This window comes from Nocardia speluncae NBRC 108251 (assembly GCF_001613245.1).
Taxonomy (GTDB): domain Bacteria; phylum Actinomycetota; class Actinomycetes; order Mycobacteriales; family Mycobacteriaceae; genus Nocardia; species Nocardia speluncae.
Window position 1 is genome coordinate 1 of sequence record NZ_BDBZ01000047.1, and the last position, 45,892, is coordinate 45,892.

Annotated in this window: 31 protein-coding genes and 1 CRISPR repeat array; of the genes, 19 read left to right on the forward strand and 12 right to left on the reverse strand. The window is 65.4% G+C overall.

Annotated features, from left to right (window positions below):
• Nucleotides 1–39: 39 nt before the first annotated feature.
• Nucleotides 40–618: a CRISPR direct-repeat array (repeat unit 28 nt; unit sequence GTCGGCCCCGCACCCGCGGGGATGGTCC).
• 811 nt (nucleotides 619–1,429) lie between these two features.
• Nucleotides 1,430–2,836 (forward strand): proline--tRNA ligase, encoded by a 1,407-nt coding sequence (proS, locus tag NS6_RS31965; RefSeq protein WP_068049890.1) that lies wholly within the window; start codon nucleotides 1,430–1,432, stop codon nucleotides 2,834–2,836.
• On the opposite strand, the gene ccrA is transcribed toward proS, so the two are convergent.
• From ccrA to NS6_RS32005, 8 genes are all read right to left on the reverse strand, one after another.
• Nucleotides 2,830–4,164, reverse strand: coding sequence for a crotonyl-CoA carboxylase/reductase (gene ccrA / locus NS6_RS31970; RefSeq protein ID WP_068049892.1), 1,335 nt, complete (start codon nucleotides 4,162–4,164; stop codon nucleotides 2,830–2,832). The genes proS and ccrA overlap by 7 nt on opposite strands.
• Entirely contained in the window at nucleotides 4,161–5,024 is an 864-nt protein-coding gene (locus tag NS6_RS31975) for a phytanoyl-CoA dioxygenase family protein (protein WP_168443436.1), read from the reverse strand. The genes ccrA and NS6_RS31975 overlap by 4 nt, the downstream gene beginning before the upstream one ends.
• A gap of 92 nt (nucleotides 5,025–5,116) precedes the next feature.
• Entirely contained in the window at nucleotides 5,117–7,015 is a 1,899-nt protein-coding gene (locus NS6_RS31980; protein WP_168443435.1) for a cobalamin-dependent protein, read from the reverse strand.
• Nucleotides 7,012–13,323, reverse strand: coding sequence for a type I polyketide synthase (locus NS6_RS31985; protein WP_068049895.1), 6,312 nt, complete (start codon nucleotides 13,321–13,323; stop codon nucleotides 7,012–7,014). The genes NS6_RS31980 and NS6_RS31985 overlap by 4 nt, the downstream gene beginning before the upstream one ends.
• 2 nt (nucleotides 13,324–13,325) lie before the next feature.
• The gene (locus NS6_RS34425) at nucleotides 13,326–14,204 is read right to left on the reverse strand and encodes a TauD/TfdA family dioxygenase (protein ID WP_168443434.1); all 879 of its coding nucleotides are present in this window, start codon (nucleotides 14,202–14,204) and stop codon (nucleotides 13,326–13,328) included.
• A gap of 7 nt (nucleotides 14,205–14,211) precedes the next feature.
• Entirely contained in the window at nucleotides 14,212–15,381 is a 1,170-nt protein-coding gene (locus NS6_RS31995; protein ID WP_168443433.1) for a serine hydrolase domain-containing protein, read from the reverse strand.
• 518 nt (nucleotides 15,382–15,899) lie between these two features.
• Nucleotides 15,900–16,775 (reverse strand): phosphotransferase enzyme family protein, encoded by an 876-nt coding sequence (locus NS6_RS32000; RefSeq protein WP_084471636.1) that lies wholly within the window; start codon nucleotides 16,773–16,775, stop codon nucleotides 15,900–15,902.
• On the reverse strand, nucleotides 16,772–17,959 hold the full coding sequence (locus tag NS6_RS32005) for a helix-turn-helix domain-containing protein (protein ID WP_068049900.1): 1,188 nt from the start codon (nucleotides 17,957–17,959) through the stop codon (nucleotides 16,772–16,774). Before NS6_RS32005 ends, NS6_RS32000 begins: the two co-directional genes overlap by 4 nt.
• A 426-nt stretch (nucleotides 17,960–18,385) precedes the next feature.
• Here NS6_RS32005 and NS6_RS32010 point away from each other — a divergent pair, with 426 nt between their 5' ends.
• The 7 genes from NS6_RS32010 (at nucleotide 18,386) to NS6_RS35060 (ending at nucleotide 25,684) form a co-directional block, all read left to right on the forward strand.
• Nucleotides 18,386–19,552: a cytochrome P450 family protein gene (locus NS6_RS32010; protein ID WP_084471638.1), complete on the forward strand. Its 1,167-nt coding sequence runs from the start codon at nucleotides 18,386–18,388 to the stop codon at nucleotides 19,550–19,552.
• Nucleotides 19,553–19,614: 62 nt separating this feature from the next.
• Nucleotides 19,615–20,880 carry a cytochrome P450 family protein gene (locus NS6_RS32015; RefSeq protein WP_068049902.1) on the forward strand — a complete coding sequence of 422 codons (1,266 nt, stop codon included), beginning with the start codon at nucleotides 19,615–19,617 and terminating at the stop codon, nucleotides 20,878–20,880.
• A 64-nt stretch (nucleotides 20,881–20,944) separates the two neighbouring features.
• Nucleotides 20,945–22,759 carry an acyl-CoA dehydrogenase family protein gene (locus tag NS6_RS32020; RefSeq protein ID WP_068049904.1) on the forward strand — a complete coding sequence of 605 codons (1,815 nt, stop codon included), beginning with the start codon at nucleotides 20,945–20,947 and terminating at the stop codon, nucleotides 22,757–22,759.
• A 504-nt stretch (nucleotides 22,760–23,263) separates the two neighbouring features.
• Entirely contained in the window at nucleotides 23,264–23,860 is a 597-nt protein-coding gene (locus NS6_RS32025) for a hypothetical protein (protein ID WP_157113053.1), read from the forward strand.
• Nucleotides 23,861–24,108: 248 nt separating this feature from the next.
• Nucleotides 24,109–24,630 (forward strand): DUF8176 domain-containing protein, encoded by a 522-nt coding sequence (locus NS6_RS32030; RefSeq protein ID WP_157113054.1) that lies wholly within the window; start codon nucleotides 24,109–24,111, stop codon nucleotides 24,628–24,630.
• A gap of 32 nt (nucleotides 24,631–24,662) precedes the next feature.
• Nucleotides 24,663–25,310: a DUF5753 domain-containing protein gene (locus tag NS6_RS32035; RefSeq protein ID WP_157113055.1), complete on the forward strand. Its 648-nt coding sequence runs from the start codon at nucleotides 24,663–24,665 to the stop codon at nucleotides 25,308–25,310.
• A gap of 200 nt (nucleotides 25,311–25,510) precedes the next feature.
• Nucleotides 25,511–25,684 (forward strand): hypothetical protein, encoded by a 174-nt coding sequence (locus tag NS6_RS35060; RefSeq protein ID WP_157113056.1) that lies wholly within the window; start codon nucleotides 25,511–25,513, stop codon nucleotides 25,682–25,684.
• A gap of 194 nt (nucleotides 25,685–25,878) precedes the next feature.
• On the opposite strand, the gene NS6_RS32040 is transcribed toward NS6_RS35060, so the two are convergent.
• Both NS6_RS32040 and NS6_RS32045 read right to left on the reverse strand, forming a co-directional pair.
• Nucleotides 25,879–26,652 carry an MmyB family transcriptional regulator gene (locus NS6_RS32040; RefSeq protein WP_068049912.1) on the reverse strand — a complete coding sequence of 258 codons (774 nt, stop codon included), beginning with the start codon at nucleotides 26,650–26,652 and terminating at the stop codon, nucleotides 25,879–25,881.
• A gap of 170 nt (nucleotides 26,653–26,822) precedes the next feature.
• Nucleotides 26,823–27,572, reverse strand: coding sequence for a helix-turn-helix domain-containing protein (locus NS6_RS32045; RefSeq protein ID WP_168443432.1), 750 nt, complete (start codon nucleotides 27,570–27,572; stop codon nucleotides 26,823–26,825).
• Nucleotides 27,573–28,400: 828 nt separating this feature from the next.
• Here NS6_RS32045 and NS6_RS32050 point away from each other — a divergent pair.
• The 10 genes from NS6_RS32050 to NS6_RS32095 all read left to right on the forward strand — a co-directional run bounded on the left by NS6_RS32050 (nucleotide 28,401) and on the right by NS6_RS32095 (nucleotide 39,426).
• Nucleotides 28,401–29,204, forward strand: a complete 804-nt coding sequence (locus NS6_RS32050) for a hypothetical protein (RefSeq protein ID WP_068049916.1) — start codon at nucleotides 28,401–28,403, stop codon at nucleotides 29,202–29,204.
• 107 nt (nucleotides 29,205–29,311) lie between these two features.
• A complete protein-coding gene (locus NS6_RS32055) occupies nucleotides 29,312–30,439 on the forward strand; it encodes a cutinase family protein (RefSeq protein ID WP_245669594.1) in 1,128 nt (375 codons plus the stop codon).
• Nucleotides 30,436–31,566: a lipase family protein gene (locus NS6_RS32060; protein WP_068049918.1), complete on the forward strand. Its 1,131-nt coding sequence runs from the start codon at nucleotides 30,436–30,438 to the stop codon at nucleotides 31,564–31,566. Before NS6_RS32055 ends, NS6_RS32060 begins: the two co-directional genes overlap by 4 nt.
• Nucleotides 31,567–31,671: 105 nt before the next feature.
• Complete coding sequence (locus NS6_RS32065; RefSeq protein WP_157113058.1) at nucleotides 31,672–32,400, forward strand: DUF8176 domain-containing protein; 729 nt, start codon at nucleotides 31,672–31,674, stop codon at nucleotides 32,398–32,400.
• The gene (locus tag NS6_RS32070) at nucleotides 32,397–34,199 is read left to right on the forward strand and encodes an AfsR/SARP family transcriptional regulator (RefSeq protein ID WP_068049923.1); all 1,803 of its coding nucleotides are present in this window, start codon (nucleotides 32,397–32,399) and stop codon (nucleotides 34,197–34,199) included. Before NS6_RS32065 ends, NS6_RS32070 begins: the two co-directional genes overlap by 4 nt.
• 759 nt (nucleotides 34,200–34,958) lie before the next feature.
• A complete protein-coding gene (locus NS6_RS32075; protein ID WP_068049925.1) occupies nucleotides 34,959–36,131 on the forward strand; it encodes an AAA family ATPase in 1,173 nt (390 codons plus the stop codon).
• A gap of 44 nt (nucleotides 36,132–36,175) precedes the next feature.
• Entirely contained in the window at nucleotides 36,176–37,930 is a 1,755-nt protein-coding gene (locus tag NS6_RS32080; RefSeq protein WP_168443431.1) for a VWA domain-containing protein, read from the forward strand.
• A gap of 96 nt (nucleotides 37,931–38,026) precedes the next feature.
• On the forward strand, nucleotides 38,027–38,548 hold the full coding sequence (locus tag NS6_RS32085; RefSeq protein WP_068049927.1) for a hypothetical protein: 522 nt from the start codon (nucleotides 38,027–38,029) through the stop codon (nucleotides 38,546–38,548).
• A gap of 90 nt (nucleotides 38,549–38,638) precedes the next feature.
• Nucleotides 38,639–38,821 (forward strand): hypothetical protein, encoded by a 183-nt coding sequence (locus tag NS6_RS32090; RefSeq protein ID WP_068049929.1) that lies wholly within the window; start codon nucleotides 38,639–38,641, stop codon nucleotides 38,819–38,821.
• 68 nt (nucleotides 38,822–38,889) lie between these two features.
• Complete coding sequence (locus NS6_RS32095; protein WP_157113059.1) at nucleotides 38,890–39,426, forward strand: DUF4314 domain-containing protein; 537 nt, start codon at nucleotides 38,890–38,892, stop codon at nucleotides 39,424–39,426.
• Here NS6_RS32095 and NS6_RS32100 read toward each other — a convergent pair.
• Complete coding sequence (locus NS6_RS32100; protein WP_157113060.1) at nucleotides 39,392–43,144, reverse strand: tetratricopeptide repeat-containing protein; 3,753 nt, start codon at nucleotides 43,142–43,144, stop codon at nucleotides 39,392–39,394. The two genes, NS6_RS32095 and NS6_RS32100, sit on opposite strands and share 35 nt — an antisense overlap.
• A gap of 547 nt (nucleotides 43,145–43,691) precedes the next feature.
• Between NS6_RS32100 and NS6_RS32105 the strand changes: the two genes are divergently transcribed.
• A complete protein-coding gene (locus tag NS6_RS32105) occupies nucleotides 43,692–44,645 on the forward strand; it encodes a hypothetical protein (RefSeq protein ID WP_157113061.1) in 954 nt (317 codons plus the stop codon).
• A gap of 248 nt (nucleotides 44,646–44,893) precedes the next feature.
• Here NS6_RS32105 and NS6_RS32110 read toward each other — a convergent pair whose 3' ends face one another.
• A complete protein-coding gene (locus tag NS6_RS32110) occupies nucleotides 44,894–45,574 on the reverse strand; it encodes a PhzF family phenazine biosynthesis protein (RefSeq protein WP_068049936.1) in 681 nt (226 codons plus the stop codon).
• Between the last annotated feature and the right edge of the window lie 318 nt (nucleotides 45,575–45,892).

Sequence of the window (45,892 nt, forward strand, 5' to 3'; positions counted from 1 at the left end):
TGGTCCGCGATGTGCAGCGACGTGGTGAGCGTGGTGTGGGTAGGCCCCGCACCCGCGGGGATGGTCCGGGCTTTCTCCGGGCCAAGTCCGGGATCGGGGAGTCGGCCCCGCACCCGCGGGGATGGTCCTGCTGACCCCGGGCAGCCGATTCCTCCGATCGTGTTGGCCCCGCACCCGCGGGGATGGTCCTCCTGACAACGCCAAGATCTGGCAGGACGCGCAGTCGGCCCCGCACCTGCGGGGATGGTCCTCTGCCGGGCCAGGCGCATCTGCCCGCCTGGCCCGTCGGCCCCGCACCCGCGGGGATGGTCCACTCGAGCGCACCGGGCTCGGCAGCGGCGGGCAGTCGGCCCCGCACCCGCGGGGATGGTCCGGAATTTGCCGATTCGGTCGATCTCCTCGGCGGGTTGGCCCCGCACCCGCGGGGATGGTCCTCACAAACCGAACACCTGAGCGAGTGTTTTCAGGTCGGCCCCGCACCCGCGGGGATGGTCCTCCGTACCGGGTGATCGTGGATCCACGCCGCGAGTCGGCCCCGCACCCGCGGGGATGGTCCGTCGGTGATCCCGGCGTCCAGCAGCGACGACGCGTCGGCCCCGCACCCGCGGGGATGGTCCTGCGTGGAGGCTGAGGGTGTGGAATATCGCGCATGTCGCCCACGCACCGCGGGGATGGTCCCTCCGGCTGCGATTTCCTGTTCGTGGACGAAGCGTGGGCCCCGCACCTGCGGAGATGGTCCCTGGACTGCGCCCGGCAACCCGATCGCCGCGGCGTCGGCCCTGCACCTGCGGGGATGGTTCAGCAGTCAGGCGTCGCTTTCGCTGACGAGGCGGGTCGGTCCCGCCCCCGTGGGGATGAGTGACCAACAGGACGCCGTCGGTCCGCAGACGGGGTGTCCCAGAGCGGTCGTTTCCGCGGCCGGTGGTCAGCATGTCGGCCCCGAATGCGGGGATGCTCCGGTATTGATGCCGGTGATTGTCAACGCCCGAGTGTCGGTTATATTCGTACCGGGCAGTCGGTCCCGCGTCGGCGGGGATGGCCCTAGGCGGGAGAGTCGATCAAGCCTGCCATTATATTCGGCCCCGCACCCGCGGGGGTAATCTCGCGCTCACGCACTATTTCGTTGACGTGTTCGACGCGCTAGACCTGCGAGCGCAAGTTGCGAGTACTAGCCGCACAGATCTGGCTGGCCCGGTGGACGTCCAGAAACTGCTCCCGTCTGTCGTCTAATTATCAGGTATTAGGCGTCCTGATTCAGGCAAATGCGATGGTCTCGCGGATGTTCGGCGGCATCGGCCCACAGCATGAGGCTGCGGCGGGGGAATGGCTGTGCGGATTCCAGGGCATCGATGGCGAGCGCCCATGGGTCCGTAACGGGCGTAGGGCACCGTATCGAACCTGCGCTGCGGCAGGTAGTTAGTATTTCGTCATGCCCAGCCTGCTCACACCCCAGTCCGAGAACTTCCCAGCGTGGTACCAGGATGTCGTCTCCAAAGCCGAACTAGCAGAGTCTGGGCCCGCGCGGGGGACGATGGTTATCAGGCCGACTGCTTACGCTGTCTGGGAGCGGATGCAGGCGGCTATGGATGGCCTGATCAAGGACGAGGGTGTGGACAATGCCTACTTTCCCCTGCTGATTCCGGAGAGCTACCTTCGGCGAGAGGCAGAGCATGTAGAAGGCTTCTCACCTGAGCTTGCCGTGGTGACTAGTGCGGGTGGGAAGAACCTGGAAGAGCCATTGGTTATCCGGCCGACGAGCGAGACCGTGATCGGCGAGTACATGGCCAAGTGGGTCCAGAGCTACCGGGATCTCCCCCTCCTTCTGAACCAGTGGGCAAATGTGGTTCGTTGGGAGATGCGGCCACGCATGTTCTTGCGGACCTCGGAGTTTTTGTGGCAGGAGGGGCATACGGCCCACGCGACGGAAGACGACGGTCGCGCGTTCGCGCGCCGGATTCTTCATCGTGTGTATGAACGCTTTATTACCGAGGTTCTTGCCGTGCCGGTCACTGTCGGGCTCAAGACTGCTCGCGAGCGGTTTGCCGGAGCGACACACACCTACTGCCTCGAGGGGTGTATGCGGGACGGCAAAGCTCTGCAGATGGGGACCAGCCATGAGCTGGGACAAAATTTCGCTAAGGCATTCAATATCGGCTTCACCGACGCCGGTGGCACGCAACAGCATGCTTGGACGACATCGTGGGGTACCTCGACCAGGATGGTCGGTGGATTGATCATGGTGCACGGTGACGATAACGGCTTGCGGCTTCCGCCGAAGCTGGCTCCGGTCCAAGTGCAGATTCTCATAGTGAAAGACTCCGACGCTGTATCCCAGGCCGCCCGAAAGCTGGTTGCGGAGCTTTCGGGCGCCGGCATTCGGTGTCGCCTCGACGACCGAACCGATACGCCGTTCGGCCGCCGGGCTGTGAATGCTGAGCTGCGTGGGGTTCCTATTCGTCTGGAATTGGGGCCACGTGATGTAGCCAGCGATCAGGTCATGTTGGTTCGTCGGATCAAGGGCGGGAAGGAACCTATCGCGCTTGGGAGTGTTACGGCGTCGGTCGAGGAGGCTCTGGCGGAGGACCAGAAGCTGCTGTGGGAGCAAGCCAAGGCGCTGAAGGCGTCGCAAACGGTGGACGTCGAGTCGTTGGATGAGGCGGTCGATGCAGCGAATGAGGGCTGGGCGCGAATCCCTTGGAGCCTCGTCGGCGAGGACGGCGAGAAAATGCTCAATGGTCAAGCGCTGACCGTGCGGTGTCTGGTCCGTCAGGATGGCTCCGTGCCTGAGTCGGAGAATGAGCCGGATCTGGTTGCTTACGTCGCCCGAGCCTACTGATTGTCGACCTGGGTCCGGTTGACAATCAGGGTTGACACCGGTCTCGCTTGATACGTTCTCGTTATGAATTCCTGTCCGAGCCCTGGGGTTTTGGCGCCGACCAGGGCGGCCAGGTTTCCTGCCGACTGAATCCCGTCCTGCATGTTCTGGTGGGCTGCGCCGATCTGGTCGAAGTCGTAAACGTGTCCGAGGCACGGATCGAGCAGCCCCTGGGAGGTTAGCGCGATGACGTTGCGACATTCGGCGAGATTGGCGAAGTGTGAACCCTGGAGCCTCTTCTGACGCATCCACAATATCCTGAGGTCCACGTCGATGTGATAACCGCTAGTGGCGCCGCAGACAACGATCATTCCGCCAGGGGCACATACGAATACCGATGTTGCCATGGTGTCGCTCCCGGGGTGCTCGAATACCAGCGACGGTGATCGGCGCTCGCCGAGCACGTCCCAGATGGCCCGGCCGAACTCTTTTAGCCCGTTGGACCAGCTTCTGTGTTCGGCCGTGTCGGGGTCGGGGGTGCGGCCCCAGTGGTCGAACTTGCGGCGGTCGATGGTGCCGACGGCTCCGAGACCGAGGCAGTATTCGGCTTTCTCCTGCGACGACACGACTGCGACAGCCCGACCGCCCATTTGGTTGACCAGTTGGCATGCCATGGAACCCAGACCGCCACTGCCGCCCCATATCAGGACCGGGTCTCCCGGCCGGACGGTGTTGGGCGGCCAGCCTGTCAGTTGGCGGTACGCGGTCGCGCCCGAAAGCAGGAAGCAGGCTGCTTCCTCCCAGGTGAGTTGCGGTGGCTTCGGATGGCACTGATAGTCGGCGACGAGTGTGAACTGCGCGAATGATCCCCAGTTGAGCTCGTAACCCCAGACTTCCTGAGTCGAGGACAACATTGGGTCATTGCCCAGACGGACATCCTCGGCGTGCTCGTCCCATCGGCATCCCGAGAGGACGACCGCTTGGCCCACGCTCAGTCCTTGTACTCCCTCGCCGGTCTCCCAGACGATGCCTGATCCTTCCGATCCGCCGATATGGAAATCATCTGTGCCGCCACGTTTGGCACGCATGCCGATGACATCCAGCGGACGGCCGAGAGCTGCCCAGACATTGTTGTAGTTGATTCCGGCGGCCATGACGGCCACGAGTACGTAGCCGGGCGGGACCGGTGGCACGTCGACAACCTCGGTTTGGAAGGCTGTATCGGGCGGTCCGTACCGGTCGCCGCGAATTACCGAGGCGTGCATCTGCTTCGGCACGACACCAAGCGGAGGCAATTCGCCGATATTGAATAGGTTGTCAGTCCGGCGACTGCGCTGCGGGCTGCTCATAGCGTCGGGAAGAACGGTTCGCGCAGGACAGGGCCTGCTGGCTCATCGACCAACGGGTAGAACGGGCCGGCGCCGCCAAGTAGCCAGGCGGGCACTCCGTCCACGGTCGGCTCGTCGAGGACGGCACGTGTTCCGTCCGCCATCGCATGGATCGTGGTACCGCGTCTCGACTTCGGGCTTGTGTTCGGGAGCGATCCGTGGATGGTCAGTGGATGATGGAATAGCACGCTCCCGGCGCGCACTTCGGCGGCGATCGGTTGGAATGCAGCGCGCTGCTGATCCGTCAGAGATCCCAAGAGGGAGTTGCGTTCACTGGTCAGCCGGGAAGGGCGGGGTAACAGTACATTCCAACGATGACTGCCTGGGATGTATTGGACGCATCCATTACTTAGGTCGGCATCTTCCAGCGCTATCCAACACGTGACGTGGTTCATGGGCTGGGAATAGGTCCAATACGAGTAGTCTTGGTGCCAGGAAACAGCACCCGACTGGAGCGCTGGCTTGCAGAACAACTGGTCGAACAGTAGCCGCGGCGGTGCATCCAGTAATTGTCGGAATGCCGACGTTATCACCGGGTGCCACAAGAGGTCGTGCAGGCTTTCCCGTACTCGCCAGCCTCCGATTCCGTGGACGATTCCGCCGGTCTTCTCAAGATCTGAGCTGTATTCGTACCAGAATTCCCGGCCTTCGTGTGAAGGATCGGCTATGGCATCGATATCCGCGTTGATCTGTGCCAGCTCTGTTTCCGATAAGACTTCGACACCGATGAGGAATCCGTCTCGCCAATAGCTGGAAACCTGTTCGGCGGTGAGTGCGAGGGACCGGTTCATGTCAGGCCAGGGATTGATCGCGCCAGGCATTGACGCTAGGTCTCGTACCATTCTTTCAGTCCTCCGCTTCTGCTTGGGTCGCGTATGACGGTGCCACTCGTGAGAATTAGGTCATTTCGGGATCACCCGATTGGCCAGTCATCAAATCGGCCTTCTGCGGTTAGCTGCATGTCTTGCTGGATCAGTTCGCCCAGGTTGTCGCCATCCCTTGCGAAACGCGCCGCGATGGCGTCGCGGTGGAATTGCTGCACTTCGGAGGTCAACGGCAACCTGCCGGTCGCAGCCAGGCGGACGGCGCCAGTGCAGTCGCGCAGCGGGAGGACTTTGCCTGCGTTCCATCGGCTCGGCGAGAACGGGATATCGAGCCAACCAGTGGATACGGCTATCTGCAGGGCTTGTCCGACACTGCCGCGCCCAGCGGCAAGTGCGCAATCGAGGATGGCTGAGGTCTCGGCGACAATGAGTTCCTCCTCGGTTCGATCGGAATCGTGCAGCTCGGTCACGGCAGCCCTTGTTCCTGATGTGGCACCCCGCACCAGGGCGAGGCTGTCTCGATTCTCTTCCAGCGATGGGATGTGGCGGCCTTCGGCGGACGTCTTCAGCATCAACCGAACTGCATCGCTGTGAGCGGCGGACACCGCAGAACCGATAAGGATCTGGCGAGCTTTGGATTCCGACGATGGGAATGGTCCCATGAATTGATGCCATACGACATGGACGCGTACGTCGTCATGGCCGGCCTCAGCGAGGTAGTGCCGAGCCAACCTGGCCGATGCTCGCACCGCCGCGAGGTCTTGGGTGCGGTGACCTTGCTCGGCGTAACCCAATGTGACCGACTTGACGCCGCTCTCGGCGGCAAGCAGAGCTTCGAACACATTGGCGGCGGCGGCCAGGCAGGGTGGCACCAGGCATGCCGTGAGCACTCCGAAGAACTCACGATCGATCACGACACCGTGTTCCTGGAAGTAACTTCCTGCCAACAGGTCGACGTAGCGCCATCGGTCGATTGCTTCGGCAATCGGATAGTCGCGGAAGTAGGGAAGGTTGTATGAAATCGGTCCGCCTTCAAAGGCGGATACACCAGCACCGAACGTAAGTTCAGCCAGAAGGCGCGGATCGCGTGTGCTGTGGCGGACCTGCATCGGCACGTCGTTGAACTCGGAGGCGAGATCGGCGATAGCTTCCAATCCGAGGTTGACCGCAGGGTACCCGTTCAACACGGAACTGAGGGAAGGAAGGTCCGGAGCGTTTTTCAGAATTAGCTCGATGTCGGAGTAGCGGTTGTTTCGCGTCAGAGAGTCGATCTGGAAGGACAGAACATCCGCACCACCGTCGCGCATCCCGCGGAAGAGGCGAGCCTGCCCGCGATGATCCGAGACTCCGGTGCGCGGCTGGATGAGAAGCGTGCCGTTGTCGGCAGCCTCGCGCTGCCGATGTGCCAGCGTCACACAGGACCGCATCCGGTGCGCGTTCTCTGCGCGATTTCGCGCCGATTCCCCGGACCACCAATGGGCCAACACGTCGTCACGTAACTGGTCGACAGCCCAGATCGGATCGGGTTCAGATGGTGTTGTACGCGTTGAGTACACGGGTCGGCGCATCGGGTCCCGGGACACCAAGCGCCTGGAGGATAAGTCCTGAGCGAGCGTTCCCAGTACCTCCGTTACGCCTATGTACTGCCGGAACACTCGGTCGAAGCCGAGATCGAGCAGTCCGTCACCGACCGTGCTGTCGTCTGCGAGCGACGGATACCCGCCGAGGTACCACAGACGGCCGGTCGTTCCGGTGTCGTGTTGAGCGACACGGAGGTCGCGGAGGTAGTAGCCGGCGTGCCCGTCCATATTGCTGATTAGGATGGCGTCGACATGCCGTGCCTGCTCACAAACGTGGTGTACCTCTTGTTGTACACCGAGGAATAACACATCGTAGCCCGCTCGGCCGAGGCTGTGACGAAGAACGTTTAGCCCGACGGAATGCGCGTCGGAACCTACACCCGCGAGGATGACTCGATACTTTCTCACGAGTTCACCTTCACGGTAGCTTGCGGGACATCGGTGATCCGATCCAGTGCCGCGCCAGCCAATCGACTGCATGTTCGCAGCTCCAGGCAGGCCGCGACCGGGAGCTGTTCGCCGACCAGTCGAGTAATGGCATTGCGCAGTTGCACGGCCGAAAGCGAGTCCAGGCCGACCTCACTGAGATCAGAATCCGGATCCGGCCGGGTGCCAAGTATGGTTGCAGCGGCATCTACCACCGCGGCAGTGAGCTTTGCATGCGCATTGTGGCGATTCCCTGTCGCGAGCAACTCCGCGAGTTCTTGCGATTGGTTGTGTGTCACTGCTGTGGTATCCACGGAACGCTCATGACTAGCAGTTGCGGAGGACACGGTTGATTCGAGGACTGCGTCGGGTACGGGTGAAGCGTCAACGAGAGCAGCGAGCTCACCGATATTGGCGCCCTCGCGCCAGCGCGTCCAATTATTGACAAGTACGGCAACTGCCCCGATACGCTCGCCGATCAGTTCGGTAATTGCCTGGACACCTGATTCACGGCGCATCACGCCCATCCCCGCCCGGTGCAGGCTCTCCAGCATCGCAGTGTCGCCCTGTAGGTGGCCCACGCTGGCCCAGGGACCCCAGGCAATGCTCTGTCCGGGCAGCCCGACACGGGCTCGGGCATCCATCAATGCGTCGACGAAGCTGCACGCCGCAGCATAGTTTGCCTGGCCTGGGTTGCCGAGAAACCCCGTCGCTGATGTGTAACAGGTGAACAGATGAATTCCGGGCCGCGTCCGGAGCTCCTCATGGAGGTGCCACGCGCCGAGCGCCTTGGCGTTGATGGCACGTGCAAAGGACCGAGCATCCTGGTTGTGCAGTGTCGCGTCGGCAAGCTCAGCGGCGCCATGCACCACACCACGGAGAGGCCGGGATGGTTGATCCCATTTCTGTACCAGATCTTCGACAACCTTACGGTTACTGACGTCGGCGGCTTCGAATGCCACTTTGGACAAGACGTCAGCAGTGCCCGTATTCCGCTGTATCTCGGAACATACGGTTTGCCAGTCGGATGGTGTCGGCGTCGTTCGCGAGCACAAAACGACCAGCGCAGCCCCTTTCTCCAGTAGCACCGCGGCAGTGAGCACTCCCAGCCCTCCGGTGCCGCCTGTCACCAAGTAACATCCATCCGGGTCGAGCGAGCGCAATGGGTTTCCAGATTTCTCATCGACCGGAGCACGGTCGACGTTCCCGGAGGTAAATTCGGCGTCGACGACTCGACGGACAAGAAGTTGACCATCCCGGTACGCGGTATCGGCTTCGTCGAATCTGGCCATTGCCGCGACGATGGCTGTGGCATCGAGTTCGTCGGTCGACTCGGCTGGCAGGTCGAAACGAGCGCACGTCAGGTCGGGATACTCGCGGGTTGCAGATCGCGCAAGCCCAGCGATACATGCTTGGGCCAATCCGCTGCCGGGTTCGGCGTCGACAAGGCCACGGGTGACCAGAAGGGTGCGCAACGGAGGTGTGACGTTCCCGCAGAGCTGTTGCAGGATCGCAAGGGTCCGTGATCCGATCGAATTGATCGTTGAGGCGAGATCGCGTTCGGGAAGCTCGGGTAGTCCGAGGGCATCCAGACACACCAGGCCGGATAGTGGCACGGCGGCGGTGCTGATGTAGTTGTCGAGCCTGGCGCGTGTCGATCGGATATCTGTATCGCTCAGCGTCGGCCAATCGCTGGGGAAGGTACACAGATGGCCTGCAGCGTGTAGAGCGTCAGCAAGCGATCGTCCGGTGGCTTCGGTTGCTCCAAGAATCAACCAGTGCCCCCGCAGAAGCGGAACCGAAGGCCGCGGGTCCGGAACCCACCGGGCTTCTGACACCGGCGGCATTATGGGATTCAGCTGCGCCTGCTGAGGTGGGTCGATCCAATGGCGCCGCCGATCGAAGGACACTCCAGGCAGAGAGATCCGGATAGCGGCAGGGTCAGTGACCGCTTCCCAGGCGACGTCGACCCCACGTTCCCAGAGTGTGCCGAGAGCGGTGAGCATTGTTACCTCGGGTGATTGGCCAACACGCATGCTCGGTGCGATCACTGCGTCCTCGCCCAGGCTATGTGCGGCGATGCCGGCGAGGACGGGAGCTGGACCTACCTCTAGCCACGACGCTGTTCCGATTGAGGCTGCCTCAGCCAGGCCGGCGCCGAACTGGACTGTTCCGCGCAGCTGCTGGATCCAGTACTCAGGGCTTGCGACTTCAGCACCGACCAGCTGCCCGGTGAGATTGGAAATGAATCCGACCTTAGGCGGCGTCAGCCGTTCGGCGGCGAGGGCCACATGAAATGCAGGCAGGCTAGTCTCGATCGCACGGGAATGACCTGCGCGGCCGAACATCAGGGGCTTGACGCGGTGGCCGGAAGTGGAGAAGCACTCGCACAATGCGTCTATGCTCGGCCCCGGACCGGAAACCACCACGTTTTCGGGTCCGTTTATGGCTGCGATATCGACAGCATCACCCGCCGCTGCATGGATCGCGTCCGGGGCCGCACCGATAACCGCCATCGCGCCATCGGGCGGCAGGTCATGCAGCAGCTGTCCACGCGCGGCAACGAGGCGAATCCCCGTTTCCAGGGTGAACACACCCGCTGTAAATGCGGCAGCAAATTCACCGAGGCTGTGTCCGATCACCACATCCGGTACCACGCCCCAGTCACGCCACTGTTCGGCAAGCGCCACCTGGAGAACGAACTGAGCAGCCTGCCCGACGATGAGCGGATCGTGGTGCGCTTGTCCGCCGAACAGCACGTCGGAAGCTGATACACCCACGACATCGGTCATCACCGGATCAGCCGCCTCGACGACGGATCGGACCACAGGCCAGTTCAACTCGCGCAAGTCGAGGCCGCTGGGATGATGGCCGGTGAACATCATCACCAGTTTTCCGTCCGGATCGGCAGAAACTGCCCGCCGGGTGCCCGCCGTTACCTGGTCACTCAGACTGCGCAGCGCCTCACCAACTGTATGTCGCGGTACGACCGCTGATACGCGCCACCGCAACTGCGCGCGACCAGTCGCCAAGGTATGGGCAACGTGTTCCGCCGGGACGTCGGTCACGGTACCTAAGGTCGCCAGCGTAGCCACGCACGCGGCTTCGCTCGCAGCGCTGACCGGAATCAGCTCGACCGCCCGTCGATGGGACGTTTCGAACTGGGGGGAGTCATCTGTTGTGCGCAGGTATTCATTCACAACAAGGTGGGCATTGACACCACCGAGCCCGAACGCACTGACGCCCGCGCGGCGCGGGATACCTGCGCCCCGCGAGGGCCAAGTCCTGTTATCTGTAACTACCTGCAACGGTCCATCGGCGAACGGAGCATCCCGATTCGGAGATTGGAAGTGGGCGGTGGCGGTCATAGTGCGATGTTGAATACAGAGTACGGTCTTGATCAGAGCGGCCATCCCGGACGCCGTTCCCGTATGTCCTATTTGAGATTTGACCGACCCTAGCCACACAGCGCCTTCCGGCCCGGGTGCCAGGACCGAGTTCAGGGCCTGGACCTCGATGGGATCGCCAACAGGTGTCGCCGTCCCGTGCCCTTCCACATAGTCCAGTTCGTCTCGGGACAGCCCGGCTGATTCGAGTGCCGCACGAATCACTGCCGCCTGCCCACGTGTAGACGGAGCGGCCATCGCGACCTTGTTTGCTCCATCGTTGCCGACCGCGCTGCCGCCGAGGACGGCGACGATCGGATCACCTGCGGCCTCGGCCTCGGCAAGCGGTTTCAATACCACGACCCCGGCTCCGGAACTGAACACCGTTCCTTCGGCAGCTTGATCGTAGCTACGAGTCCGGCCATCCGGCGCCAAGACCATTCCAGCCTCATCCCGGTACCTGCCCATCTGCGGCACTGCGGCGTTCGCTGCACCCGCGAGTGCTACTTCGCACTCACCGCTGCGTAGTGCCTGCACGGCGAGATGGACAGCGACCAGTCCCGTTGCGCACGCTGCCTGCACGGAGAAGACCGGACCTCGCAGGTCGAGTAGATAAGCGACCCGGCTGGTCAGGTAGTCCTTATCGGTTGCGAGTAGCATCTGCAGGTCGCTGCTGCTGTCGAGGAACGTTCGGTCATCACAATGCAATGCTGCGGGAAGCACATTGTTGATCAGATAGGTCGACGGTCCGACTCCGCCGTATAGACCGACCTTATCCGTGAGCTGTCCTGGTGGCAGGCCAGCTGATTCCAGTGCGGTCCAGCAGGTTTCGAGGAACATCCGGTGCTGAGGGTCGAGGAGGGCAGCCTCGCGCGCGGAGATCGGGAATAGATTCGTGTCGAAATGCTCCAGGTGCTCGACCATTCCCCCTGCTCGTAGAAGCGAGCCGTCCGGTGCATATTCTCGCCGAACACAGTCACGGCCCGTCACGAGGTTTTCCCAGAATTCGTCCAGGGAGCTTGCTTCGGGAAAGCGGCAGGCCATGCCGATGATGGCAATGGGGGTCTCATCGCCGCGGCCCTGTGTATTGGTCGGGTCGGTCTGCGTGACGCCGCGATCTCTGGGTGCGCCCTTCCCTTTCTCGCCGCCTGACAACGCCGCCGCAAGCGACAGCGCGGACGGGTTGTCGTAGATCATTGTGATCGGAATCGATCGGTGAAGACTTCGGACAAGCGAACGACGCACTCGAGCTGCCAGCAACGAGGTGCCACCCAGGTCGAAGAAGTTTCCGTCGTGGTTGAAGTCGGAGCGTCCCAGGGCCTGGGTGTATGCATCTATGACTGCGCTTGTGGTGCCGATCTTCCTGGATGATCGTCGATCTGGGTCCAACCCGGTGCGAACTCCCACACCGGCGGCAAGGGGAAGACCGGCTCGGTCGATTTTCCCGTTGACCGTGAGCGGGAGTGCGTCGACCACCTCCCAATGCGTAGGAATTTGGTAGATGGGCAGTCGCGGCTTCAGGTACTCGCTCAGGACCGAGTGTGGTCGGGACGCCACCGCGGTGTTGGGCCGGACCGTGATGTACGCCATCAGCGTCATTTCGAACCCGGAACCCCTCGGCTCCACCGCACAGCCGGTCACGTCCGCATGTCTGAGTAGCGCAGTCTCCGTAGCTCCTGGCTCTACCCGGTAGCCGTTGACCTTGACTTGACGGTCGACTCGGCCCACGAAGACCAGCGAATTACCCTGTTTCCGGACGAGATCACCAGTTCGATAGCTCGCCGAACCATCCGCTGTGGTCCCGAACCTCGCCGCGTCCTCTGGCCCTGCGCCGAGGTAGCCGGCGGCAACCCTCACGCCGATTATTTCGAGTTCTCCAACCTCGGCGTCCTGGTCGACAAAATGAACTGCCGTCGCAACATGAGGCAGACACTGTCCCAGCGGTGCCAACTCGGGCCACTGGTCCGGGTCGGGGTCGAGTTCACAGGCCATGACCACGTGGGTCTCGGCCGGCCCGTAGTGATTTTGCAACCTCGCCTGAGGCAGCAGCCGGAACAACTCCCGGACAGCGGCACTCAGCTGCAGTTGCTCACCCGCGCAAATGACTGTCTCGAGGCATTCAGGGGCGCCCCCGGTGATCCACTCCTCCGCTACCAGTTGCAGCGCCGCGGTGGGCAGGAAAACCCGTTGTACTGCCTCACGTCGCAACGCTTGAGCGAGGGCGACCGGGTCGCGTCGGGTAGCGTCGTCGACTACCACCAATGTGCCGCCCTCGGCGAACGTGGCCAGAATCTCCTGGATTGCGACATCGAATCCCACCGCAGCGAATAACGCAGTCCGCCGACCGGGGCGGTTGTCGTTCGCAAGATGCCATCGGATCAAGCCGCTGATCGCGGCGGAGGGCATTTGTACGCCCTTCGGAAGCCCTGTTGATCCGGACGTGAACACGATGTAGGCAATTTCTGGCGCAAGAGACAGTGGATCTCGTGGAGCCGGCACCTGTTCCGGGCGATCCGGTCTCTCCGTGCTGTCGAATCGGACGGGGAGGACTGTCACTGTTGGCGCGAAGCTGTGAGTTGACTCGTCAGGAACCACCACGAGTGTGGCGCCCACCAACTTGAGAGCGTCGACGTTGCGTTGTGCGGGCTGCAGGGGATCCAGCGCTACATATGTCCGCCCTGAACGCCAGACTGCCAACATTGCGACGACACCAGCTGCGGAACGCGGTACCGCCACGGCGACTCGGTTGCCGCCACGGTCGGCAGACTGGATCCGGTAGGCCATGGCGGTGACGGCAGATTCGAGGTCAGCGTAGGTCCACTGCCGCTGCCCATCAATCAATGCCACCGCATCAGATCCGCCGTCGAACTGGTCACACGTCCGGGCGTCGACGTCCGGATTCATCGTCAGGCGCCTTCGACATCGGCTGGTAGCCCCTTGGCGCCCGGCCGGGCAAGGTCGTGCTCGCCGTAGATCCGGACCAAACGGCGGCGCTGACGCCCCTCGGTGAACTCACGTCGACCGTGTAGGAACTGTGCATTGCGCCACAGCAGAATCTGGCCGCGCCGCAAGTCGAATGGCTGCTGCACCGCATGGTTTGCGGTGAAGGAATCGACTGCATCGAGCGCGTGCTCAAGGTTATCCGGTACGTCCCGATCAGCGCGTTCCCATCCGGCTGAAAGATATTTTCGCAGGTAGCGGACTCGGCTGTGCCCCGGTTCACCGCTGAGCACGGGAGCCCACTGCCGAACAGTCGGGGGATCATCTTCTGCTGCGAATGGCTGTGGAGTACGGAGTAATTCGGACGTGTCGCCGTCTTGGCCATCAAGATGCTCACACACGTGATTGATGTCGACCAGTACCGTCTGTCCACCAGAGTCGGCTGGCGAAAGACACATCAGTACTCCATAATCCGGCGGACAAGCGAGCAGGCTCCCATCCGTGTGCAGCCCCCCTGATGCTGAACTTGCCGAATAATGGCTCGAGCCGGACTCTCCGTCGCGGACCTCGACGGGATAGATCAATTCGCCGCTTTCGTACTGTGGACTCGGGCGCATGATCTGCGACACCAAGTTCCAGGTTCCTGTCCGGAGGTCGTCGTCAGACCAGTCAGGTGGCAGTTCGGCCACCCTGTAGCCGATTTCGTGCAGGTCCGAAGCGATGCTGCGTACGGTGGAAAGGTTCGTCGGATCTGGGGGTGGTGCAGAGACCGGCCAGGCATGGGGTGCGGCTCCCGGTGGTATCGACCTTGTCAGAAGCGAGTGCGGATCATCGACTAGGTTCATTGTCGCGTCACTTCCTGCGGAGTCCGGCATAACGGGCGGTCTCTGGAATCTCCAGGGGGCAGCCTGCAGCACATTCCAGCGCAACTGCCGCCAAGGTCTTTGTTCGCGGGTCCGCGCCGAGAAAAGAGCGATCTTGGGACGTCGTGTAGCCGAAGGCAAACGCACTGTCCGCGTGCGCGAACACCAAGGACCCACCCTGGCCGTAGTGGCCGAAGCTTGCAGTGTGTAGTCCCCCCATCGGCCGGTTTGGGTCCGGCAACATGAAACCCGACCCGTATCGACGCGGCCAGCCCACGACAAGATCGGGGCCATCGGCTTGGACCGCAGCGGCCTTCTCGACTCCGCCGGGGCAGAGTAGTCGGGTGCCGTCCGTTGTGGCCACGAGTGCGCTGAACATCCGAGCAAGTGATACGGCATCGCCCACAGCATTGGCTGCTGGCACCTCCGCGGTTAGATATTCCATCGTATGTTCCAGCGGCACCAGGTCCGGATTGCCCAGAGCAGCTTCGACCAAATCGTGCGCTGCTCCCTCGGGCATCAAGACCCGCGGCGCACGACGATCGTGCTGGAGCGGCCGAACTCTCGACAGCAGATCGATCGGACTGCCGATCCACAGCTTTAGCTCTAGGGAAATCCGGAGCCGCTGGTCAACGAGGACGCCTATCGAGGTGTCGGCTGGGCCTTCACACCCCCTCCGGAGCCATTCCCCGACCAGCCATCCGAACGTCAAGTCGTGGTAGCCGTGTGCTGTGCCGGGTTCCCATCGTGGGCGCTGTCGGGCAAGCAAATCCACAACCGGATGCCAGGTGAGCGCATCGACCGTGCTCACTGGCTCGTCGAATACAGGTAGGCCAGCCTGGTGCGAAAGCAGTTGACGTCCAGTAATCGTATGTTTGCCGTTTGCCGCGAACTCTGGCCAGACATCAGCGACAGGCGCGTCCATATCGAGCTCACCGGACTCGTGCGCCATCGCCGCCAGAACCGCGAGGATGGCTTTGCTGATCGACCGTAGGAGTTGCACATCCTTTTCCGGCGCCGCGTCGCCGGCATGTGCGAAGAGCACCTGTCGTCCATTCTGGTATAGACACAGTTCGCTGACTGCGCCGTTCTCTGGCGCAGCTCGCTTGAACTCCTCAGCAACTGGCGTGAATGCGGAATCCGAGAGTTTTACGTGCACGTCGGTTGCTTCCCCCTGCCCTCGCAGTCTCGCGGAGTCGGACCCGCGGTCGACCGGCATGAACGGTCACCACAGGACTCTATGCCTGAGTATATTGGGCTGCAACGGGTTTGGTTGCCAGAAACTGAGAGCTACGCAGAGTTGGGCTGGCAATTCACCCCCCTGACCTGCTCAAGTCCCTGTATGCACGGAGGTCAACGGGCGCGCACACGGCTCGGAGTTTGGCGGCGCCGATGTAAACGGAGGCCTCCCTGCGGGAGTGGGGTTTCGGGTACGGCCCCCGGGGCTGCACCCAGATTATCCCGGTAACTCATCTGCACCCGAGGGGCGCGACCGCCGCGCACCGTTATGCAGTGCATGCGTAAACTACCAGCTCTGCGCCACCTCACCCGCCACGATCAACTTCCCGGGTTGGTTTGTATGAATCGGGTGCACGCGGATATTTTCTGCTTTGGCTGTCTCCAGAGGCCGGACCGTGCTTCCCGATCCTGACGGGCTGCGCGTGGGGCTGCGCCGCGCTATACGCTAACCCAGCGTTCTGGCATTGTCGGGTCCTGAAGACTCTGGAGCCGGGTGGTGAGTTCGGCCTGAGCGCGGATGTCGCCACGTTGTGCGCGGCGGATGTAGCTGGTGAGCGTGTGGAGGTCGCGCATACTGACCAGTGCATCGAAGAGGGGCTCGCCGCGGGGGTCGCGTCCGTAGGCGCGCAGAAAAGCATCGATGTCAGCTTCGGGGAGGCCGAACCTTCTGGCCTGCACCGTGTTGGCGAGGTCCAGCTCGCGCGGAGCGATCGAGGTTTCATCCCAGTCACCGAGGAGTACCGTGCCGCCGGCCCAGAGGGTATTTCCGGTGTAGGCGTCGCCGTGGACCATGCCGCGGCCCAGCAGGGTGGGCTGGGTTCGATACTCGGCGATGAGCTGCTCGGCCTGCTCGCACAACCAGCGCCGGTCTGCCGCGGACAGCACTGTTGGTGTGATGTCGGTGGTGAGGATGCTGACGAGCCCGATCAGCGGCTGGTAGTCGGGAAGTGGGAAGGGCGGTGCCGGGAGGGTGTGAAGGTGTGCCAGGATCTCGCCGAGGTGCTGTGGCGATGGTCGGTCGGTGCGATGTTGGGGGTAGTAGGTCCAGAACGTGACGGTCGAACCGGCGATATCGATCGCGTGGTCGAGGGCGGGTTCGGTGACCGGTAGGTCATGGTCGGCGAGCCAGCGGGTGATGGTGAGCGAGGCTTTCGCCCGGAGTCCGGCGTGGTCGTTGCCGTTGATCCGGGCCACGACATTCGCTGAGGGCAGGTGGTAGACGCTGTTGCTGTGCGCGTGCAGTAGCTCGGCGTCATCGGCGGGGATCCCGGCGAGGCGGCAGGCTGCGGACAGGATGTCGTGGGTGGACGTCATTCCTGGTGCCGGGACGAGGTGAGCATGTTGATCTCCTCGCTGAGCTCGATGGTGGTTGGGTCGTTGGCATAGTGGGTGTTCGACAGGGCGGTGTCAACTGCGCGCAGGCCGTCGGCGATGGGCTGGATGCGCTGTTCGCTGGGTAGCCGAAGGACGGGGGTCAGGATTTCTCTGGCGCCGTCGAGTTCGCCGGAGTGGATGCGTCCGATAGCGACGTCGGCGCGGGCGAGTGCTTCGTCGCCGTAGGAGCGTTCGGTTGTGGGGCCGGTCTCGTAGGCCAAGATTGCCTCCAGCGCCCATCGTTGGGCGTGTTCGTGTTCGCCGAGTAGCCGGTGGGTGGATCCGAGGTAGTAGGCCATTTTGCTGGGCGGAAATCGAAGTGCGCCGCCGAGCATGGTGAGTTCGTCGTGGGCAGCGGCTTCCGCGGCTTGGATGCTTCGTGTGATCGCGGCGTGGGCGGTGTCCGTGCGGCCGATTCGGGCGGCGCATCGGGCTTCGATGGCTGCCAGTCGTACCTGTTGCTCGCCGGCTGGTGCGATTGATGCGGCTTTGGCCGCGAGTTCCATTGCTTCGGCCGGGCGGCTGTTCCATTCCCAGATCAGTGCGCGGGTGCCCTCGGCCCAGGCTTGCAGCCCAGGGTGTCCGAGGTTGACAGCGATCGCTTCGGCGGCCCGGGCGTGGCGCTCGGCGGCGCGGGGATGGCCGAGGTTTTCGGTGACGTGCGCGAGCAAGTCGATGGTGATGCCGCCCAAGAGAACCAACTCGCGGGCTCGTGCCGGTGCAGGGCTGGTGTGCAGAGCGGCGCGGATTTCGCCGCGCAGTGCCCGCAGGCGTTCTATCAGTGGAATTGGTGTGGCATAGACGAACTGGCAGCCGATCGCAGTGAGCTCATCGGCGACCTGGGCGCTGTCCAGCTGTCCGGCAGTCGCGGTGATCCATTGGGCGAATTCGGTGGATTCTCGTGCCGCGGTCACCAGATCGTCATCGCCGTTGTGAGAGCGGTTCCGTTCGATGAGCCTTACGAGGCTGCCGCCGGCATCGAGCGCGATGTCGATTCGCGCGGCGATATCCGCTGTGGGCGCGCGCTTTCCGCGCTCGATTCGACTCAGGGCCCCTCGGTCATAGCTGATCAGGCGGGCGAGTTGGTCGGCTGTGAGGCCGTGTGCGGTCCTCAGCCGCTTCATTGCCGAACCGAAATCCCCACTCACGAAATACCCCTCTGCTTGCCTATCCTGCTGGGGCCGATTCGGGGCCAAATCTTTTGGCCCGCAGCTGGCCCCAGCAACCCCTGGTCAAGGGTGTCCTTGACACGTCAGCATCGTAACCAGCACCCGGTCGGCGTGCTTGGCTCCGCGGAAATTCGCAAGCGGCGGTGTCCAGTGCCGGCGCGACCCGTTCCCCTCACGGGGCTCGCGACGACAGCGCAGGAAGTACCGCATCCGACCGGGTGCCTGCTAGACGCGATCCCACTACGACAGAGACTTTCCCGACGCTTGGAGTGTGTTGTGAGCAGGCCAACTAGCCAGTACGAGGCGACTTGCGGCCCGGGAACGCCGGTACCCGCCCCTGCAGCTACGCAGGCGTCACCGGTTGCTCCGGACGGTCGTGCTGTGCCGCTGTACACCGCCGGGTTCGCTGCTGAACCAGCTCACTGGTTTCGGGAGTGGGAGGGTGAGTTCGGGTCGCTGGTGCCGGTGGAGTTGGCACCCGGGGTGCTGGCGACGTTGGTGCTGGGGCATCGGGAAGCGTTGAAGGTCCTGCACAATCCCGACACTTTCCCCGCTGACCCGAGCGGGTGGCAGCGCGATGTATCTGGGGACTGTCCGGTTCGGCAGATGTTGGAGGGGGGTCCGACACCGGCACGGACAGCGGGGGTCGAGCATGCCCGGTACCGGGGTGCGCATGTCGCGGCGTTGGTGCGGGTCGATCAGCACATGCTGCAGGCCGAGGTGGAACGGTACGCCGTCGAGCTGATCAACGCGTTTTGGACTGTGGGGTCGGCGGAGCTGCGGGCTCAATTCGCCTACCCGCTGGTGCTCGAGGCCGTAAACCGGCTGGTGGGTGTATCGGGGGATGCCTCGGCTGCGCTGGCGCGGGCGCTTGCGGCGCTCACCGAGGTTCGTGACGTCGAATCTGCTGCGGCGGGGCGGCGATTGCTGGATTCGGTGCTGTATGAGGTGGTGCAGGGCAAGCAGGCGGCACCTGGTGAGGATGTGGCGTCGTGGCTGCTGGCACATGAGGCGGGTTTGTCGGAGGCCGAGGTGGTGGCCCAGCTCGCACTGATTTATGAGATGGCTGTCGAACCCACTACGGCGTTGATCTTGAACACGATCCGGTTGATCCTGACCGACGATCGGCTCGCCGCAGCGCTGGGTGGAAGTCTTTCTACTCGCGACGCCCTGGATGAGGCGCTATTCACCGACCCGCCCCTGACGAACTGGTGCGTGCGCTACCCGCACGTGCCCCAGTTGATGGACAACGGTGTCTGGTTGCCCGCGCATCAACCGGTGATCATCAGCCTGGCCGACTGGCACAGCGGTCCCGCCGGCCAGGCCGACCGCCGTGGTAACCGCTCACATCTGGCGTTCGGCGCCGGGATCCATGGCTGCCCCGCCGACGGGATCGGGCTGCTGATCGCCACCATCGCTCTCGACCAACTCATGGACGCGGTCCCGGATATGCGCCCGGCCAGGAAGCTGGTGTGGCAGACGAGCCCGTTCCACCGGTTCCTGACCGCGTTGCCGGTGGCTTTCGAGCCTGTCCGCTCACTGCCCTAATCCCTGCGCCCTTTCCGTTCCCGGTAGTCGTGATGCACGTGTTGTAAGGAAAACGAGAAGCCATGCTCAGCCCTCAGTCTCTGTCCCGTAGCGGCACCTGTTCGATCGAAGAACTCGGTCCCCGTACCCCGCTCTACACTCCCGCTTTCGCTATCGCCCCGTACGCCGCCTATGAGCGGATGCGTGAGGGCGGAAATACGCTCGCTCCGGTAGAACTGGCTCCAGGGGTGCCCGCGACGCTGGTTATTGGCTACCACACGGCGGTGCGGATCCTAAATGATCCCGACCGGTTCCCGGCCGACCCCAGTACCTGGCAGAAGTCCCTCTCGCGTGATCATCCGTTGCTGCCGATGCTGGGATGGCGGCCCAATGCACTGCGCACCGCAGGCAAGGAGCACGCCGGCCACCGGGATGCGCTGCAGACCGCGTTGTCGGTAGTCGATTTGCATGCGGTGCGGGAACGCACCATCCGGGTCGCTTCCTCACTGATCAACCAGTTCTGCCAGGCCGGCGAGGCCGAGCTGATTGAGCATTTCATTACTCCGCTGGTGTTCACGGTGCTCAACGAAACCGTCGGCTGCCCACCTGCGAGCGGCGAGCGGCTGCGTGTGGCGATCGCGGCGATGTTCGAGGGCGTCGACACCGAGCACGTGAACGCCGAGGTGGCGGAATCGCTGTTCGAGTTGATCGAACTCAAACGCCGCACCCCCGCTGCCGATATCGCGTCCTGGCTGGTGCACCGGTGCCCGAACCTCACCGATGAGCAGCGGATGAATCAGCTGGTCACGATCTACTCCGCGGGGATCGAGCCGGTGCGTAACCTGATCGCGAACACGATCCGGCGGATGCTGACCGCTGTCCGGTACCGGCACGACAACAGCATGTTCACGCCCCCTGTGCGTGATGCAGTTGAAGAAACCCTCGCGGACGACCCGCCGATGGCCAACCTCTGCAACAGCTACCCGCGCCAGCCGGTTCTGGTCGATCGGGTGTGGCTTCCGGCGGACCAACCTGTGCTGGTGAGCATGGCAGCCTGCAACACCGACCCCGCGATCATCGGTGAACATGGCTGGACCGACAACAGCTCACACCTGGCCTATGGCAGCGGCCCGCATGCCTGCCCGGACATGGCGCGGAAGATGTCGAAACAGATCGCGATCGAGGCCATCGGCCACTTCTTCGATGCCTTCCCCGAGGCCGAGCTCGCCGTTTCAGCGGACGAAATGCCGTGGCGAACCGGTCCGTTTCACCGTGCCCCCGCGGCAGTGCCCGTCGCGTTCCCACCGACACCGCCGCTGATCATCCCACCGGCACCGGGCCACCGATGACACCCGAGCCCTCGGACGACGCGCCGTTATCTCCGGATCCCGCACTACGGAAGCGAGTGACACCATGACCACCACCACTACCGTTCTCATCACCCATATCGGCTATCGCGATGAAGATCCGACCGTCACCGGGCTGCGCGGGGCGCTGTTCGGCGACCATCTCGGCACGCACCGCGCCGCGATGGACATCATGCTGAGGCTCGGAGACGTTGCTCCTGACGGCGACGTCACCTATCGGGAAGAGACTCGGATCGGGTCAGCACTGCTGCCGCGGTTGATCGCCGATCTCGGGCTCCCGGCGCGTAAGATCGCCCAGGACGTGCACCTGCGGGGTGCGGTCTGCGATAGCGCGGCGGTCGCCGCGACCCACGTATTGACCGTGTTGAACGGGCATTTCGCGTTGACGTGCCGTGCGTTGCTGGAGCTGGGCAACGGCAGCGACTATGTGCAAGCATGCTTGGCCGACCTGGACAGCGGCCGGACGCTGGGAGTGTTCGCGCACACGGAACTCGGCGGCACCAACGGTGGCGCTGATCTTCAGGTGGTCGCGGTGCGTGATTGTGCAGCGGGCGGCTACCGCCTCTACAGCAGCAGCATCGAGGCGGTCAAAGCGATGGCCAACCTCGCCGATCCCGACGTGCCGGCCGTCGCCGTATTCACCGCGTGCCTGGAGGAAGACGGGGAGGACAAGGGCGTGCTGGCGTTCGCGTCACGTTTCCGGAGCGCCGACGGCGTTCTGGCCGAGGGCGTGGAAATCTACACTTTGTCCCCGAAACTTGGTTCCGCGATGCCGCACGCGTTGATCAAGTTGAACGGGCTGCTGGTCCCCGAGGATGGGGTCCTGTGTGGGGACTGGGGTGGTTTCGACGACGCCGGGGCCTTCGTGTCCGAGGTCCCGGTGCGTCAACGGTTCCAGCATACGGTTGGGCCGTTGATCCACGGGCGCCTCGATCTGGGTATCGCGATGAACCGCAGCGCCGGGGCCGGTGCCGCGGCTGCGGTCGGGTTCACAGGTCAACGTCCCCACGGTGATAGCGACGCCTTGCAGCGCGATCTCGTCACCGCCGTCGCCGACACGTTCGCGTGTGGAGTGCTGGGGCGTATGGTGCGCGATACGGCGGCCGACCCCGATATCCAGCCGCCGCTGGGTCTGTGGGTGATGGTGCTCAAACCGTTGTTGACCACGCTGGCGCAGGACGCGTTGATCGTGTGCCGGGAACGGTTGGCCTCGCACGGGATTCTGCGCTGCAACTATCTTCCGGATGCGATCGCCAACGTTTTTGGTGGGAAAACCGCCGAAGGTGACACCCTCGCTCTCCAAGTCGCCGCGGGGCGGTATGCGAAAGCCTTGTGCCTCCTCACACTTCCCGAAACTCCGGCCGAGAAGCCGTGGTGGCTTGAGATGATCACGGCCCGCGAAGGCCACCTCGCCACTGATCTCTACCTCGCGACCGGCATCGGCCGCGACGAGTACGAGCCCGACGGGGACGCGGTAGGCCTGGACTCCGCGCGCGCCGATATGGCCCACACCACCGGGATCCGCCTGGCGGTGACCGCCGCGCTCATCGCCGCCGACCAGGCCACCGATCCCCACGCGGCCACCGTGGCGTACTCGGTGGCCGCGGTAGTCGCACTGGGTTACCTCGCCCCGCGCGGGACGTGGTTCCAGCGGCGGGGATTGCAGTCCGATCAGCGTGCGGCCGAGATCGAAACCGGCCTGCTGCGCCACCGCCGTATCCTGCTTGAGAACTTGACCTTTTTGGCGGCGGCGTTCGATGTTCCGCAGTTGCCCGGGGCGCCGGTTTTCGCCCTGGACTACCGGCAGGCGTTCAGTGAGATCACCGGCTGGGGGCCCGACAGCTTTGTCCGGCCGCGATGAGAGGGCGACCGCAGCGGCGTCCGGACCCGGACCTGTGGACCCGCCGCCACAGTGAGTGCGCCAGCAGTGACGCCGGGTTCACCTCGATGGGAGAGGCGATGTTCGTGCACACCGCACACGGCGGTCACGGCCCGAAATGCCTGCAATTCCTGAGCGCAGCTGCCTACCTCGACGGCCGCGCCGACCCCGACGAGTACGTATAAGCACCCCATTTTCCGAAGCGGAGGCTCCTATGCCACACCCCGAACACGGCACCCGCCGAGCCCGATACCCCGCCACACGACACCGGAGCAGCAACCGGTGCCGCTTCGGCGGACATGCTTCGGCGGTTGCGTTCTCGCCCGGCGCCGGCGATCGGCACGGGTGATGGGCGGCAAGAACCGGAAACGGCCGAACACTCACCCCCATCAGCACTGCCGCAACTCCAGCAGTACTGGGGGAGATCGCCCGCGGTCGGTGTCGCGGTACCCCGATGACGCGCTGATCGAGAGGATGCTGCGGACCATGATCGCGTACCGAGCCGCGGCCCCAACCCGCTGGGCCGTGCACGCCGGGGAGGATGCTCACCAGGTCTGGGGATTCGGCTGCGTCGATGAAATGACTGCGCAGAACCGGACGTCGAGGACGTTCACGACTGCCGACCTCGCGGTCGGTGGCGCGGTGCTGGACTATGCCTTCGGCTTGCACTCCGATATTCCGGGGATCTGGGGGTATGGACTGGGCTACTTCGGGGCGATCGGTTCCCAGGCCCCGGGTGCTCCGATGACCAGCGATACCCGGCGGGCTTTCCGTGAGGGCCGCATGGGCGCCGGCCACGTCGGGGCCTTGGAGTACTCGGCGGTCATCTACGACGCCCGCGGCCGGATGCACACCGCCACCCTGCCCTACGACACCATCACCGGTCTCCCGGCCTACACCCACACCGACATCGCGGCGCAGACGGACGAGTTCGTGGACGCCTTCCACGCCGATGGCATCGATACCGATCTCTGGTTCGCTGCCGTCGCTCTCGATATCTGGCGTAACGAACGACTGCTACACCGCCTGCTGCCACAACTGTCCGCCATAAACCCAGCCGATTTCTCCGATGACAGTGGGTGAACAGTCGAACCGTCGCCACCCCGTCCGCAGCAGCGCGTTCGGCAAGCTCGGGAAGCCTGTTCGGCGATGATCCTGGGATCGCTGGCTATCCACCAACTCCTTCACCACACCGGCCCACACTGGCCCGACCCCGCCCCGGCCGTCGCCGAGCGCGCGGTGCGGACCCGCCACTACTCCGCTCCACGACCTCTCGGGCCTCCATCGGCCACCGGGAGATCTAACCCTGTCGAGGACCCACTGTGATTTCCATGCACCACATCAGGGTTGCGCTGGCAACAGTGACTGCTGCCCTGACCGCGCTCGTTGCCCTGGCTTGTACCGCCTCATTACATCGACCCGCGACCGGCGGGACGCTGCGACTCACCTATCACATTGCCCCACTGGCCACACCCGACTGTGTGGAAGCCCGAACCCCGGAACGGGTTTCGGGTACCAGGCCCGGTGGTACCGCGGATGGAGCCGATGCGATTCTGACGTTCCATCATGCGTTCTATGGCCTGCGGTCCGGGACCGCAGCACGCGAAGTGGTGGCAACCGACGCCCGAGTGCCGTCCTCGGCCGATATCCAGGTGGGGATCGACTCGCTGCCCCTCGGTACCCGGTTCTGCGTCCACGTGACCTCCGCCCTAGCGGCCACTGACCGTGTGCAGCGCTGGAACGTGGAAGTGGCCCAGCAGGTCCCGGGCGCGCCAGAGATCACCCACCGGCAGTTCGTCACCACCCGCGTCGAGACCGGCCACACCCTGATCACCGCGATCGCCGCGGTCTGACACCCGCACTCATCGAAAGGAAGACCACAGCTATGCCGTCTGCTGCAATGTCGCCAGCCGGACCGGAGTTCCTGTCCTGGGACGAGCACACCCTGCCCGCACTGCAACACCGCACCCGTAGCGTCGAAGCAGACACCGTGCGGCTGCGGGGCTATGACCCCGAACTGGTCCCGGGTCAACTGCAAACTCGCGAGTACGCCACCGCAGTCCTGCGCGTCTGCCAGAACCTCAGTAGCCGTCCAGTCGACGAAAACGAACTCGCGGAGGCGGTCGCGGCGCGGATGGCCCGGCAAGCCGAGTGGCGGTCCGGATCAGGCGAGGCGCATTTTCTGCTCGCCGAACAGGCCCTCTACACCACCGTCGGCGCCCCTGCGGTGATGGTGGCCCAGCTTGAAGCGCTGCTGGAGACCCTGACACTGCCCGGCTCGTTCGAGATCGGTGTCATCGAACGCACGGCGCAGTTCGTTGCCTCGACCACGAACTTCCTGTTCTACAACGCAACGAAAGCAACGGTGGAGACCTTGACCGGCCAGGTCACCATCACTGACTCCCAGGGCTTGGCCTCTTACGAGGCGGCGTTTGAACGAATGGCCGCCCAGGCGGTCACCGGCGGCGCAGCCCAGGACGTGATCGCCACTGCACTCGGCTACCACCGCTGGGCGGCGACCTGTGACGAATGAGGATTCCACCGCCGACGCCGGGGTGAGATTGCTGCGTGCGAGCAGTTGAATACCGCTCATACCGACGCGACCGCTCCTCGATCGAGTGAGGATGCAACGGCCCGGCCGCGGAAACCGTTCAGTGCCAACCAGCGGCGCATACTGGAAGCCATGTCCGGTGGGGACATCATCGCACTCAGGAACTTTACGAGCGTCTCGGTTTGCCTCGGTTGAGCAGCGCGGCCCGGACCGTGAACTGGTTCGCTCGCCACGGCTATATCCGCCGCGCCGATGACGACGACGCAGGTACCTGGCGCCTGACTGCGATGGGCTCGGAAGCGGCAGCCAGCCTCGATCACGGCTACGAACTGGGCTACGACGGCCTGCCCGCGTAATCGCAGCGGCTATGGGTCTCAGCGTGGCGGCCCGTCGGACACAGGGCCGCTCACAGACCAGCTCCCTCGCCGAGATCGAGCCGGGGTTCGTCACGGTTGAGCTGAGGCTGAGCCGATTGTGGCGGTACGGATGCCCGAGAATCTCGACATTCCACCGGTCCGGGGTCGTCGTGGCTGGTACTCGGTTGATCCTCTCAGCAGGCGATCGCAGGTGTGTTGTAGAGGCCGTGGGTGATGAGGATGTCGGGGTAGGCGCTGTATTCGTCGACTTCGAAGCTGAGGGAGAGATGTTTGTGGGCGCCGGGTATTCGTATTCCGGTCGGAGCCGGGCGGGCCCAGCGGTAGGTCACCTGCATGGGGGTGCAGTCCCAGGCGCGGCGGAAATCGGAGTGTTCTCGTAGTGTCCGGAACAGCGTTCGTGCTCGGGGTAGATCGCGGTATCGGCCCAGCGCTGCGCGCACGAGGGTGACGACGTAGCGGAGTTCCGCGTCCCAGTTCTCGATGGTGTCGCGGCCGGCGGTCGACAGTATCCACAGAAGGATGTTGTCGTCGGCCTCGGCGAGGCCGGGCATCACGCTGTGGAATAGGCGGTTTCCGTGCAGGACGGTCTGGAGAGGGTCGAAGTAGGCGGCCAGGACGTCTTGGGCGTCGAGGTGATCGAGGTGGTGTCGGACGCCGATTTCGGTGAGGTGGCGGCGTAGCTCGGCAGCGGGCGGGAGAGAAGCGGAGGGTTGGCACACGTCGTAGAGATGCTGTCGCTGCGAGGTGTCGAGATCGAAGGAGCCGACCAGTTTGGCGAAGACACGGGAGCTGGGGATGGTGCGTTTCCGAATGATCTGGTGGAGGTAGGAGCCGCTGATCCCGGCTTCGTGGGCGGCGGATTCGCGGGAGAGATGATGTTGGTGTCGTAGGTATTCGACCGAGTCGTGGAAGTCGGGCATGCCGGTGAGTACGGGGAGCTTGGGCATCACCGCGCTCGCCTCTGCGGTAGTAGGTGGGTGATGCCTGTCGGGCATGCGGGGCTGGGTGCCGGTGCGGGGCGATGATGATCGAGGGGTGTGGGCGTGGTTTTCATTCTTGTACTCCTGTTCGGCCGGTCCCGTTGGTGTGTGCGGGCGGGTGGTTGGGTGCGGATCCGTCAGGACGGCGGACCGTCGCGGTAGGCGAGGAAGAAGTGGAGATCGGGGGAGCCTTGTGCGCCGAGGTGGATTCGCGCGGTGCACGGCTCACCGGTGGCGGAGTCGTGCACGAGGATGGGTTGCTCGGTCCGGAAGCCGTAGGCGACCGAGAGGCTGGTGTCCCAGATCTGGGCGAAGGCGCCCGCGCCACGAAGCTGCTGGTAGAGGGCAAATACGGCCGGGGTTGTGCGGTGCCGTCCGAAGGCGCCGCGCAGGGAGGCAACCAGGTGGGCGGCGGCGCAGTCCCACTGCACGACAAAGGCTTCGGCGGTGGGTGTGGACGAGCCCGGGTGGAAGAACCACAATGCGATGTTGTCGCGGTAGTGCTCGACGTCGGGCAGCTCTGCTCGGAAACGATCGTTGGCCAGGACGACGTTCCACAGGGGATCGACGTAGGCGCCGGCCAGGTTACGTCTATCGAGGTAGGCCAGCTTCGCGCGGTGCTCGGGAGAGCCGGCGCGGGCACGCAATTCGGCCACCGGCGACAGTGGGATCGCGGGGTGGGCCAGGTCACGGGTGTGGCGCTGCTGGGTGTGATCGAGGTCGTAGGTGGTTACCAGATGGTCCAGTACCGCCGGCGAACAGGCGACGTTGCCGTGCTCGATCTTCTTGAGCAGCTCGGTACTGACGTGGAGAAGGCCGGCGGCACGCGACCGAGTGAGGCGGCGCTGCTCGCGGACCCGGCGCACCCAACCACCGAAGTCAGGCAACTCTGATTCAGCACGACCAGGGCGTGCCGCACGACCGGGACGCCGTCGCCGATCGCGGGCCGGGTTCGTTGTCTGGTTCACGTCAAGCCCCTCCTACTACAGTCTTCCGTAGATCCTTCGCTGTGAGCTACCTTGAAGGGTTAACTCCCCCGAGTTGATCTCGTTCTTACCAGAAAAGTAAAGACTCGGCCAACAACATTCGCTGTGAAGTGGCTGACGAATAGCTGAAGCCTCGGCGTGGCCCGAGTGCAGCATTCTTCGTGTCTTCCGTCAATCGGGACAGGCGTCGGCAGAATTCTTCGACTGACACTCCTATTACCCCTTTCTCCTATAAGCGCTGGCCACGGTGTGTGGCGGCAGGGGTAATGGCTTTAACAGCAGAATCTTTACCTGTCGAAAGGCTGGCGCGGCAGCGTTTTTCGGGGCTGTGATGGTGGGGTATCGCACCTCCTTCGAAAGGGAAACCTGTGGATCTCTACTCGATTCTGACGCTGCTCGACGCGGGCGTGTCGCTGGCCTCGCATCTGCTGACATTTGGCACGCAGGCGTTCGGTCTGGCGTTGCCGTTCCTGTGACAGTCCGGTCCATTTCCCTCTAGTTGAGGTAAATGAGGGACCGGGTCTCCCGGCTGTGTTCCGCAGCCGGGAGGTGCGGGAATTGGTCGCGCTCTCGCGCAATTCCCGATCATTTCTGATTTTCTTTCTCCTTCGATCGGAAGGGTTATTTGTCGTGCCCGAAAAAGGGAATACGTCCTCGGTTGCTGCCACGCTTCCGAGGCGCGGCTGCCACCGGGATCCCCGTCGCGCCTGTTCGCCCTATGGCGGGCGGATGCTGTGGAGTGGCCACCTGATCGCTGCCGGTGCAGTGCCGGTGCTGATGCTGCTGGCCCCCCAGCACGCGAGTGCGGTGACGCTCGCCCCGATCGCCGACCAACCCGGGGTCACCGCACCGGCCCAGCCCGGAACCCAGGCTCCCGCACCGCCTCCCGCCCCGCCCGCGCCCGCGGTGTATCCGGAACAGCCACCCGAGGTCCGCAACGGTCCGGCGTCGCGCCCCGCGCCCGCTCCCGCGCCCGCGCCGCCGGTGAATGTGGTCGAGCTGCATGCTCCGGCGCCGGTCGAACCGGTAGCGCCGATCGAGCCACCGGCGGACATGATCCGGATCGGTCAGGCGCAGTTCCCCGAGCCGGAGTGGCTGCCACCGGAAGTCGGCGACACGATCAACACCGTCAGCGCCGACCTCGAAGCCCAAGCCGCAACATTCCTGGACTCGGTCGGAATCCCGGCCGGGCGCTCGGACCGGGTCGCAGGAGCCACCGTCGCCGGGGCCGGGGTCGGTGGCGCGATCGGCGGCGCGGTGGCCGGTGTCCCGGCCGCGGCAGCCGGTGCGGTCGTGGGTGGGCTGATCGGCGGCACCATCGGCGGCATCGCCGGAGCCGCCCTGGGCACCGTGGTGGCCGTGCCTGTCATCGGCACAGTGACCTCCGGCGTGGCGGGCACCGCGCTGGGTGCGGCGGCGGGCGCGGCCGTGGGCGCGGTGGTGGCCGGGGTGCCCGCCGCAGCGGCCGGTGCACTCATCGGCGGGACGGTGGGCGCGGGATTCGGCGCGGGTGTGGGAGTGGGGCAGCCGTGACCCGGCGACCCCTCCTCGCCGTGGCCGTCCTGGCCGCGGCCGCCAGTGGCCTGTGTCTGCCGGTTTCGAGTGCGGCGCAACCTCCCACAGCTGGCCAAGGGTGCCCGGTGTTGTGGGTTCTCGGGGTGCAGGGCACCGGCGAGTCCTCGCCCGACGCTTCCGAGACCGCCGACACCGGAATGCTCGGCCACCTGCTCGCCCCGGTAGTGGCCGCCGCACCGGACTTGGTCGCGCGCACCTACATTCCCTATCCGGCCGCGTTCGGGGGAGCGGTCGGCACCGGCGGCGGCACCGACCCCTACACCCACTCGGTGGGTGCCGGTGTTGCTGCGCTCACCGACGCCGCTGGGCAGATCGCCACAGCGTGCCCCGGCACCGCCCTGGCTGCTGTCGGATACTCCCAAGGCGCACAGGTAGTCTCGCAGTTCGCGCGGACCGTCGGAGCCGGACAAGGGCCGGTGGCTGCCGATCGGGTCGCGGGAGTCGCGCTGTACTCCGACCCCGAACGGAGCTCCGGTTCGCCGGTGATCCCTGGCCGCCCCGGCCAGCTGGCGCCGGACCCGGCCCCCGGCACCACCGGTGCGGCGGTGTCGCAGGTGGCGTTCACCGCCGCGCCTGCCCCCGGTGGTGGGATCGCTTCCACATCTGGTGTCGATTACGGGGCGCTGACCGGCCGGGTCGCCGACATCTGTGTCGAGGGTGACCTGAGCTGCTCGGCACCTGATCGTGCCGCACTGTTGCAGGTGGCCGCCCAGATCGCGGCCCAGGCTGACCTGCGCGACCCGGTCGCCGCGCTCGGCTCGATCCAGTCGCTGCTGTCCGGAGTACTCGGTGACACCTGGACCACCGTGGTGAACACAGACTTCCAGATCGGTTCCCGCTCCGTGGACTACATGCCCGCCGCCAGCCTGGCCCAGCGCCTCACCGACGCCGCCGACCCCCGCAACCCGCCTCCCGGTCCCGACGAGGCCACCGCCGCGGCGGGCCGGTGGGCACAGATCACCACGGTGGTCGCCGGAGATCCGCTTACCCAGTTGCCTCGCCTCGCCGCGCAGTTGTCGGCGGCGTTCGGGCAGCTGGTCACCGACAACGGCGACCTTCTCGACCCCAGGGTGTGGCTTCGCTACACCGACATCCCCGCCCGCCACACCGGCTACGCCGCTACCGGGCTGCTCGCCACCGGTGCGGCGTGGATGACCGCACTCGCCCACGACCTCGCAGGGAGACACCCGTGAACATCCTCGACTTCTATCAGACACCGAACCTGCGCGAAGGGCTGCGGCCCGGCGATATCATGCGCACCCGCCCGGTATTCACACCGCAACTCGACGGTGCCGCCGACGCGTGGCAGATCGTCTACGTCTCCAGCAATTCCCGCTCCCAGCTCATCGCGGCCTCGGCGATCGTACTGATCCCCGACACTGCACCCGAGCCCGGCAAGACCGCGATCCTGCTGTACTGCCCGCCCTTCCACGGCCTGGGCGGGGCGTGCGCGCCCTCGCAACTCCTGGCGACCGGAAGCGAACCCGACACCGCCCCCATCGAAGCGGCCCTGGAGCGGGGATGGGCGGTGGCCATCGCCGATGGCCACGGGCTCGGCATCGGCCCCGGACCACACACCTTCCTCGCCGCCCGCACCGGCGCCAGACTCGTACTTGATCTCGCCCGCGCCGTCTACCGGGGCGCGAACCTCGAACTGCCCGTGGCCCCGGTGGTGGTGTGGGGATACGCCGACGGCGGACGCGTCGCCGCTGCTACCGGGGAACTGCAGCCCTGGTACGCCCCCGAGGTGGACCTGCGCGGGGTCGCCGCCGGCGCCGTCGCTTCCGACCTCGCCGCCGTAGCCCCGGCAATCAGCCAGGGCTCGACCGCAGGACTGGGACTGGCCGCGCTGATCGGTCTGGCACGCGCCTACGACCAGCTTCCCCTACGCCACGTCCTCACCGAGACCGGCGGGATCGCCGCCGCCGAAGCCCAAAACCTCACCGGTGCCCAACTGCTGCAACAGTTCTCCCACCCGTTGGCGCACTGGTGCCGGCGCCCTGATCCCTGGAACGATCCCTGGTGGCGGCGGGTACTCGCCCTGGAAACCCTCGCCCACGTCACCCCAGCTACGCCGCTGCATTTGTATCACGGCGAGCTCGACGCCCTCGTGCCCGTGCACGCCGGCCGGCGCACGCTCATCGCCTACCGGCAGCGCGGCACCACGGTGAGCTGGCGCGAGTACGACGCCGACCACCGCTCCACCGCCCAGCAGGCCACCCACCATGTCCTCGCCCGGCTCACCGACCACATCACCAGCCGGCCGGCGACCTCACCCCTCCACATCGAGACCGAGGACGAGCACACGAGCCGCCCCTGACCCCTCCGGGGGACCCTGCCTGCACCCGACGCTCTTCCCCCTCCCGGGTGTGGGCAGGCCCCGGAGACATCCCACCCGTGATCAACCCTCGACGAGGCGAGATGAATGAGGTATCCCGACACGCCACCCGATGACGAGAACTCCTGGGTACGGCTTGACGAGCCACGACCCACCTCCACGCGGCACGCCGTGCCCGGCCCCGATCTGCCTCCCGATCTCGACCCGGACCCCGAACTACCAGGGGACCGTTGGCTGGGCGCGCTGCCGCGGACTCCCGATGCCGCCGACACGGGCGGTTACCGGCCGTGGTGGGCCACGGTGCGGCATCGGCTACCGGCCGGGGCGTGGGCGGTGCTGGCCGCTGTTGTCGCGATCCTGATCGGTGTGGTGGCGGTGTCGGTAAATTCCGGCGGGGCGGGCCAGGAACCGGTCACCACGGCGACACCGCCGAGTGCGGCGCCCGCGCCCGAGGACGCGTGCACGGGGTTGTCAGGCATGGTGGTCACCGACCGTGCCGGTGATCCCGCCACCGTGCCCGGCGTGATCGCTTCATTCCAGGCCGCCTACTATCTGAGCCGCGATGCGGAAGCTGCGATGCGGCTGCTGGCGCCCGAGTCCGGGATCGCTTTCGACGGGCTCGCCGCGGGCATCGTGTCGATCCCGCGTGGCACCACGCATTGTGTGGCGATCACCCCGATCTCGTCGACCACCGCGAACGTGCACATCGTCGAGCTGCGCGCCGATCGGCAACGCATCGACTACCTCCAAGTCGTCAACACCCGCCCCAGCCAAGGCGGTGCCCTGCTGATCAGCAACATCCAGAGGCAAGGATGAAGACCGGCGCGCCCGCGCCGCTACTGATCGCGGTCGCGGGCCTGAGCCCACGCGCCGGGGCCACCACAACCACCCTCGCCCTCGCTCACACTTGGCCGGGCCCGGAACCCGCTCTGATCGTGGAAGCCGGCCCCGCAGGCGGGCAACTCGCCGACATGGCCGGCGCCGATCCGTATCTGGGGTTGGCGAGTCTGGCCCGCACGGTTACACCCGGTGCGCCGATCGACCCGGAGAGCCTGGCCCGGCATGTGCAGTTCCTGCCTGGTGGGGAGGCGCTGCTGGCCGCGCCACCGCGCCCTGATCCCGGCCGCGCCGTATTTACCGCTGAGCTGCTGGCCGGTCCGTCCCCGAGCTGGCGCAACCTCGGGGCGACCGTGTTCGCCGACTGCGGCTTCCTCGAGCCGGATTCGGGTGTCGACTCGGTTCTGGCTGCTGCCGACGCCTGTCTGGTCGTCGTGCGCGCCGATCACTGGGACCCTGAGTCGGCCGCCCGCCGGATCCGTGCCCTCACCCACAACAGCCGCCGCCGGGGGATTGTGCTCATCGGTGCCAACGCCCGCGGCGAGTTCGCCGTGGCCCTCGGGCTCCCGCTGCTGGGCGCCCTGCCCGACAGCCGGGCACGCGCCGACGCGCTGCTACACGGCACCCGCCCGCCGCACCGTCGCCCGCACCTGCTCCCGGCAGCCCGAGCTATCGCCACGGACCTGAACATCCAGCTCCGCACCCCCGCCCACCGTGACCGGCCCGCAGAACCGCCCGCCGGGGCCACCGTCCGCCGCAATCGCCGAACTCGCCGCCAGAGCGCCCCTCCGACCATCTATCGCCTCGAACAACCGCCTGCGCCTACACCACACCCCCGCACACCCGAGCCTGCGGTCACCGAACCCACTCCACCGCCTCCGGGCCCCGAAACACCCGCTGAGGGCGGGCGCGAGGATGCCGGCCATCCGGTTGAGGACGAACTCACCGGCACAGCCGAGCCCGGCCCCGACACCGAGCCCGCGGACTCCCCACCGGCCCCGGCACCATCGGAGGCTGCGCCTGCCCTGACATTGAGGGTCTTCGGGCCGACACGGATCTTCTGGTGTGCGCGGGGTACTGCGGAGACGGTGGAGGTCACCGCGCAGTTGCAGCCCCGTATCCGTGAGCTGCTGACCGTGCTCGCCCTGCACCCGGAAGGGCTGTCACGGGCCCAGTTGATCGACATGCTGTGGGGCGAACGCCCGCCCGAGCGGGGCACCAGCACGCTCACCAACACCCTGAGTCGACTACGCACCTCCCTCAGCACCGCCACCGGCGGACAGATCACCGGGCTGCTCACCGACGACCGGACGCACTACCGCCTGTCCGCCACGTCGGTCCGCGTCGACTACTGGGACTTCAACGCTGCCGTCGCCGAACGCCGCCGCGCCGAGGGCGACACCGACCAGGCCGCCGCCGCCCGCCGAATCGCGGAGCTGGCCACCAGCGAACTGGCCAGCGACCTCACCGACACCTGGGTAGAAGCGCTACGCGAATCAGCACGACGCAACGCCCTCAACGCATTGAGCTGGCTGGCCACCCGCAACACCGAAAACGACCCACGTGCCACCCTGGGCCTGCTCGAGACAACCGCCGAAAGCGACCCCTACAACGAAACCGTATGGCAAGACATACTCCGCCTGCACGCCCGCCTCGGCGAATACGCCGCCCTCGCACGCACCTACTCACTACTCACCCGCACACTCGCGGAAATAGGCCAAACCCCGAGCCCCGAAACCCGGCAACTTATCAACCAACTCCGCCGCACCACCCAATAGAGACGGACCAGCCCGGATCGTTCTGTATTCGGCGAATATGGATCGCCGCGTACATATCATTGCTACGATCGTGGAAATTATGCGAAATGGTCTGATGCGCATTTTTCGACGGGTCCTGAAAGGCATCGATTAGAGCCTATTTTCAGGCAGCTGATCGGCTTCCGTTTATGCGAGGCGGTTCGATCGGAGTGGGGTGGTTCGATGAAAAATAATCCGTGCACTGTTCGGTGGTGAGGTTCCGTGCACTATTCGGTGCAGTGATCAAACCAGACCACCCCTGCCGGGCATAAAGTGCAGGTAGAGCGGTATATATCCGGCTGGGTGTTACCCGGGATTGTCTATACACAAAGCTGTATAGACATGCTCGGTCGGCGCGTACCTGCCTCCGTCCGGCTGCCTCCCTGTATGGCAATGGCCCCTTGCTGTCCTTTGAATCCATTTATCTTCATTCCCGTTCTATTCATTATCCTGCTTTCCGGATTAAATTGATTATTACTTTCGGTGAGACCGCCACGGCCGGCCGTTGGTCTGTGTGCATTTCTTTCTTGTCTTGCGCGGTCGAATTCGCGTGATCGAGGCGGAATTCCGGAAATGTTTCTGCCTTTTCGGGTTGTGAGCTCACTGTGGGTCGAGCTACCGTCGAGTCGTTCCCGGAATTCGCCGGGGAAATCAACGGAAATCCCATTGGTGGCCTCGCTACACGTATGCCACGATCCGCGCATTGGTGCGTGAAATGGGATGGAACTTTCAGGAGATGAAATGGCTAACAACGCGACCCCGGCCCCCGCCGCTGGTGCCCGTTTGGGCAATGGTGAATTGCGGCGCATGGTCGCCGGTGCGCTGGCGAACAATCCGGGCGGTGAGTTGTCACCGCGTGAGATCGCGAAAGCCCTCGCGCGTTCTTCCGGGGCTGTCGGTAACGCGCTCGAGGCACTGACCGCCGCCGGGTACGCCGACCGCACCTCGGCCTCACCGCGCCGCTATCGCGCCAACGCACACACCGCCGCCGCTGCCGCCCCGGCCCCCGCCGCTACGCCTGCGGCACCCGCCCCGGCCACCAGGGGGTCCGCCGCCCCGGCCGCACCGCGCCCCCGCAAGGCACCCAAAGCCACAACACCCAATGCCCCGGCGCGCACCGGCAACAGGGTGGCACGCCCGAACGGGCAGGACTACCACATGCGCCAGCTCGCCGGGCGCGCCGACGTGGATGTGTTGCAGACGATGCGCACCGCCGAGGTCCCGGTCCTGCTGTACGGCCCGCCCGGAACGGGGAAGACCTCGCTGATCGAGGCTGCCTACGGGGATCTGCTGACCGTGCAGGGGGATGGGGACACCACGGTCGCCGATTTTGTGGGCGAGTACACGCAGAACCCGGACGGGACTTTCGTTTTCGTGCACGGGCCGCTGGTCCGGGCTATGCGTGAGGGCCGGGTGCTGTTCATCGACGATGCGACCCTGATTCCGCCGACGGTGCTGTCGGTGGTGTACCCGGCGATGGACGGCCGCCGCGAGATCGTGATCAAAGCCCACGGCGGCGAAATCGTGAAAGCCGAGCCCGGTTTCTTCGTGGTGGCCGGACACAACCCCGGGGTGCACGGTGCCATCCTGTCCGATGCCCTCGCCTCGCGGTTCGCGTTCCAGGTGCAGGTCGGCAGCGACTACGACCTCGCCGGACAGCTCGGGGTGGAACGGCGCGCGGTGAAAGTGGCGCGGGAGCTGGCCGCCCGGCAGGCCAAAGGCGAGATCGGGTGGGCACCGCAACTGCGCGAGTTGCTGGCGTACCGCAAGATCGCCGCCGCCACCGACTCCGCCACCGCCGCCGCCAACTTGGTCGGGGCCGCCCCCGAGGAGGACCGCGACATCGTGGCCGCCGTGGTGAAAACCGTATACGGCACCAAGCATGCCCCGCTGGCGCTCGGTCCCCGGATCTGACCACCCCCGCCACCCTGCCCTACCTACGAAAGGCATCACCTGCCATGACCGGCCACGTGATCACCGTCCCGGCCCCCGCCGCCCCTACTGCCCCGACGACCGCGCCCGCTGCCCCGGGAACTGTCCCCGCGCCCGCCCCGGCCTCTGTGCCTGTCACCGGTGGATGGGCCACGTTCTCGGCCGCGATGACCGCCGAGGCCCCGCCGATCGCCGACCGTGAGGACCTGTCCGTGACGATCGCCCCCGGTGCCGCGTTCGGGAACCCGGCGGTGTTCATACCGGGCCTCGCGGCGATCGAGATCGACGGCACCCGCCTGTTCATCGACCCCGCCACCGCCCGCCCGGAACGCAACAGCGACCGCAACCGCTACCCGGCGGTGTGGGGTGCGCTGGTGCACGAGTGCGCCCACGCCAAACACACAGCGTGGAGCCCGCCGCTGGTGGCGCACCCGGGGGTGGTCGATGCCGCGATGCTGCTCGAGGAATCCCGGATCGAGGCCGCCCAGATACGCCGCCGCCCCGATGACCGGCATTGGTTGCGTGCCAGCGCCACCGAGATCGTGATCGGCGACAACGGCGGCGCGATCGCCGCCGCCCAGATTCCGCCCACCCCCTACAACGCGGCCCGCAACGCAGCCCTCATCCTGGCCCGCCACGACGGCGGCATCCTCGACCAGGCGGAATGCGCGCCCGCCGTCACCGCGATCGAGGCCATCCTCGGCACCGACACCCTCGACAAACTCCGCGCTATCTGGCGCGAGGCGCACACCGTGGCCGACACCGACACCACCGCCATGCTCGAACTCGGGCAGCGCTGGCTCGATATCGTCGGCCCCGACCCCCACACCGACCCCGTACCGTCCTCCCCGCTGGGGGCAGCGATCGGCGACACCGTGACCAACATAGGCAACGCGGTCGCCGACTCGCCGGTGGCACCCGACCCCGCCGAGATCGCTGCCGCCGCCCGTGACGCCGCGCAACGCGCCGCCAACGATGCTGCCTCGCAAGCGGGGAAGGTGTTCGGCGACGGGTCGGGCCGGGGCCGCACCGAGAGCAGGCAACAGACCCGCGCCGCGAGACGGGACGAGCACACCGCCGCCCGTGTGCTGGCCCGCGCCCTCAACACCGCCGCCACCCGGGAACGGACCACGGTGCGCACGACCTCGGTGGTGCCGCCGGGCCGGTTGCGGATGCGTGGCGCGTTGGCGCGGGAGGCTCAACGCGCTGCCGGGGCCATCCCGACCGCCGAACCGTTCACCCGCACCACCCGCAAAACCGTTCCGTTGCCGCCGTTGCGAGTCGGTATCGCCTGTGACGTGTCCTCCTCGATGGGTGCCTACGCCGCCCCGGTGGCCTCGGCCGCGTGGATCATCGCCCGCGCGGCCGAGCTGGCCACCATGCCCGCCGACACCGCGACCGTGACTTTCGGGGCCTCGGTCAAACCGATCACCTACCCGGGCACCGCCCCGGCCCGGGTCACCGAATTCAGTTGCCCGGATTACCTCCACGTCATCGACACCGCTGTCGAGGCCCTCGACGGTGCCCTCGACCTGGCCCGGCCCGGCGCGACGCGGCTGTTGGTGATCATCTCCGACGGCCACTACAGCGGCCCCAATCGCTACCGCGCCCAGCAACGGGTCGACGCGCTGCACGCTGCCGGGTGCGCGGTGCTGTGGCTCGCACCGGCCGACAGCGACCCGGACCCGCTGTCCGGGGTGAACGTGCACCTCGTCACCGACCCGGCCGCTACCGCCGCCGCTATCGGCCGCGCTGCCACCGCCGCTGTCCGCAACGCGTAACCCACACCGCCCCGGGGGGCGCGGCACCCACCGCGCCCCCGGGGGGGGCGTAACCCCCAGTCCATGAATAGCACCCACAAGAACAGGAGCAACCGAATGACCAGCAACACCCCCGAAAACCTGGACACCGACCACACCACCGAGGCGCTGCACCAGCAGCAGTACGAGACCGCCGACCGCGCCGCCGACCTCGCCCGCCGGTTGGGGGCCATGGCCGCCACCCTGCGCGAGGGCGACTTCCCCGACACCAGCGAGCCCGTGGAATTCGCCGCCCGCGAGATGGACTCAGCACTCACCGAGCTCACCGACCTGCGCACCGACGCCGCCGACGCCGGTCTCATACCCACTATCGATGCCCGGCTCGGGCCGGGCACCCCGGCAGCGGTGGACCCGGACCAGGCGCTCGCCCAGTTCCGTGACTTGCAGTACCGCATCCGCGATGAGCACAACACCTACACCACCCGCCCGGACGGGACCGAGGACCCCGGTGTGTGTGTCGCCCACCATGACCGGCTCGAAGCGCTCTACGCCGAGGCCGCCGACACCATGGCCGCCCTCGACGCCCACCTGTCCACCGGCGGGCGGCTGCCCGCCATGTGGTGCGCCGCGCACCCCTGACACCACTAGCGACCGGCCCCGGTATCGCACTGGGCTCTTCCGATACCGGGGCCACCCCCTTGCCACCCCAAACCTGAAGGAGGACACGACATGAACTACCCCAACCACCACCCCAACAGCAGCACCGCCGCGGAGCAGTCCGGCTCGGCGCAGGCCCGGCTGGACGCCGCGTTCGCGCTGCCGTTCGGGCCGGTACGTGAACAGCGCATCACCGAGGCCGTCCTGGAGTTGATCGCCGCCGAGATCGGCCACCGCAAAACGGCCATCGCCTAGTGCTCCTGGACTGGGAACCCTACGGCGGACTCGGCGTCGCAGGTTTCCGCGACCGTCACGGCCACGCCGTGAATGATCACGACCTCGGCGTCGACATCACCCACTACGGCAGCGATATCCGCGCCGTCGCCGACACGGCGCTCACCTCATCGCTACCGAGTGAGCCCGGCCTCTTCCGCCTCGACCTCACACACCACAACGCCCCGCAGGACGAACGACGGGCACTACACGAAAGGCGAGAAAACCCCATGACGACCACTCCCCGTGTGGGTGACCGGGTCCGCATCACCGGCCTGCTCCCCGCCGACCCCGCGCCCCTCGAAATCGGAACCACCGGAACCGTCACCCACATCAATGACCTGTGCCCCGGCCAGATCTTCGTCGACTGGGACAACGGCCGCGCCCTGATCCTGCTCGACACCGACCCGTTCGAAATACTCCCGGCCGCCTCCGCCGACAAACCCCAGCGACCGCGCGGGTGTTGGGGCCGCCCACCAGGGCGGCCCCAACGTGGTCGGCTACCCCGCAGCTCTCGGCGTGATCGCCTTGCCATGGCCGTGAGGCTGTCCGTCAGGCACCCGTCAGGCGCGCGAGAGTACTACTGATCCATGCGTAGACGACGATGGTGAGGAACCACGCCTGGACAAGGTTCTCGGGGCTGTCGGAGTCGCCGAAAACGGTTGTCAGGTCCTCGACGTCGGCGTTTCGGTCGAGTGCAATGTTCAGCAAGGCAATGGCATTCTCTTGCTCGTCCCGGGTGTATGTGGTGCCGGTGTCGAGGACGCCTTGCACGTCGAACGATTTGGGGATGGGGTGCCGGATGCGGTCGAAGCCGGGGCGCGCGGACAGTAGCGCTCGGATCGATCGCAGGGTTTCCGAGATTACATATGGCCCAAAGCGGAGGGTGAAGAAGACTGTCGCCAGCTCCTGGTCGGATATGAACTCCGATATCGACCACGGTTCATCCGGGTGCTCACCGATCCGAGTCAGTCCATAATGGATGTTGCGGCACAGCTGATTGGGTTCGGTCCAGGTGCGGCCGTTATGCGTCCCACTCGCCGCCCCGCCCTCGGCGATGAACCCCACGAACGAGTACACGTCGTCCAGCGACATGTCGTCGATGGGGACGCCTTTCATCATGTTGAGAATCAACAGATCCTCGCGGGCTTCCCTATGGTCCGGGGTGAATATCTCGCAGTCGATCTGGTAAGCCTCCTCGGCCATCTCGATCGCCTGGGACTTCTCGTTCTCGCCGCCGCTCATGAAGAGAACCTGCGCGAGGTGAAGCAGCGGCGCTGCACGTCGGGGGCGGAAGCTTTGAGGGTCTCGGCCGAACACGTGTAGTGCGTGTTCGAGATCCTGTCGGGCCTCGTCATCACGGCCCATGTGCACCAGGATCCGCCCCCTGATCGCGGCAAAGTCGGCGTAGACGACGGATTCACGAGAGAACCCATGCTCGGAAATCACTTCGCCGGCCCGGGTAAGCTGCTCCCAGGCGAGTTCCATACGGTTGGCGCAGATCGCCGCGTCCGCGACCCGTTCGTACTGCTGAATCCGATCCAGCGGGGAGACGTGCATCGAGCCGTTTTCCGGATCGTAGATCTCGGAGATGATCAATTCGCTTCTCAGCGCTTGGAGGACGTTTCCACGGTCTTTGCTCAGGATGCAAGCTGTGCGATGCATTTTCACGGCGAGGACGGGCGTGATGCTGCGGCCATAGCGTTCGAGGATGTCACTGGCAGTCTCGATCGAGGTTGCTGCTTCGCTTGGCCTGTTCAACATGCGGAGCAACCCGGCCTGAGTGACGAGGACGGTCATGTGCGAGGACGGGTCGAGCTCGATCTGTGTCAGGCGCTCAACAAGGCGTAATACCGATTCTGCCTTATCAGGGCGGCCATGCGTACTGGCAACGGTTTCGGCCGCCGCGGCTGCTTCGACGAGCAGGTGCGGGAGGTCCAACCGCTGTCCGAGTGCGAGGTTCTCCTCGATCGCGGCGAATGCGTCGTCGACGCGGCCTGCGACCGAATACGCGTGGGCGAGAGAGAATCGGATCTGTGTGGCAGCCAGGAGCCAGCGCCAGTCGCTGCTGGTACGCCAAAGATCTTCGGCGGCTGAGATCCCGTGGCTGGCGAAATCGGCGGCTGTCCATCCCTGATGAGTCGCGGACTCGTCGGGGCCGACCAGCGCCAGACGCTGGGCAACGATGGACGTCACCAGCAGCGCTGCAGGACCGGCGCAGCGATGGCTGTACGCCTCGGCGGTGACATGGGCCGCTGAGGCCAGATACGGATCGAGAAACGGAGCGGGCTGGTAAAGCGACCAATCTTGTGAGGGAAGGAACAGACCGACTCCCGCTTCGATCCACGGTCGTGGATCAGGCACTTCCGCGCGCGCTACCCTCGCGATCAAGGGGTGGATCGTGAGTCGGCCGCTACGCGCGGAGACCAACGACAGCCGCGCCAGTGCCTCGATCGCCTGACTGCGAACCGCCCTGCCCCGCAGAGCGGTGCGTACATCGTTGGCGGCGGCCTGCACGGTGTCCTCCGTATCGTGCCCCGGCGGATCGGACGGCACAGCGTCGGTGCGCCGCCGCGAGAACCATCGCCGCTTCCTCGGCTCTGTGTGGCAGTCCTCTCGCGCAGCCACAGGCTGCACCGGGCTAACCATGACCGGAGCGTCGAACACCGACTCGTCGATCGGGGACGGCCCTAGAAACGCCAGCACATGAAGCAAGGTGGAAGAGACCGAAACCGCGGATTCGGCTGCCCTGACGTTGAGCCGGATCGCCTCGACCACGCTCGCCGGATGCCCTGCTGCCTCCCCGAGACGAAGCGTCTCGATGGGTGCCTCACGTAGTCGTGTGATGTAGTCAGAGACGGTGCAGCCCACCACTGTGAGGTAATCCACGGCCTGGTTCAGTGCAAGCGGATGATCGGACAGTTCATGCCGAAGGCGGTATCGATCTTCGGTAGTCGACTCCGGCAGATGAGTCCGCAGGAACTGGGTGCTCTCGTCGGGGTCCCAGGTGCCGAGTTTGAGTTCGGAGTAACCGCTGTCGAGGTTCTTGATGTTGGTCGTGATCAACACCCGGCACAGTGACCTGCGCGGGATCAGCCCCCGGATGTCAGCAGGTTTGGCGACACCGTCGAGGACCAGCAGTGTCCGCGAGGACGGCGGCAGCGAGGGCGCGACCGGTGTGCGCGCCTCGGCGATCCCGGAGGCGTCGTAGTATGGCTGTTCACCGCTCAGCTCCTGGAGCGCAGTGAGAATCTCGGCGCGGCTGCTCGCGCTGACAAAGATCGAGCGCACCAGGTCGGAGTGCAGTGCTGCGAACTGTGTGGCCACACTGGTCTTTCCGCATCCAGTCATGCCTCGTACCACCACGGGAGCCACTGGTGAGGAGCTCCCGAGGTCGAGCCGGGCCGCGATGTCGGCGAGTACTGCGGACCTTCCAACGAAACGGGCATCGGCTTCCCAGCGAAAGCCAATCTCGGGCAGCGCGCCTGAGAGCAGGCGATCGTGCTCGCCGAGCAGGATCGACTCCGCTTCTGTCGCCGGTAGCAGTCGAGTCGCCAAGGCTGCGGCGTCACGAGCGTCCAATCGTGGAAACCAGCTCGTGACGAGGTCCAACCGCGAGTCTGTTAACGGTGGGACCGGTTCGGCTTTGCTCAGGTCGATGATGCGACGCCACAGTGCTTCGAAGCACTGGCCAGCGAACTGAGCCGCTCCAGCGCGCTGTCGGTCAGCCAGAAAGTTGCGGGTGGCTTCGGCGCCGCTGGCGAGAATTTCTTTGCGCCGGGGGAATGGGTCTTCCAGCAGTTCGAGGTCGGCGAGGAACCGTTGTGCATCGATCTCGGCGATCTTGGCTCTGCGCGCGAACCAGGTTACGAAGTCAACGTCAGGCTCACCGGTAGAGGCAAGGCTGACCTGCGACTTCCGAGCCTGGCCGACGATGCCGGCGCTCGTCCAGAAGGCTGGCTTGCAGGACTCGCCGGCCGCAGCCCACCATTCGTATAGTCCGGTGAGCACGTCATCCTTGTCCAGCTCGGTCGGTCCCCACCCACTGTTGCCTTCGATCCGGTTGGGCTCGCGGTGTTTGATCGAGACCAGAGTGGGTCGTTGATGCTGGTGCAGCACGACCGCATCCGAGGAGTGCTGCATGACCACCCCGCAGACGTCGCTGCCTGCCGCGAGCTGCTGGACCAGCCAGAAGGCGATGGCATGCTTCTCGTACTCATTCCACGATTCGGTCTGAGGCCCCCTGTTCTTCGGATCCACAGGCATCCGCCGAATCTGACCGAGATCGACCCCCTTGTTGGTCATGCGGCGAGAATAGCGTTCGGCTACGAAAAATTCCGCACACACGGCGAGGGAGGGAGGCACCTTGGCCAGGGTGCACATGGCTAGTGCGACCCCGCGAGGCTCCGTTTCGAGGCCCTGGCGACCCTGTCCCTGCTTGGATGATGGAGGTTACTGATCTCTCCCGGTCTGCCCGGGGCACGTAGGCGCTTCAGGGTGATGGAATAGCGTCGGCGTGAATACCGACTCTCCGCCGGAAAAGTGAGCACAAGGTCCTTCCCGGGGCCCGCGTTCACCCGGGGCCCAATCTACGCCGGGCTCCTACCCGTGGTAGGTGATCCCGACAAACATGGGTTTCGACGGGCGCGAGAGGATAAACTCTCCCTCGGAGTGTCAGGCCGCGCACGCGCTCCTCTCGTTTCCGCCTGAGTTGCCTCGCCCACGCCGGTTCGGTGACGTCGACAGGCCAAGGTCCTTCCCGGGGCCCGCGTTCACACCTTCCCCCTGTTCGCATGCTTGTTTCGTTGCAGGCAGGGTGGCGTGGGCACCTCTGCCGGGAATGGACGAGAACATGCCGAAAAACAGCAGTGCGCGCCGGCGCCGCCGGGCTCGCAGGATCGAGGCCGAGGGCGGCGTCAAGTACGTCGAAGCGCTCCGGCGCGGAGAAGAACTCGCCGCACAGGCGCGTGAGCACGCCGAAAGGAACTCACGATTGCGGCCCAGCAAGATCGAGATCGGCGGAGTCGAAAAGTACTGGCGGCACGAGGATGCCGGACAGCTCGGTCAGGACGGTATGGCGGACCCGACCGCCGCCGACGTAGTTGCTGCCGCGGAGGCGCTGTTACCGACGGTCCGTGCACTTCAGTCCGCCAAGCTCGAGCCGACCACAGTGGTCGTCCCGTACTGGCAGCGAGGCCGGCTCACCCAGAAGGAGTTGAACGAAGAATTCCGCACGACGATCCGTGAGGTGATCGCCGATCTCGAGCGCGTGCGTGAGGACGCCGATATCGGCTGTATTGAATGGGCGACCGTGGCCGCTGGCTACTACGGAGTGCGCGTCAAGCTCAATGGCCTGGATCGGATCACCGGCGGGCCGCTGCACGATCGGCTCGAATCGGCCATGGACGCGGCCGACGTGCTGTCCATGACGGCCGAAGCCGTCCACAGTCGAGGGTGTCTACTCGGCGCGGATCGTTCCCGCCGCTTCGGCTGGGGTTACTCACCCTGTGATGGAGGTGAGGTACGTGTGCGTGTACGGATCTTCGGTGACGACACTCTCATTACCGTTCCCGGGTGCCCTCGACATGCCGCCGAGGAGATCGTCAACTGTGACTACGACGTCGAGGACGGCATGACCGGTGTCGAGGTGATGGGCGGCACGACCGCCGACCTCGATACCGTCTACGACCTCGCTGAGCAGGTTCGCCGCGAACGCGACAAACTCCAGCGCGAACGGCACAAGAACCCGTCCGGAGGCAGGAGTGTGCCCGTGCCGCCGTGGCACCGCGGTCAAGATTACTGGTGACCATCCCCGACCGGGTGCTTCGCTGAGGTATCGACGTTCCTGGTCGGGCGGCGCGGCACACAGCCGAAATGTGTGAGCCACCCCTTCTCCGGTGCGCGTGTCGGTCGGGTGGAGGCCGAACGAGTCCACTGACCATCGCCGGCTAGTTCTATCGGTGAATCGCGAGATCGTTGATTGGTGAATCTCGGCACCGGCACCGGCCCTGGCCGGAAGATTTTGGGATCGGCGAATTGTGACACCGCCGACACCTAAACGCGACTAGCGTCCGGGGCACTCATCCAGTGCCCGGATCCGATCCGCCGCACGCGTCCACCGATCTCGATCGAGCCATCGGGCTTCGGACATGTCAGGATCTGCGATCCCCGACCCTGTGTGATGGTCAGTCCGCGGCTGAGGTGTGCCGTCAGGAGCAACGCCGCGGCACCCGTCGCCTCATCCTCGTCGATGCCGTCGCCGCGGCCAGGGAAGGCTCGGGCCCGGACCTGGCCGGCGGTCTCGTCCTGCCAGGCCCACGCGTAGATCCATTCACCGTGTGGGGGTACGGCGAGTTCGTTGACCTCCTCGGCCGAACCGTACTGCTTGAAGATGCGGGGCGGCGCCCATTCTGCACGGGCCGTGATCCAGCAGAACTCGCTGTCACGACGGGCGGTGACAACCCCTGCGGCAGTTTCGAGTTCCGATGTGCCCAGCAGCCACGCCGTACCAACGCAGGGGTGTCCAGCGAATGGCAGTCGAACCGAGGGTGTCCAAATGTCGATTGTGGCGCGAACGGGGTCGTCGACAAACACCGTCTCGCTGAATCCGAGGTCACGCGCGATGGCGCGTCGCTCTGCGTCGGAGGCGACATTCAAGCCGTGAACGACGCCGAGTTCGTTACCGAAATCGCCTGCTGGTCCACAGAAAACACTCAGTACCTCATGATCGATCACCGACCCAGTTAACCGTAATCACAGGCGTGGCCGTTGTCTGCGGGGTCGCGATGAGCACGCTTCGTCGGCTCCCATGGGAATCGCTGAACCAGTCATCGAGTCACTGGGGAGCGTTCGGCGCCGAGACCGGCAGCTGATTCCCGATCCGTCCAGTTCTGAGATGCGCTCTGGGATCACTAGATGGGGCTTCGGACACGCCCGGCGGCCGGACACGCCGACCGAGGTGACATCGAAATTCACCGATGCGGTCGTCTCGGCTCGGCCTCTGTGACGTCGAAATTGGTCGGTAACTGATCTCAGAATTCACCCTTACAGCCA

Coding starts and splice junctions, on each gene's coding strand:
- NS6_RS32100 (WP_157113060.1), bottom strand. CDS start 43,144: ATGACCAACAAGGGGGTCGATCTCGGTCAGATTCGGCGGATGCCTGTG.
- NS6_RS32105 (WP_157113061.1), top strand. CDS start 43,692: ATGCCGAAAAACAGCAGTGCGCGCCGGCGCCGCCGGGCTCGCAGGATC.
- NS6_RS32070 (WP_068049923.1), top strand. CDS start 32,397: ATGAAGACCGGCGCGCCCGCGCCGCTACTGATCGCGGTCGCGGGCCTG.
- ccrA (WP_068049892.1), bottom strand. CDS start 4,164: ATGAGCAGCCCGCAGCGCAGTCGCCGGACTGACAACCTATTCAATATC.
- NS6_RS32080 (WP_168443431.1), top strand. CDS start 36,176: ATGACCGGCCACGTGATCACCGTCCCGGCCCCCGCCGCCCCTACTGCC.
- NS6_RS32005 (WP_068049900.1), bottom strand. CDS start 17,959: ATGAAGCGGCTGAGGACCGCACACGGCCTCACAGCCGACCAACTCGCC.
- NS6_RS32065 (WP_157113058.1), top strand. CDS start 31,672: ATGAGGTATCCCGACACGCCACCCGATGACGAGAACTCCTGGGTACGG.
- NS6_RS34425 (WP_168443434.1), bottom strand. CDS start 14,204: ATGAACCTAGTCGATGATCCGCACTCGCTTCTGACAAGGTCGATACCA.
- NS6_RS32035 (WP_157113055.1), top strand. CDS start 24,663: ATGCCGTCTGCTGCAATGTCGCCAGCCGGACCGGAGTTCCTGTCCTGG.
- NS6_RS32015 (WP_068049902.1), top strand. CDS start 19,615: ATGCTCAGCCCTCAGTCTCTGTCCCGTAGCGGCACCTGTTCGATCGAA.
- NS6_RS32075 (WP_068049925.1), top strand. CDS start 34,959: ATGGCTAACAACGCGACCCCGGCCCCCGCCGCTGGTGCCCGTTTGGGC.
- NS6_RS31975 (WP_168443436.1), bottom strand. CDS start 5,024: ATGCCTGGCGCGATCAATCCCTGGCCTGACATGAACCGGTCCCTCGCA.
- NS6_RS32020 (WP_068049904.1), top strand. CDS start 20,945: ATGACCACCACCACTACCGTTCTCATCACCCATATCGGCTATCGCGAT.
- NS6_RS31985 (WP_068049895.1), bottom strand. CDS start 13,323: ATGAATCCGGACGTCGACGCCCGGACGTGTGACCAGTTCGACGGCGGA.
- NS6_RS32030 (WP_157113054.1), top strand. CDS start 24,109: ATGCACCACATCAGGGTTGCGCTGGCAACAGTGACTGCTGCCCTGACC.
- NS6_RS32090 (WP_068049929.1), top strand. CDS start 38,639: ATGAACTACCCCAACCACCACCCCAACAGCAGCACCGCCGCGGAGCAG.
- proS (WP_068049890.1), top strand. CDS start 1,430: ATGCCCAGCCTGCTCACACCCCAGTCCGAGAACTTCCCAGCGTGGTAC.
- NS6_RS32050 (WP_068049916.1), top strand. CDS start 28,401: ATGCTGTGGAGTGGCCACCTGATCGCTGCCGGTGCAGTGCCGGTGCTG.
- NS6_RS32085 (WP_068049927.1), top strand. CDS start 38,027: ATGACCAGCAACACCCCCGAAAACCTGGACACCGACCACACCACCGAG.
- NS6_RS32000 (WP_084471636.1), bottom strand. CDS start 16,775: ATGACGTCCACCCACGACATCCTGTCCGCAGCCTGCCGCCTCGCCGGG.
- NS6_RS32040 (WP_068049912.1), bottom strand. CDS start 26,652: ATGCCCAAGCTCCCCGTACTCACCGGCATGCCCGACTTCCACGACTCG.
- NS6_RS32025 (WP_157113053.1), top strand. CDS start 23,264: ATGATCGCGTACCGAGCCGCGGCCCCAACCCGCTGGGCCGTGCACGCC.